The sequence below is a fragment of the Rhodococcus maanshanensis NBRC 100610 genome (assembly GCF_001894865.1).
In the GTDB taxonomy this organism is placed as follows: Bacteria; Actinomycetota; Actinomycetes; order Mycobacteriales; family Mycobacteriaceae; genus Rhodococcus_G; species Rhodococcus_G maanshanensis.
Map to the genome: position 1 here is coordinate 1 of NZ_BCXA01000048.1, position 56690 is coordinate 56690.

The 56690-nt window shown below is 69.6% G+C and carries 56 protein-coding genes; 24 read left to right on the top strand and 32 right to left on the bottom strand.

Going from position 1 to position 56690, the window contains the following annotated elements:
• Both RM1_RS21140 and RM1_RS21145 read right to left on the bottom strand, forming a co-directional pair.
• A complete protein-coding gene (locus RM1_RS21140; protein ID WP_245816524.1) occupies positions 1 to 1185 on the bottom strand; it encodes an aminotransferase-like domain-containing protein in 1185 nt (394 codons plus the stop codon).
• Positions 1186 to 1359: 174 nt separating this feature from the next.
• Positions 1360 to 2763 carry an NAD(P)H-quinone dehydrogenase gene (locus tag RM1_RS21145; RefSeq protein ID WP_072753653.1) on the bottom strand — a complete coding sequence of 468 codons (1404 nt, stop codon included), beginning with the start codon at positions 2761 to 2763 and terminating at the stop codon, positions 1360 to 1362.
• 163 nt (positions 2764 to 2926) lie between these two features.
• Between RM1_RS21145 and RM1_RS21150 the strand changes: the two genes are divergently transcribed.
• Positions 2927 to 3400, top strand: a complete 474-nt coding sequence (locus tag RM1_RS21150) for a gamma-glutamylcyclotransferase family protein (RefSeq protein ID WP_027500255.1) — start codon at positions 2927 to 2929, stop codon at positions 3398 to 3400.
• On the opposite strand, the gene RM1_RS21155 is transcribed toward RM1_RS21150, so the two are convergent.
• From RM1_RS21155 to RM1_RS21165, 3 genes are read right to left on the bottom strand one after another with little or no spacing between them, the layout of a single operon-like run.
• On the bottom strand, positions 3397 to 4560 hold the full coding sequence (locus tag RM1_RS21155) for a M20 family metallopeptidase (RefSeq protein WP_072753654.1): 1164 nt from the start codon (positions 4558 to 4560) through the stop codon (positions 3397 to 3399). The two genes, RM1_RS21150 and RM1_RS21155, sit on opposite strands and share 4 nt — an antisense overlap.
• Entirely contained in the window at positions 4557 to 5732 is a 1176-nt protein-coding gene (locus RM1_RS21160) for a M20 family metallopeptidase (RefSeq protein WP_072753655.1), read from the bottom strand. The genes RM1_RS21155 and RM1_RS21160 overlap by 4 nt, the downstream gene beginning before the upstream one ends.
• A gap of 52 nt (positions 5733 to 5784) precedes the next feature.
• Positions 5785 to 6483: an enoyl-CoA hydratase/isomerase family protein gene (locus RM1_RS21165; protein WP_072753656.1), complete on the bottom strand. Its 699-nt coding sequence runs from the start codon at positions 6481 to 6483 to the stop codon at positions 5785 to 5787.
• 18 nt (positions 6484 to 6501) lie between these two features.
• Between RM1_RS21165 and RM1_RS21170 the strand changes: the two genes are divergently transcribed.
• Positions 6502 to 7314, top strand: coding sequence for a purine-nucleoside phosphorylase (locus tag RM1_RS21170; RefSeq protein WP_072753657.1), 813 nt, complete (start codon positions 6502 to 6504; stop codon positions 7312 to 7314).
• Positions 7311 to 8846 carry a phospho-sugar mutase gene (locus tag RM1_RS21175; protein ID WP_072753658.1) on the top strand — a complete coding sequence of 512 codons (1536 nt, stop codon included), beginning with the start codon at positions 7311 to 7313 and terminating at the stop codon, positions 8844 to 8846. The genes RM1_RS21170 and RM1_RS21175 overlap by 4 nt, the downstream gene beginning before the upstream one ends.
• A 3-nt stretch (positions 8847 to 8849) precedes the next feature.
• Here RM1_RS21175 and upp read toward each other — a convergent pair whose 3' ends face one another.
• Positions 8850 to 9479, bottom strand: a complete 630-nt coding sequence (gene upp, locus RM1_RS21180; RefSeq protein WP_072753659.1) for a uracil phosphoribosyltransferase — start codon at positions 9477 to 9479, stop codon at positions 8850 to 8852.
• A 98-nt stretch (positions 9480 to 9577) separates the two neighbouring features.
• On the opposite strand from upp, the gene RM1_RS21185 reads away from it, so the two are divergent.
• The 5 genes from RM1_RS21185 to RM1_RS21205 are packed head-to-tail and all read left to right on the top strand — an operon-like array spanning position 9578 to position 13037.
• The gene (locus RM1_RS21185; protein ID WP_072753660.1) at positions 9578 to 9901 is read left to right on the top strand and encodes a type VII secretion target; all 324 of its coding nucleotides are present in this window, start codon (positions 9578 to 9580) and stop codon (positions 9899 to 9901) included.
• Between the two features lie 2 nt (positions 9902 to 9903).
• Positions 9904 to 11121 carry a C40 family peptidase gene (locus RM1_RS21190; protein WP_072753661.1) on the top strand — a complete coding sequence of 406 codons (1218 nt, stop codon included), beginning with the start codon at positions 9904 to 9906 and terminating at the stop codon, positions 11119 to 11121.
• The gene (locus RM1_RS21195) at positions 11118 to 11450 is read left to right on the top strand and encodes a hypothetical protein (protein ID WP_072753662.1); all 333 of its coding nucleotides are present in this window, start codon (positions 11118 to 11120) and stop codon (positions 11448 to 11450) included. Before RM1_RS21190 ends, RM1_RS21195 begins: the two co-directional genes overlap by 4 nt.
• The gene (locus RM1_RS21200) at positions 11447 to 11758 is read left to right on the top strand and encodes a YbaB/EbfC family nucleoid-associated protein (protein ID WP_143069513.1); all 312 of its coding nucleotides are present in this window, start codon (positions 11447 to 11449) and stop codon (positions 11756 to 11758) included. Before RM1_RS21195 ends, RM1_RS21200 begins: the two co-directional genes overlap by 4 nt.
• Positions 11759 to 11768: 10 nt before the next feature.
• The gene (locus RM1_RS21205; RefSeq protein WP_072753663.1) at positions 11769 to 13037 is read left to right on the top strand and encodes a SatS C-terminal domain-containing protein; all 1269 of its coding nucleotides are present in this window, start codon (positions 11769 to 11771) and stop codon (positions 13035 to 13037) included.
• Positions 13038 to 13043: 6 nt separating this feature from the next.
• Here RM1_RS21205 and RM1_RS21210 read toward each other — a convergent pair whose 3' ends face one another.
• The 3 genes from RM1_RS21210 to RM1_RS21220 are packed head-to-tail and all read right to left on the bottom strand — an operon-like array spanning position 13044 to position 15849.
• Positions 13044 to 14135 carry an adenosine deaminase gene (locus RM1_RS21210; RefSeq protein ID WP_072753664.1) on the bottom strand — a complete coding sequence of 364 codons (1092 nt, stop codon included), beginning with the start codon at positions 14133 to 14135 and terminating at the stop codon, positions 13044 to 13046.
• Positions 14132 to 15433: a thymidine phosphorylase gene (locus tag RM1_RS21215; RefSeq protein WP_072753665.1), complete on the bottom strand. Its 1302-nt coding sequence runs from the start codon at positions 15431 to 15433 to the stop codon at positions 14132 to 14134. The genes RM1_RS21210 and RM1_RS21215 overlap by 4 nt, the downstream gene beginning before the upstream one ends.
• Positions 15430 to 15849 (bottom strand): cytidine deaminase, encoded by a 420-nt coding sequence (locus RM1_RS21220; protein ID WP_072753698.1) that lies wholly within the window; start codon positions 15847 to 15849, stop codon positions 15430 to 15432. Before RM1_RS21220 ends, RM1_RS21215 begins: the two co-directional genes overlap by 4 nt.
• A 268-nt stretch (positions 15850 to 16117) precedes the next feature.
• Between RM1_RS21220 and sdhC the strand changes: the two genes are divergently transcribed.
• The 4 genes from sdhC to RM1_RS21240 are packed head-to-tail and all read left to right on the top strand — an operon-like array spanning position 16118 to position 19507.
• Complete coding sequence (sdhC, locus tag RM1_RS21225; protein WP_072753666.1) at positions 16118 to 16522, top strand: succinate dehydrogenase, cytochrome b556 subunit; 405 nt, start codon at positions 16118 to 16120, stop codon at positions 16520 to 16522.
• Between the two features lies 1 nt (position 16523).
• A complete protein-coding gene (locus RM1_RS21230) occupies positions 16524 to 16964 on the top strand; it encodes a succinate dehydrogenase hydrophobic membrane anchor subunit (RefSeq protein ID WP_027500269.1) in 441 nt (146 codons plus the stop codon).
• 15 nt (positions 16965 to 16979) lie between these two features.
• A complete protein-coding gene (gene sdhA, locus RM1_RS21235) occupies positions 16980 to 18731 on the top strand; it encodes a succinate dehydrogenase flavoprotein subunit (protein ID WP_072753667.1) in 1752 nt (583 codons plus the stop codon).
• On the top strand, positions 18731 to 19507 hold the full coding sequence (locus RM1_RS21240; RefSeq protein ID WP_027500271.1) for a succinate dehydrogenase iron-sulfur subunit: 777 nt from the start codon (positions 18731 to 18733) through the stop codon (positions 19505 to 19507). The genes sdhA and RM1_RS21240 overlap by 1 nt, the downstream gene beginning before the upstream one ends.
• 52 nt (positions 19508 to 19559) lie before the next feature.
• On the opposite strand, the gene RM1_RS21245 is transcribed toward RM1_RS21240, so the two are convergent.
• Positions 19560 to 20675: a CapA family protein gene (locus RM1_RS21245; RefSeq protein ID WP_072753668.1), complete on the bottom strand. Its 1116-nt coding sequence runs from the start codon at positions 20673 to 20675 to the stop codon at positions 19560 to 19562.
• Positions 20676 to 20728: 53 nt separating this feature from the next.
• The gene (locus RM1_RS21250) at positions 20729 to 21466 is read right to left on the bottom strand and encodes a GntR family transcriptional regulator (RefSeq protein WP_072753669.1); all 738 of its coding nucleotides are present in this window, start codon (positions 21464 to 21466) and stop codon (positions 20729 to 20731) included.
• A 180-nt stretch (positions 21467 to 21646) separates the two neighbouring features.
• On the opposite strand from RM1_RS21250, the gene iolC reads away from it, so the two are divergent.
• From iolC to RM1_RS21275, 5 genes are read left to right on the top strand one after another with little or no spacing between them, the layout of a single operon-like run.
• Complete coding sequence (gene iolC, locus RM1_RS21255) at positions 21647 to 22624, top strand: 5-dehydro-2-deoxygluconokinase (protein WP_072753670.1); 978 nt, start codon at positions 21647 to 21649, stop codon at positions 22622 to 22624.
• A complete protein-coding gene (iolB, locus tag RM1_RS21260) occupies positions 22617 to 23510 on the top strand; it encodes a 5-deoxy-glucuronate isomerase (RefSeq protein ID WP_072753671.1) in 894 nt (297 codons plus the stop codon). The genes iolC and iolB overlap by 8 nt, the downstream gene beginning before the upstream one ends.
• A gap of 2 nt (positions 23511 to 23512) precedes the next feature.
• A complete protein-coding gene (iolD, locus tag RM1_RS21265; RefSeq protein WP_425528727.1) occupies positions 23513 to 25465 on the top strand; it encodes a 3D-(3,5/4)-trihydroxycyclohexane-1,2-dione acylhydrolase (decyclizing) in 1953 nt (650 codons plus the stop codon).
• Positions 25462 to 26367, top strand: a complete 906-nt coding sequence (locus RM1_RS21270) for a sugar phosphate isomerase/epimerase family protein (RefSeq protein WP_072753673.1) — start codon at positions 25462 to 25464, stop codon at positions 26365 to 26367. Before iolD ends, RM1_RS21270 begins: the two co-directional genes overlap by 4 nt.
• A gap of 16 nt (positions 26368 to 26383) precedes the next feature.
• Entirely contained in the window at positions 26384 to 27451 is a 1068-nt protein-coding gene (locus RM1_RS21275) for a Gfo/Idh/MocA family protein (protein WP_072753674.1), read from the top strand.
• Here RM1_RS21275 and RM1_RS21280 read toward each other — a convergent pair.
• From RM1_RS21280 to RM1_RS21300, 5 genes are all read right to left on the bottom strand, one after another.
• Complete coding sequence (locus RM1_RS21280) at positions 27419 to 28015, bottom strand: TIGR03086 family metal-binding protein (RefSeq protein WP_245816525.1); 597 nt, start codon at positions 28013 to 28015, stop codon at positions 27419 to 27421. The genes RM1_RS21275 and RM1_RS21280 overlap by 33 nt on opposite strands.
• Complete coding sequence (locus RM1_RS21285) at positions 28012 to 28254, bottom strand: helix-turn-helix transcriptional regulator (protein WP_072753675.1); 243 nt, start codon at positions 28252 to 28254, stop codon at positions 28012 to 28014. The genes RM1_RS21280 and RM1_RS21285 overlap by 4 nt, the downstream gene beginning before the upstream one ends.
• Entirely contained in the window at positions 28244 to 29086 is an 843-nt protein-coding gene (locus tag RM1_RS21290) for an ABC transporter permease (protein WP_072753676.1), read from the bottom strand. Before RM1_RS21290 ends, RM1_RS21285 begins: the two co-directional genes overlap by 11 nt.
• The gene (locus RM1_RS21295) at positions 29083 to 30012 is read right to left on the bottom strand and encodes an ABC transporter ATP-binding protein (protein WP_072753677.1); all 930 of its coding nucleotides are present in this window, start codon (positions 30010 to 30012) and stop codon (positions 29083 to 29085) included. Before RM1_RS21295 ends, RM1_RS21290 begins: the two co-directional genes overlap by 4 nt.
• A gap of 119 nt (positions 30013 to 30131) precedes the next feature.
• A complete protein-coding gene (locus RM1_RS21300; RefSeq protein ID WP_143069512.1) occupies positions 30132 to 30437 on the bottom strand; it encodes a hypothetical protein in 306 nt (101 codons plus the stop codon).
• Between the two features lie 113 nt (positions 30438 to 30550).
• Here RM1_RS21300 and RM1_RS21305 point away from each other — a divergent pair, with 113 nt between their 5' ends.
• The gene (locus tag RM1_RS21305; protein ID WP_072753679.1) at positions 30551 to 31843 is read left to right on the top strand and encodes a D-alanyl-D-alanine carboxypeptidase family protein; all 1293 of its coding nucleotides are present in this window, start codon (positions 30551 to 30553) and stop codon (positions 31841 to 31843) included.
• A 17-nt stretch (positions 31844 to 31860) separates the two neighbouring features.
• Here RM1_RS21305 and yhjD read toward each other — a convergent pair whose 3' ends face one another.
• The 6 genes from yhjD to RM1_RS21335 are packed head-to-tail and all read right to left on the bottom strand — an operon-like array spanning position 31861 to position 37850.
• Entirely contained in the window at positions 31861 to 32889 is a 1029-nt protein-coding gene (yhjD, locus tag RM1_RS21310) for an inner membrane protein YhjD (protein WP_072753680.1), read from the bottom strand.
• Positions 32890 to 32895: 6 nt separating this feature from the next.
• The gene (gene trpS, locus RM1_RS21315; RefSeq protein WP_072753681.1) at positions 32896 to 33984 is read right to left on the bottom strand and encodes a tryptophan--tRNA ligase; all 1089 of its coding nucleotides are present in this window, start codon (positions 33982 to 33984) and stop codon (positions 32896 to 32898) included.
• 42 nt (positions 33985 to 34026) lie between these two features.
• The gene (locus RM1_RS21320; protein ID WP_072753682.1) at positions 34027 to 34506 is read right to left on the bottom strand and encodes a barstar family protein; all 480 of its coding nucleotides are present in this window, start codon (positions 34504 to 34506) and stop codon (positions 34027 to 34029) included.
• Entirely contained in the window at positions 34506 to 34916 is a 411-nt protein-coding gene (locus tag RM1_RS21325) for a guanyl-specific ribonuclease (protein WP_072753683.1), read from the bottom strand. The genes RM1_RS21320 and RM1_RS21325 overlap by 1 nt, the downstream gene beginning before the upstream one ends.
• Positions 34906 to 37023 carry an MMPL family transporter gene (locus tag RM1_RS21330; protein WP_072753684.1) on the bottom strand — a complete coding sequence of 706 codons (2118 nt, stop codon included), beginning with the start codon at positions 37021 to 37023 and terminating at the stop codon, positions 34906 to 34908. Before RM1_RS21330 ends, RM1_RS21325 begins: the two co-directional genes overlap by 11 nt.
• A gap of 23 nt (positions 37024 to 37046) precedes the next feature.
• Positions 37047 to 37850 carry an exodeoxyribonuclease III gene (locus RM1_RS21335; RefSeq protein WP_027500286.1) on the bottom strand — a complete coding sequence of 268 codons (804 nt, stop codon included), beginning with the start codon at positions 37848 to 37850 and terminating at the stop codon, positions 37047 to 37049.
• A gap of 58 nt (positions 37851 to 37908) precedes the next feature.
• Here RM1_RS21335 and RM1_RS21340 point away from each other — a divergent pair, with 58 nt between their 5' ends.
• The gene (locus RM1_RS21340; protein ID WP_143069511.1) at positions 37909 to 38445 is read left to right on the top strand and encodes a hypothetical protein; all 537 of its coding nucleotides are present in this window, start codon (positions 37909 to 37911) and stop codon (positions 38443 to 38445) included.
• 46 nt (positions 38446 to 38491) lie between these two features.
• On the opposite strand, the gene RM1_RS21345 is transcribed toward RM1_RS21340, so the two are convergent.
• From RM1_RS21345 to RM1_RS21380, 8 genes are all read right to left on the bottom strand, one after another.
• Complete coding sequence (locus tag RM1_RS21345; RefSeq protein WP_245816527.1) at positions 38492 to 39544, bottom strand: NAD-dependent epimerase/dehydratase family protein; 1053 nt, start codon at positions 39542 to 39544, stop codon at positions 38492 to 38494.
• The gene (locus RM1_RS26620) at positions 39529 to 39780 is read right to left on the bottom strand and encodes a hypothetical protein (protein ID WP_027500288.1); all 252 of its coding nucleotides are present in this window, start codon (positions 39778 to 39780) and stop codon (positions 39529 to 39531) included. Before RM1_RS26620 ends, RM1_RS21345 begins: the two co-directional genes overlap by 16 nt.
• Entirely contained in the window at positions 39777 to 41471 is a 1695-nt protein-coding gene (locus RM1_RS21355) for a fatty acid CoA ligase family protein (RefSeq protein ID WP_369693550.1), read from the bottom strand. Before RM1_RS21355 ends, RM1_RS26620 begins: the two co-directional genes overlap by 4 nt.
• Complete coding sequence (locus RM1_RS21360; protein ID WP_072753688.1) at positions 41468 to 42370, bottom strand: beta-ketoacyl-[acyl-carrier-protein] synthase family protein; 903 nt, start codon at positions 42368 to 42370, stop codon at positions 41468 to 41470. The genes RM1_RS21355 and RM1_RS21360 overlap by 4 nt, the downstream gene beginning before the upstream one ends.
• Before the next feature lie 5 nt (positions 42371 to 42375).
• The gene (locus tag RM1_RS21365; RefSeq protein ID WP_072753689.1) at positions 42376 to 43425 is read right to left on the bottom strand and encodes a 3-oxoacyl-ACP synthase III family protein; all 1050 of its coding nucleotides are present in this window, start codon (positions 43423 to 43425) and stop codon (positions 42376 to 42378) included.
• A 61-nt stretch (positions 43426 to 43486) separates the two neighbouring features.
• Entirely contained in the window at positions 43487 to 44203 is a 717-nt protein-coding gene (locus RM1_RS21370) for a formyltransferase family protein (RefSeq protein WP_072753690.1), read from the bottom strand.
• Entirely contained in the window at positions 44200 to 47253 is a 3054-nt protein-coding gene (locus RM1_RS21375) for a non-ribosomal peptide synthetase (RefSeq protein ID WP_143069510.1), read from the bottom strand. Before RM1_RS21375 ends, RM1_RS21370 begins: the two co-directional genes overlap by 4 nt.
• A 145-nt stretch (positions 47254 to 47398) precedes the next feature.
• Complete coding sequence (locus RM1_RS21380; protein WP_072753691.1) at positions 47399 to 48616, bottom strand: NADP-dependent isocitrate dehydrogenase; 1218 nt, start codon at positions 48614 to 48616, stop codon at positions 47399 to 47401.
• Between the two features lie 320 nt (positions 48617 to 48936).
• Here RM1_RS21380 and hutU point away from each other — a divergent pair, with 320 nt between their 5' ends.
• The 5 genes from hutU (at position 48937) to RM1_RS26915 (ending at position 54012) form a co-directional block, all read left to right on the top strand.
• Complete coding sequence (gene hutU / locus RM1_RS21385) at positions 48937 to 50607, top strand: urocanate hydratase (protein WP_072753692.1); 1671 nt, start codon at positions 48937 to 48939, stop codon at positions 50605 to 50607.
• Positions 50608 to 50617: 10 nt separating this feature from the next.
• A complete protein-coding gene (gene hutI, locus RM1_RS21390; protein WP_072753701.1) occupies positions 50618 to 51793 on the top strand; it encodes an imidazolonepropionase in 1176 nt (391 codons plus the stop codon).
• Positions 51790 to 52746, top strand: a complete 957-nt coding sequence (gene hutG, locus RM1_RS21395; RefSeq protein WP_072753693.1) for a formimidoylglutamase — start codon at positions 51790 to 51792, stop codon at positions 52744 to 52746. The genes hutI and hutG overlap by 4 nt, the downstream gene beginning before the upstream one ends.
• Positions 52747 to 52852: 106 nt before the next feature.
• Positions 52853 to 53566 (top strand): alpha/beta hydrolase family protein, encoded by a 714-nt coding sequence (locus tag RM1_RS26910; RefSeq protein WP_245816529.1) that lies wholly within the window; start codon positions 52853 to 52855, stop codon positions 53564 to 53566.
• Between the two features lie 29 nt (positions 53567 to 53595).
• A complete protein-coding gene (locus RM1_RS26915; RefSeq protein ID WP_245816531.1) occupies positions 53596 to 54012 on the top strand; it encodes a hypothetical protein in 417 nt (138 codons plus the stop codon).
• Positions 54013 to 54043: 31 nt separating this feature from the next.
• Here RM1_RS26915 and RM1_RS21405 read toward each other — a convergent pair whose 3' ends face one another.
• Together RM1_RS21405 and hutH are read right to left on the bottom strand one after the other, a co-directional pair.
• Entirely contained in the window at positions 54044 to 55033 is a 990-nt protein-coding gene (locus RM1_RS21405; protein WP_169922359.1) for a DUF4231 domain-containing protein, read from the bottom strand.
• 105 nt (positions 55034 to 55138) lie between these two features.
• Positions 55139 to 56686 carry a histidine ammonia-lyase gene (hutH, locus tag RM1_RS21410; RefSeq protein WP_072753695.1) on the bottom strand — a complete coding sequence of 516 codons (1548 nt, stop codon included), beginning with the start codon at positions 56684 to 56686 and terminating at the stop codon, positions 55139 to 55141.
• Between the last annotated feature and the right edge of the window lie 4 nt (positions 56687 to 56690).

The following is a 56690-nucleotide window of genomic DNA, read 5'->3' on the forward strand; positions in this document are numbered from 1 at the left end:
TCAGCGGCCTCGGTGCGCGGCCGCCAGCCTGCCGACCGCCTCGCCGAGGGTGGCCTCGTCGTTGGTGGTGAAGCACAACCGGGCGGTTCCCCGATGGTCACCGCCGACGGCGAAGGCCGATCCGGGCACGAACGCGACGCCGTGGTCGAGTGCGGCCGCCAGGAGCAGCCCGGTGTCGGTGCCGTCGCGGAACTCGAGCCAGCAGAACATGCCGCCGCCGATCTCGGTTGCGGACACGGCGTCGCCGAACGCGCCGGCGACCGCCGCGGCGAGGGCCCCGGCACGGGCGCCGTAGACGCCGCGGATCCGCTCCAGGTGCCCGGCCAGCCACGGCTCGTCGGCCAGCATGGTCGCCGCAATCTGCTGGGTGAGCGTTGATCCGCACAGGTCCGCGCCCTGCTTGACCAACTCGACGGCCTCGCAGACGGCGCGGGGGCCTCGCAGCCACCCGACCCGCAGCGCGGGCGCCAGGATCTTCGACGCGCTCGAGAGCCGGATGACCAGGTCCGAGTGGTCCGCGACCGGGGCGGGCGGCGCGGCATCGAACCAGATCTCGCCGTACGGGTCGTCCTCGATCACCCAGAACCCGTACGCCTCGGCGAGCGCCGCGAGATGGCGCCTGCGCGCGACGGACATCGTCGCGCTGCCGGGGTTGTGGAAGTTGCTCACCGTGTGCACCAGCGTTGGCCGTTCGCCCGCGGTGAGGAGCTCCTCCAGGTGGTCGGTGCGCATCCCGTCCGCGTCGAGCGGCACCGTCAGGATCCTCGCCTCGGCGAGGCGGAACACCTGGAGGGCACCGGTGTAGGCGGGTTCCTCGACGACGACCGTGGCGCCGGGATCGAGCAGCACCTGGGCGAGCAGGCTCAGTGCCTGCTGGGACCCATGCGTCACCACCACCTCACGCGGGTCCACCGCGCGCGACCCGGCCGCGGATTCCCGCGCGGCGATCACCTCACGCAGGCCGAACCAGCCAGCGGTCTCGGTGTACTGGACCGCGTCCGGACGCGCGAGCACCGCCTCGCTCGCCTCCCGGATCCGCGTCCGCGGGATGAGCTCGGGGTCGGGCAACCCACCGGCGAGGCTGACGATCTCGGGACGGGCGGTGATGGTGAGCAGGTCCCGGATCGCGGAGCTGCGCAGCCCGCCGATGCGGCGCGCGAATGACGGGTGTGGGGACAGGGACACGAGACCTCCCGGGGCAGACGGGGAATGGACGAGGCAAAAAACACCTGGTCGTCCCGGGTCTGCGGGGCGGGAGGCGCCGAAGCGGGGGCCGATGGTCGCGGCCGGCACCATCGACTATCACACAGGCGGGCCCACGATATGAACCCTGCGTTTCATATCGTGGGACCGGCAGCGTCAGTCGAGGTCGTCGTGGCGCATCAGCTGGCGGGCGGCCTCGGTGATGGACCCGGTCAGCGACGGGTACACCGAGAAGGTCTGCGCCAGATCGTTCACCGACAGGTTGTTCTGCACCGCGATGGCGATCGGCAGGATCAGCTCCGACGCGGTCGGGGCGACCACGACCCCGCCGATCACCACGCCGGTGGCCGGGCGGCAGAAGATCTTCACGAAACCGCGGCGCAGGCCCGACATCTTGGCCCGCGGATTGGTGTTGAGCGGGAGCATCACGGTGCGAGCAGGCACCTCGCCGTCGTCGATCGCGGCCTGGCTGACGCCGACGGTGGCGATCTCGGGACGGGTGAACACCGCGGAGGCGACGGTCTTGAGCTTGATGGGGCTCACGCCCTCGCCGAGGGCGTGGTACATCGCGATCCGGCCCTGCATCGCCGCGACGGAGGCCAGCGGCAGCAGGCCGGTGCAGTCGCCCGCCGCGTAGATCCCCGACACCGACGTGCGCGAGACCCGGTCCACCCGCAGGTAACCGCCCTGGTCGAGCTCGATGCCGACCCGCTCGAGACCGAGACCGTTGGTGTTGGGGATCGAACCGACCGTCATCAGGGCGTGGCTGCCGGTCACCACCCGGCCGTCGGCCAGCGTCACCGCGATGCCGTCCTCGGTGCGCTCGACGGAGTCGGCGCGGGCGTGCTTGACCAGGGTCACACCGCGCTCGGACAGCGCTTCCTCGAGGACGAGGGCCGCGTCCGCGTCCTCGTGCGGCAGCACCCGGTCGCGACTGGAGACCATCGTCACCTTGACGCCCATCTCGGTGTAGGCGGAGACGAACTCGGCGCCGGTGACGCCCGAACCGACCACAACCAGGTGCTCGGGCAGCGAATCGAGGTCGTAGAGCTGACGCCAGTTCAGGATGCGCTCGCCGTCCGGCTTGGCGGACGGCAGGATGCGGGGGCTCGCGCCGGTGGCGATCAGCACCACGTCGGCGTCGAGCACCCGCTCGCCTCCGCCGTGCAGGGTCGCCTTGACCTGGTGCGCCGCCATGCCGAGCTCCTGGTCGATCAGCTCCCCGCGCCCGACGAGCAGCTCGACGCCGACGGTCTGGAGCCGGTCCCTGATGTCCGAGGACTGCGCCTGCGCGAGGCTCTTGACCCGGGAGTGGATCTGCGGCAACGAGATGGTGGCCTGGGACGGCTCGAGGCTGATGCCCAGGTCGGCGGCCCTGCGCATGTCCGTGCGCACGCCGGTCGAGGCGATGAACGTCTTCGACGGCACACAGTCCCACAACACGCACGCACCGCCGACCCCGTCGCAATCGATCAGCGAAACCGTCGCGCCGTGCTGGGCGGCGACGAGCGCCGCCTCATACCCGGCCGGTCCGCCGCCGATGATCACGATCCGGGTCATTCATCCTCCAGTTGTTCGGGAGCTGTTACGCAGTTGTCGGTGCATTCCACGCTATTGCACCGGCCCACTCCGACGCACGTCGACACCGGTTCCCTGCGGCGAACGTGTTCCGTTTTGCTGTGTGCGGTTCTGCAGTCGCCCCGCCACGGTTTAGGCTTTCGCCGTGCCGATCTACGCCGCTTACGGGTCCAACATGCATCCGGAGCAGATGCTCAAGCGCTGCCCGCACTCGCCGATGGCGGGAACGGGCTGGCTGCACGGTTGGCGATTGACCTTCAGCGGCGGCGACATCGGCTGGGAAGGCGCGTTGGCCACCGTCGTCGAGGACCCCGACTCCAGCGTCTTCGTGGTGCTCTACGACGTCCCCGACGAGGACGAGGTGAGCCTGGACCGCTGGGAGGGCTCCGAGCTCGGCATCCACCGCAAGATCCGGCTCCGCGTCGACACCGACGGCGAACCGGTGCTGGCGTGGCTCTATGTCCTCGACGCCTACGAGGGCGGGCTGCCCTCCGCGCGCTACCTCGGCGTGATGGCCGAGGCCGCCGAGATCGCGGGAGCGCCCGCCGAGTACGTCCGCGACCTGCGGACCCGCAACAGCCGCAACGTTGGCCCTGGGACCCCCGGCTACCCCAGCTAGAGAACGCCTGCCGCGGCCAGCGGCAGGTTGGCCATCACCCGGACCCCGACCCCGAGCGCCCGCTCGTCCAGGTCGAAGGTCGGCTGATGGATGTCGAGCTGCGGCCCGACTCCCGACCACACCCCGAGGCGGGCCATGGCGCCGGGAACCTCCTCGAGGTACCACGAGAAGTCCTCGCCGCCGCCGGACTGCGGGGTGTCCGATCTCGCGTCCGGTCCGAGCATGGCGATCGCGCTCTCGAACATCCGGGTGGAGTCCTCGTCGTTCACCACCGGCGGCACGCCGCGCCGGTAGTTGAGCTGGTAGCGCACGCCCGTCGGCGCGAGCAGACCGTCCACGATCTCGTGGACCATCGGTTCGAGCAGCGCCCAGGTGTCGTGGTCGCCGGTCCGGACGGTGCCGACCAGCCTGCCGGACTGAGGGATCGCGTTCGGCGCCTGCCCCGCGGTGACCGCGCCCCACACCATCACCGTGCTGGTGCGCGGATCGATCCGCCTGCTCAGCATGCCCGGCAGTCCGGTGATGACCGTGCCGAGGGCGTACACCAGGTCGGTGGTCAGGTGCGGTCGGGACGTGTGCCCTCCGGGGGAATCGAGGATCAGTTCGACGGTGTCCGCCGCGGAGGTGATCGCACCGAGCCGGACGCCGACCCGGCCCGCCTCCAGCCGTGGGTCACAGTGCAGCGCAAAGATTCTCGACACATCCTTGAGCGCTCCGGCGGCCACCGCATCCAGCGCGCCGCCCGGCATCACCTCCTCGGCGGGCTGGAAGATCAACCGCACCCCGACCGGTAGGTCCGGCGCCTGGGCGAGCGCAAGGCCCGCGCCGAGCAGGATGGTGGTGTGTGCGTCGTGGCCGCACGCGTGGGAGACCCCGGTGACCGTGGACGCGTATGGCGCTCCGGTTGCCTCCTGCAGCGGGAGCGCGTCCATGTCGGCCCGAAGCGCGACCCGCGGACCGTCCGGGCCGATGTCACAGGTCAAACCGGTTCCGCCGGGCAGGATCTCGGGTGCCAGCCCGGCCGCGATCAGCCGGGTCGCGACGAACTCGGTGGTGGCGTACTCGTGCCGGGCCAGCTCCGGGTGCGCATGGATGTGCCGCCGCCACGACGAGAGGTCGGCGGCGTGGTCGGCGACCCAGCGGTCGATCCACTCGGTCATCGACTGCCCACCCCTCGTCGGTGTGCGCCCTCGAGCAGACGCGCGCGCTGTTCGGGGTCGGTCGCCGCGCGGATCGCGGTGCCCGCCAGCGCCACCGCGCCGTCGGTGACCGCACGATCCGCGGACTCGGTCACGCACGCAGCGGCGAACGCCGGTTGATGGGTGGCCGCGCCGCCCGACTCGATCCCGATCACGGGGTGGATCCCCGGCAACACGTGCGTGACGTTGCCCATATCTGTGCTGCCCAAGGGACGCGATCCTTCCAATGCCGGGGCCAATGGACTGCGCCCCATCTCCACGATCAGTTCACGATAGGACCGGACCAGCCACGGATCGGGCCGCAACTCGGTGTAGTTCGGTGAGACGGTACGAATCTCGTGTGTGCACCCGGCCGCCAGCGCACCGGCCTCGAAGCAGGCCAGCGCCCGGTCCGTCAGGTCGGTGAGCGATTCCGAGGTCTGCGCCCTGAGGTAGTAGTGCATCTCGGTCCTGGCAGGCACGATGTTCGGCGCGATCCCACCGTCGCTGACGATCCCGTGCATCTGCTGACCGGCGGACAGGTGCTGACGGAGCAGTCCGAGGCCCACCTGCGCGATGGTGGCCGCGTCGGCCGCATTGCGCCCGAGCTGCGGCGCGGCCGAGGCGTGCGCCTCGCGGCCGCTGAAGACAACGGCCAGATCGGCCATCGCGAGCGAGGCGACGCCCGCGATGTCCTCCGGGCCGGGGTGCACCATCATCGCCGCGCCGAGGCCGTCGAAGACACCGCGCTCGAGCATCAGCACCTTGCCGCCGCCGCTCTCCTCGGCAGGGGTGCCGAGCACCCGGACGGTGATACCGAGGCGATCCGCGAGCGGCGCGAGCGCGAGGCCCGCGCCGACCGCGGATGCCGCGATGATGTTGTGCCCGCAGGCATGTCCGATCTCCGGCAGCGCGTCGTACTCCGCGAGGATCCCGATGACCAGGTCGCCGCTGCCGTAGCTCGCGGAGAATGCCGTCGGCAGCTCGGCCACCGGCGACTCGACGTCAAAACCGCTCTGTGCGAGCAGTTCCGCGACCTTTGCGGCGCTGCGATGCTCCTCGAAAGCGAGCTCCGGCTCCGCGTGGATCGAATGCGACAGCGCGACGAGGTCGGACGCCGCTGCCGCGACCGTACCGACCACTTCCGAGTTCACGGCTCCAGTATCTCATCCGTGTCGGGCGTCACCCGCCGCTCCGGCCCGAGGGCTACCCGAAGCTGAGGTTCGACGGATCCGTCGGCACGGCGAACGCCTCGAGGACCGGCCGGTGGATACCGGACTTGATCCCGGCGAGGTTCGGCCCGTGCAGCGCCGTCGCCGCCGCCGCCCGCGCCACCGCGGCGGCCAGCACGCCGTCGCCATCCGCCGTCTGGTTCACGATCCCGGCCGCGAGCGCGTCCGGTCCGCCGTACCGCCGGCTGGTCGTCATCGCCTCGACCGCGGTCTGGCGCGGCAGGGCGGTCGTCATCAGCGCGTTCATGCCGATGGTGAACGGCATGTTCAGTGCCGCCTCCGGCAGGCTGTAGAAGCCCCGGTCCGCGCGCATCACCCGCAGGTCCTGCGAGGTGGCGAGCATGGCGCCTGCCCCGAACGCGTGGCCCTGCACGGCCGCGACCGTGACCATCGGGAAGGTCAGCAGCCGGGTGAACACGGTGTGCACCTGGTCCAGGTACCAGTGCGACTTGTCGAGGTTGCCGAACAGCCAATCGGTGTCGAGACCGTTGCTGTAGTACTTGCCGGTGGCGTAGGTGACCAGGGCAGCGGGACCCTCGTGGGCCTCGACCTCGTCCAGCTTCGCGTGGATCGCGGTGATCCAGTCCGGATGGAAGCGGTTCTCGCTGTCCGTCTGACCCTCGTCACCGAGGTACAGGATGAATACGTCGCCGTCGCGCTCAAGAAATGGCATATGGGCACAATAGCGGCCATGGACGATTCCGATCTGGCCGCCGACCCGTTCGGCACCGCGGCGCGGGCCGCGAGTGAGCTCGCCGAACGCACCGGTGTGCCCGCCCACGACGTGGCGGTGGTGCTCGGCTCCGGGTGGCAGGCCGCGGCGGACGCGTTCGGTGCCCCGTCCGCCACGGTGCCGATGGCGGACCTGCCCGGCTTCGCCGCACCGTCCGCCTCCGGGCACGCCGGGCAGGTGCGCTCGGTGCGCGTCGGCGACACCAGGGTGCTGTTGCTGCTCGGTCGCACCCACGCCTACGAGGGGCACGACCTGAGCCGGGTGGTGCACCCGGTCCGGACCGCCTGCGCCGCGGGCGCGGGAACCGTGATCCTGACCAACGCGGCCGGCGGGATCCGGGAGGGCATGAGCGTCGGCACCCCGGTCCTGATCTCCGACCATCTGAACCTGACGGCCAGGTCCCCGCTGGTGGGCGCCGAGTTCGTGAACATGGTGGACGCGTACTCCCCCGACCTGCGCGCGCTCGCCCGGCGGATCGACCCGACCCTGACCGAAGGCGTGTACGCGGGGCTGCCGGGACCGCACTACGAGACGCCTGCCGAGATCCGGATGCTGCGGGTGCTCGGCGCCGACCTGGTCGGGATGTCGACCGTGCACGAGGCGATCGCCGTCAGGGCGATCGGCGCACGGGTACTGGGGCTGTCGCTGGTGACCAACCTGGCCGCAGGCATCACCGGCGAACCCCTCGACCACTCCGAGGTCCTCGCGGCCGGCTCCGCGTCGGCCGCCCGGATCGGCGAACTGCTCCGCGACCTGGTCGCCCGGCTGTGACGGACGAGACGGTGCCGGGCCGGACGACGCCGGACGAGAACGTGACGCCGCTTACCTTCGGCACCGCCGGGCTGCGCGGGCCGCTGGGGCCGGGGCCCGGTGGGATGAACGTCGACACCGTCGTCCGGACCACCGCCGGGCTGGCGTCCTGGTTGCAGGCCCGCTGCCTCGGCGGGTCCACCGTGGTGGTCGGCCGTGACGCGCGGCACGGTTCGCGGGAGTTCGCCGACGCGACCGCAGAGGTGCTCGCGGCCGCCGGGTTCGACGTGGTGGTGCTGCCCCGACCGTTGCCGACGCCGGTGCTCGCGTTCGCCGTCCGCAGGCTCCGTGCCGCCGCGGGAGTCCAGATCACCGCCTCGCACAATCCCGCAACCGACAACGGCTACAAGGTGTACACGGACGGTGGGGCACAGCTCATCGCGCCGGCCGACCGGGAGATCGAACACGCCATCGCGGCGGTCGGGCCCGCCAACGCGGTCCCCCGGGCCCCAGCCACGCCGACCGACGAGGCGCTGCTCACCGAGTACCTGGCGCGGGTGGCCGCACTCCCGCGAGGGAGCAACCGGGACCTGCGCATCGCGCTGACGCCGCTGCACGGCGTCGGCGGGGACACCGCGATCGCGGCGCTGACCGCGGCGGGCTTCACCGATCTGCACACCGTGACGAGCCAATTCGATCCGGACCCCGACTTCCCCACCGTCCGGTTCCCCAATCCCGAGGAGGACGGCGCCACCGACGCCCTGCTCGAGCTCGCCGAGAGCGTCGGTGCCGACCTCGCGATCGCACTCGACCCGGACGCGGACCGGTGTGCGGTCGGCGTCCCCGGCCCCGACGGGTGGCGGATGCTGCGCGGCGACGAGACCGGCGTCCTGCTCGGCGACCACGTGCTGTCCACCGCCGGACCCGATCCGCTCGTGGCGACCACGATCGTGTCCTCGCAGCTGCTCGCGAAGGTCGCGGCGGCCAGGGGCGCTCGGTTCGCCGAGACCCTCACCGGCTTCAAGTGGCTGGTCCGGGCGGGCGCCGGCCTCGTCTATGCCTACGAGGAGGCGCTCGGGCATTGCGTGGACCCGGAGGTCGTCCGCGACAAGGACGGGATCTCCGCGGCCGTGCTGATGGCCGATCTGGCGGCCGGGCTCAAGGCGCGGGGCCGGTCCGTGCTGGACGTCCTCGACGACTACGCGGTCGAGTTCGGGGTGCACGCGGGCGACCAGGTGTCGCGGCGGGTCGGACACCAGGGTGAGCTCGCGGACCTGATGGCCCGACTGCGCGCCGCGCTGCCCCGGTCCCTTGCCGGCGACGATGTCACCGCAGAGGACCTGCTGGCCCGTCGTGGCGCGCTGCGCACCGACGCGGTCGTGCTTCGCGGCGAACGCACCCGAATGGTGGTGCGGCCCTCCGGAACCGAGCCCAAGCTCAAGTGTTACCTCGAGGTCGTGGTGGACGTCGAGGACCGATCCGACCTGGACCGGGCGCGGGCGGAGGCGGCGACCCGACTGCGGGACCTACGCGACTACGCGCGCGAGCTGTGACGCTCAGATCCAGCGCGGGCCGAACTGCCGGTCCCCCGCATCACCGAGGCCGGGGACGATGTAGGCGTCGTCGTTGAGTCCCTCGTCGATGCTCGCGGTGACCAACCGGACCGGGAATCCCGAGTCCTTCAGTGCGGTGACGCCCTCCGGGGCCGCGACCACGCACACCGCGGTGATGTCGACAGCTCCCCTGTCGACGAGGAGTTCGATGGTGCTCACCATCGAACCACCGGTGGCGAGCATCGGGTCGAGCACGTACACCGGGATCCCGGACAGGTCGTCGGGCAACGATTCGAGGTACGGGACCGGCTGATGGGTCTGCTCGTCGCGAGCCATGCCGACGAAGCCGACCTGCGACTGCGGGATCAGCGAACTCGCCTGCTCGACCATGCCGAGCCCGGCACGCAGCACCGGCACCAGCAACGGCGGCGTTGCCAGCCGGACCCCGCGGGCGCGCGCGACCGGGGTCTGCACCTCGAACACCTCGATCTCGGCGTCGCGGATGGCCTCGTAGATGAGCATCTGGGTCAGCTCGCGCAACGCAGACCGGAAGGTCGGGTTGTCGGTCGCCGCGTCGCGCATCGTGGTCAACAGCGAGGCGGCGAGCGGGTGATCGACCACATGGGTGTCCATGGCGAAAAGAATATGCGGGGAATTCGTGTCGATGGAACCGGAGCGGCGTCGGCGGCGTCCAACCTTGTGACGCACAGTTCTGACCCCGGGGGAACGACATGACTGAATTTTCGGCCGTGACCGAGGGCATCCGCGCCTACGGCGCGACGGCCTCGTCGATGGCGGCGCAGGTCGAGACCGCCGCGCTCGGAACGGCGGCCGCCGGCCCCGTCCTGCTCGGCCCCGCCTTCGGGCTGATCGGCGGCGATTTCGTCGCCGCCTTCGCGGCAGCGCACGGCGGCCACGCGGCCGCGCTGACCGACCTCGCGCGGACACTCGGCAGCATGAGCGAGGCCGCACACGCGTCTGCCGCGGCGTACGACGCCGCGGACCTCGGCGCGGCCACCGGACTCAGCGCCACCGGCAACGGACTGGAGGCCTGAGCATGATCGGGATCGATCTCCTCGCCCGCCCCATCATCGAACTCGTGGACACCTTCGGCACCGGCGTGATGCCGTCGGGCGGGCCTGCCGATGCCATGAAGATCGCCTCGATCGCGCTGGACTCCGCGTACGCCATCGGCAAACTCGGCATCGCCGAACTGGGCGGCGTGTGGACCGGCGTCGCGTCCGACGCCGCCGTGGCCAAGGCGGACCAGGCCCAGGCCCAGCAGGTTCAGCTCTCCGACAGGGGAACCGAGATCGCCGGTGTCCTCACGGCCGCCTCCCACGACGTGAACACCGGGATGGTCGAGCTCGAGGGCATCCTGCAGTCGTTCATCTCGGTCGCCGTCGCGGCGGGCCCAACGCTCACCACCCCGCCCGGCCAGATCATGATCATCGCCGCCGCGATCGATCACCTCTCCCGGGGGCTGACGGTGGTCGCCCGGGTCCGCGCCGAACTGACCGCGCACACCGCGAAGATGACGGCGCTGACCGTGCCCGAGCAGTCGACGGATCCCGCCGATCCCGGTGCCGCGCAGGCCTCGATCCGCCCAACGGCATCCGCGGGCGCAGGCACCACGCCCGCGTCCTCGCTGCAGCAGCGCGGCGACGCCTTCAGCGGCTTCGGCAACAGCTTCGGCAACGCCGCCTCGTCCGCGTCCGGCAACGGTTACTCCGGCTTCAGCGGCGCGATGGGCCAGACCGGACGCGGGCTCGGCGGCGGCAACCCGCTCGGGCGGGGCTCGGGCACCGCTCCCCCCGAGATCGGCAAGTCCCCCACCCGCCGGCGAACCGGCAGCAGCTCGGACTCGCTTGGCAGCAGCGAGGGGGTCGAGATCTTCCTGCCCGACGGCAGCACGGCGATGGCGCCGAACCGCGAGGCCGCGGACGCGGTCCGCAACGCGCTCAGCCAGCAGGGCGTGCCCTACGAGTGGGGTGGCACCACACCAGGACAGGGCCTGGACTGCTCCGGGCTCACCCAGTGGGCGTACGGCGAGGCAGGCGTGGAGATCCCCCGGCTCGCCCAGGAACAGAGCGTTGGCATCCCCGTGGGCCAGTCCGACCTGCAGCCCGGTGACCTCGCGGTCTGGGACGGCCACGTCGCGATGGTGATCGGAAACGGTCAGATGGTCGAGGCAGGGGATCCGGTGCAGGTGAGCTCGGTCCGCACCGAGAACATCGGCATGGGCTTCCACGGCTTCTACAGGCCGACCGAATGAGCGCCGACGAGGTCGCGGTGGCGACAGTGGCAAACCGCGCCGGAACCATCACCGTGCGCGCAACCGATCAGGGCCTGCCCCTGGCGATCCACATCGACCGGCGCGAACTCCGTTACGGCGGAACGCAACTGGCCGCCTTGATCCTCGAGGTCTGCACGCGCGCCGCGGCGGAGGCGAAGGTCCGCAGGCGCGCCGACCTGACCGAGCAGGGCGTGCCTGCCGAGGTGCTCGACGCGCTCGGCCTGCCGACCAGGAACGAGTTGGCCGCCCGCCACGATGTGGAGGACGAGGAAGACGCCGCCCCCACCAGTTGGATGCGGCAGCTGTGAGCGTGAACAGCGGGCACGAGATGGACCTCGTCGTCGAACGTGCCATCGACCGGGCCAACCACCTCGAGGACGCGCTGCACGACCTCACCCGGGCCAGGGCCCGGGTGACCCACGACTCGGGTCTGGTCAGCGTCCAGGTCGACGAGAACGGCGGGATGAGCGGCCTGTGGATCTCCGAGTCGATCGCCCATGTCGACTCCCGTGAACTGGCGGCGATGATCACCGCGACCGCGGCAAGGGCCGCCCAGATGGTGGCCGACCGCCGGGAACAGATACTGGCGTCGCTCCAGGCCTCGTTCACCGACTAGGCTGCCAGCCATGGCAGGAGACATCGTCCCGATCCAGCTCGGTCTCACCGATGGTGACCTCGTCACGCTGTGGGCTCCCCGGTGGCGCGAGGGGGACGACGAGTGGGAGGCCTTCCTCGGCCACGACGAGGACCTGTACGCCTTCGAGTCGGTCGCCGAACTGGCCGCGTTCACCCGCACCAACTCGGACAACGACCTGGTCGAGCACCCGTCCTGGTCGACGTTGTCGGCCCTGGGTGCCTCGGAGCTGGAACCCGACGAGACGCACGTCTACGACCTGGTGGGGGTGCCCGAGCTCGCCGCGGGAGATCCGGACGCCCTCACCATCGCCGAACTCGAGGAGACCCTCGAGATGGTGCGCACGATCGGCGAGGTGTGCGAGCTCGAGACCGTCACCAAGTTCTTCGGCGGCCATCCCGTCCTCGGGGCGCTCTCCGGCGGGGAGAACGCCTTCGCCGGTCGCGAGGGCGAGGAGCTGTGGATCCAGATCGGCACCGCGGTCGCCGGTGGCTGGGACGATGTGCTCGACGCGATCGACGCGATCGTCGCGACCCCCGAGGTCGACCAGGCCGCCGTCTCCGTCGCCGAAGCCGAAATCCTTGCCGCCGAAGAGAACATCGTCGACGCGGAGGACGCCGCTGAAGAGTCCGATGAGGACGACGAGCTCGAGTTCATGACGGTGGACCTCGACGACGACACCGTCGACCCGATCGCCCTTGCCGCGGAGGACGAGTCGTTCTGGGCATCCGTCGGCATCGACCCGATCAAGATCATCACCTCGGGCGCCGTGTACTACACGCTGCGGTGCTACCTCGACGACGAGCCGATCTTCCTCGGCAGGTCGGGCCGGATCCTGGTCTTCACCTCCGAGCGCGCGCTCGCCCGCTACCTGGCCGACAACCACGACCACGACCTCGCACAGGTGAGCACCTACACGGACGTGCAGACCGCCGCGGTCGACGGCGCGCTCGAGATCGAGGTCACCGACGAGAACGTCTACGTGTTGCCCGGCCTCGCGGACGATCTCGCGCAGGGACCCAAGTCGGTCGACGCCGACCAGCTCGATCTTGCGGTCGAACTGTTCACCGACGCAGCCGATTACGCAGATGACGAGTCCACCGAGCAGGCCCTCGCGGCCTCCACCCCGCTCGGTTGGTACGTCTCGTACACGCTCAACCCCGACCCCAGCCGACTGGCGCCGAACCCGCCGTTCGACGCCGAGTCGGAGGCATGGCGGGCGCTCGAGCGCGAGTTCGAAGCGCGCCTGCGCGTCGAGTGACCGGCGCTAGCCGATCAGCACCGCATAGCCGGGCTTGACCACCTCGTCGATCAGGCGCAGCCGATCGGGGAACGGGATGAAGGCGGACTTCATCGCGTTGATCGTGAACCGCTCCAGGTCGCTCCAGCCGTAGCCGAACGTCGTGACCAGCTTCAGCATCTCCTCGCTCATGCTGGTCGCGCTCATCAGCCGGTTGTCGGTGTTCACCGTGACGCGGAAGCGCTCCCTCGCCAGCAGGTCGAACGGGTGCTTCTCCAGGCTCTCCACCGCACCGGTCTGCACATTCGAACTCGGGCACAGCTCCAACGGGATGCGCTTGTCCCGCACGTAGTTCGCGAGCCGGCCCAGGCTCGCGGTGCCGTCCGAGGCCACGGTGATGTCGTCGGTGATCCGCACCCCGTGGCCGAGCCGATCCGCGCCGCAGAACGCGATGGCCTCGTGGATGGACGGCAGCCCGAACGCCTCGCCCGCGTGGATGGTGAAGTGCGCGTTGCTCGTCCGCATGTACTCGAATGCGTCGAGATGCCTGCTCGGCGGGTGCCCGGCCTCGGCGCCCGCAATGTCGAACCCGACCACCCCGCGGTCCCGGAACCGCACGGCCAGTTCCGCGATCTCCCGCGACCTGGCGGCGTGCCGCATGGCGGTGAGCAGGCAGCCGATCCGGATCTCGCGTCCGAGTTCGCGGGCCGCGGCCACGCCCTCCTCGAACCCGAGCAGCGTGTGGTGCACCACCTCGTCGAGGCTCAGCCCCGCCTCCAGGTGCTGTTCAGGGGCGAACCTCACCTCGGCGTAGACCACCGAGTCCGCGGCCAGGTCCTCGGCGCACTCCCTGGCCACCCGGGCGAGTCCCTCCTGGGTCTGCATCACCGCGACCGTGTGCTCGAAGGTCTCCAGATAGCGCACCAGGGAACCGCTGCCCGCGGCCTCGGCGAACCACTGGGCCAGCGAGTCGGCGTCGTCGGCGGGCAGGGCGTCGTAGCCGACCTGATGGGCCAGCTCGAGTACGGTGGCCGGCCGCAGTCCCCCGTCCAGGTGATCGTGCAGCAGTGCCTTGGGCGCGGTCCTGATGTGTGGGAGATCGAGCGGTGTCGGGCTCATGCTCCGACGCTAGACCCGCTCAGGCCGATCCGCTCGAAGACCAGCGCCGTCGACGGCGGCGTGTCGCCGACGCCCCACGCGTCCGCCAACGCGGCCAGCGCCGGTTCGAACAGGCGCGGGGTGTCGCTGTACAGCGTGAACAGCGGCTGGCCCGCGGCGATCGTCTCGCCCGGTTTGGCGTGCCAGCGCACTCCGGCCCCGGCCTGCACGGCCTGGCCCTGACGCTCGCGGCCGGCGCCGAGCCGCCAGGCCGCGACACCGACGGCCATGGCGTCGAGCCGGGTCAGCACGCCGGACTCGGTCGCCCGCACGACCTCGTGATGGCGGGCGGCCGGCAGGGCTGCGCGTGGGTCCCCGCCCTGCGCGCGGACCATCGACCGCCAGCGATCCATCGCCCGCCCGTCGCGCAGCGCCCGCTCCGGGTCGATCCCGTCGATGCCAGCCGCCGCGAGCATCTCCCGCGCGAGCGTCAGCGTCAGTTCCACCACATCGGCTGGTCCGCCGCCCGCGAGCACCTCCAGTGACTCCGCCACCTCGAGGGCGTTGCCCGCGGTGTTGCCGAGCGGGCTGTCCATCGCGGTGAGCAGGGCGACCGTGCGGACCCCGGCGTCCGCTCCGAGATCGACCATCGTGGAGGCCAATTCGCGCGCGTCGTCGAGGTTCTTCATGAAGGCGCCGGAGCCGACCTTGACATCGAGCACCAGCGCACCGGTCCCCTCCGCGATCTTCTTGCTCATGATCGAGCTGGCGATCAGCGGGATGGATTCGACGGTGCCGGTCACATCGCGCAGCGCGTAGAGCTTCCGGTCCGCGGGTGCCAGCCCGGAGCCTGCGGCGCACACCACCGCGCCGACCTCGGGGTCCGCCAGGATCGAGTGGATCTCCTCGGCCCCGAGGTCCGCTCGCCAGCCAGGAATCGACTCGAGCTTGTCGAGGGTGCCCCCGGTGTGGCCGAGGCCGCGCCCGGACAGTTGCGGGACCGCAGCGCCGCAGGCCGCGACCAACGGAGCCAGCGGGAGGGTGATCTTGTCGCCGACACCGCCGGTCGAGTGCTTGTCCACCGTCGGCCTGCGCAGGCGCGAGAAGTCCATCCGTCCGCCCGAGGCGACCATCGCATCGGTCCATGCGGCGGTTTCCGCCCTGGTGAGTCCGCGGAAGACGATCGCCATGGCCAACGCCGACATCTGCTCGTCTGCGACCTCGCCCCTGGTGTACGCGTCGATGACCCAGTGGATCTGCGCCGCGCTGAGCTCACCGCCGTCCCGCTTGGCTGTGATGATGGAAACGGGATCGGTCATGACCTCGACCCCCGGTCCTGTCGCACCCGGTCCAGGTCCTGCGGACCGAAAGCCGCAGGCAGGAGCTCCGCGAGCGGCACGGGCCCGCCGGGAGCGTCGACCAGGAGGCCGCCCCCGCCGTGCTCGAGCAGGAGCTGTCGGCAGCGCCCGCACGGCATCAGCGTCTGCCCACTGCCGTCCCGGCAGCTGAAGGCGACAAGGGCGCCGCCGCCCGAGGAGTGCAAGTTACTGACCAGTCCACATTCGGCGCACAGGCCCAGTCCGTATGAGACATTTTCCACATTGCATCCGACGACAATTCGTCCATCGTCGACCAGCGCCGCCGCTCCCACCGGGAACCCGGAGTACGGCGCGTAGGCGGATCTCATGGCGCGATCAGCATTGTCGCGCAACGTTTTCCAATCAATTTCGGCCACGGTGAGCCATCCTGGCACGCCCACTGAATGGATGCAGAAGATCCCCGGAACGGCCCCTGCGGCCATTGGACAGGCAAACCTAAGAAGCTCGCCACCCCTTCGTACGAACCGCATCTCGAATTAGTTCCCCGATTGGACGGGGATTACAGTTCAGGAAGTCGGTTCAGGTACACGTCGCGCCAAGGCTGAAAACTCCAGGGTCGTCCCAGATGAAACAGCCAAACGGGGTGCGACACGTCCACCAAAGACGTTGGAGGCACAGCACTCGATGAGTAGCACGACTGAAGCCGCTCCGGCGAAGGAGCGCACACGGTCGCTATACCGGGGCGACCCCGGCATGTGGTCCTGGGTTCTACACCGGATCACCGGAGTCGCGACATTCTTCTTTCTCTTCGTCCACGTTCTCGACACCGCACTGGTGCGAGTCAACCCGGACACCTACGACCGGGTCATCGAGACCTACAAGAACCCGCTCGTCGGGCTCATGGAGCTCGCCCTGGTCGCGATGGTTCTGTACCACGCACTCAACGGCGTCCGCGTGATGCTCGTGGACTTCTGGTCGAAGGGTCCGCAGTACCAGCGCCCGATGCTCTGGATCATCATCGCCATCTGGTTCGTCGTGATGATTCCCGGCGCCGGTCGCATCTTCTACAACATGTTTGCGGGGCACTGACATGACTGAAGCCAAGACTCTCGGCACGTCCTACGACCGTCCCGCCAGCCTGGAGAACCCGCGCTCGCCGCGTCGCGCCGCGAAGAACAACTTCGAGCTCTACGCGTGGCTGTTCATGCGCCTGTCCGGACTCGCGCTGATCGTGCTGGTCCTGGGCCACCTGTTCATCATGCTGATGGTGGACAGCGGCGTGCACCGCATCAACTTCGCGTTCGTCGCGGGTCGCTGGTCCAGCCCGTTCTGGCAGTTCTGGGACCTCACCATGCTCTGGCTCGCCCAGCTGCACGGCGGCAACGGCCTGCGCACCGTGATCGCGGACTACTCGCGCAAGGACTCGACGCGCTTCTGGCTCAACACGCTTCTCGTGGTGTCGATGATCCTGATCATGGGCCTGGGCACCTACGTCATCTTCACCTTCGACCCCAATATCGTCGCGAGCTAGGGGAGCAGAAACTTCATGCAGGAACATCGTTATGACGTGGTCATCGTCGGTGCCGGCGGCGCCGGCATGCGCGCCGCCATCGAGGCCGGCCCTCGGGTGCGCACCGCGGTCCTGACCAAGCTCTACCCCACCCGTAGCCACACCGGTGCGGCCCAGGGCGGCATGTGCGCCGCGCTGGCGAACGTGGAGGAAGACAACTGGGAGTGGCACACCTTCGACACCGTCAAGGGCGGCGACTACCTCGCCGACCAGGACGCGGTCGAGATCATGGCCAAGGAAGCCATCGACGCGGTCCTCGACCTCGAGAAGATGGGTCTGCCGTTCAACCGGACCCCCGAGGGCAAGATCGACCAGCGCCGCTTCGGTGGGCACACCCGTGACCACGGCAAGGCGCCCGTGCGCCGTGCGTGTTACGCCGCGGACCGCACCGGCCACATGATCCTGCAGACGCTCTACCAGAACTGCGTCAAGCACGACGTCGAGTTCTTCAACGAGTTCTACGCGCTCGACATCGCGCTCACCGAGACCGAGGACGGCCCCGTCGCGACGGGTGTCATCGCCTACGAGCTCTCCACCGGCGAGATCCACGTCTTCCATGCCAAGTCCATCGTGTTCGCCACCGGCGGCTCGGGACGCATGTACAAGACCACCTCCAACGCCCACACCCTCACCGGTGACGGCATGGGCATCATCTTCCGCAAGGGCCTGCCCCTGGAGGACATGGAGTTCCACCAGTTCCATCCGACAGGCCTCGCGGGCCTGGGCATCCTGATCTCGGAGGCCGTCCGAGGCGAGGGCGGCATCCTCCGCAACGCGGACGGTGAGCGCTTCATGGAGCGCTACGCCCCCACCATCAAGGACCTCGCGCCCCGCGACATCGTGGCCCGTTCGATGGTGCTCGAGGTGCTCGAGGGCCGCGGCGCGGGCCCGAACAAGGACTACGTCTACATCGACGTGACCCACCTCGGCGAGGAGGTGCTCGAGGAGAAGCTCCCCGACATCACCGAGTTCGCCCGCACCTACCTCGGCGTGGACCCGGTCACCGAGCTGGTGCCCGTGTACCCGACCTGCCACTACGTGATGGGCGGCATCCCCACCAAGATCCGCGGTGAGGTGCTGCGCAACAACGAGGACATCGTTCCCGGCCTGTACGCCGCCGGCGAGTGCGCCTGCGTCTCCGTGCACGGCGCGAACCGTCTCGGCACCAACTCGCTGCTCGACATCAACGTGTTCGGCCGTCGCGCCGGCATCGCGGCCGCCGAGCACGCCGAGAACACCGACTTCGTTGAGCTGCCGGAGAACCCGGCGAAGATGGTCGAGGAGTGGCTCGCGGTCATCCTGTCCGACCACGGCACCGAGCGGGTCGCGGACATCCGCACCGAGCTGCAGCAGACCATGGACAACAACGCGTCCGTGTTCCGCACCGAGACCACGCTGAGCAACGCGCTCAAGGACGTCCGCGCCCTCAAGGAGCGGTACAACCACATCACCGTGCAGGACAAGGGCAAGCGCTACAACAGCGACCTGCTCGAGGCCGTCGAGCTCGGCTTCCTGCTGGAGATGGCGGAGGTGACCGTCGTCGGCGCGCTCAACCGCAAGGAGTCCCGCGGCGGCCACGCGCGCGAGGACTACCCGGACCGCAACGACGCCGAGTACATGCAGCACACCATGGCCTACAAGGAAGGCGACGGTCTGCTCTCCGACATCCGTCTCGACTACAAGCCGGTAGTCATGACCCGCTACGAGCCGATGGAGCGTAAGTACTGATGTCCGCACCCGTTGTAGACAAGGACGCCCCCGCGCTGCCGCCCGTTCCCGAGGGCGCCGTGATGGTGACCCTCAAGATCGCCCGCTTCAACCCCGAGGACGGCGAGGGCCAGCACTGGGACAGCTTCCAGGTCCCGACCCTGCCCACCGACCGCCTGCTGAACCTGCTGCTCTACGTGAAGGGCTACCTGGACGGCACGCTGACGTTCCGTCGCTCCTGCGCGCACGGCGTCTGCGGTTCCGATGCCATGCGCATCAACGGCGTGAACCGGCTCGCCTGCAAGGTCCTGATGCGCGACATGCTGCCGAAGGACCCCAGCAAGACCCTCACCATCACGGTCGAGCCCATCAAGGGCCTGCCGGTGGAGAAGGACCTGCTGGTGGACATGGAGCCCTTCTTCGACGCGTTCCGCGCCGTGAAGCCGTTCCTCATGACCTCCGGCAACGAGCCGACCCGCGAGCGCATCCAGTCGCAGGCCGACCGCGCGCGCTTCGATGACACCACCAAGTGCATCCTCTGCGCGTGCTGCACCACCTCGTGCCCGGTCTACTGGAGCGACGGCAGCTACTTCGGCCCCGCCGCGATCGTGAACGCGCACCGGTTCATCTTCGACAGCCGCGACGAGGGTGCCTCGGAGCGTCTGGACATCCTGAACGACAAGGATGGCGTGTGGCGCTGCCGCACCACCTTCAACTGCACCGACGCGTGCCCCCGCGGCATCCAGGTGACGAAGGCGATCCAGGAAGTCAAGCGCGCACTGCTGTTCGCACGCTGAGCAATTCAGACGCTTGAGGCGCGGTTCCCGGCAACGGGAACCGCGCCTTTTGTCATTCCCTCCCCCGGTCCGGTCGGGCGACGAGGGCGCCGCCGCCGCCCGGGTCCACCCGGGTCCCGAAGTCGCGACCGAGCCCGTCGAGGACCCCGCGTAGCCATCGGGTGTCGGCGGCCGAGGCACGGCGCAGCCGCATCCGCCGCGATTGCATCGGCACGATCCGGAGCTCGCGCAACTCGTGCGAGCGCGCATCGAGGGTGACCAGGTACAGCGGCCTTAGGTCGTCGCGGAACCGCTCGTATCCGCCGATGCCCTCGTAATCGTTGATCAGGTCGCCGCAGCCGTACAGGATCGGCCTGCCCCGGTAGATCTCGACGGGGCGCGGATGGTGCGACGAATGACCGTGCACGATGTCGACGCCGCCGTCGACGAGCCGGTGCGCGAACCGGACCTGCGCCCCTGGCACGCCGAATCCCCAGTTCGACCCCCAGTGGACGGACGCCACCAGGAGGTCACCTTCGCGGCGTGCCCGCAGCATCCGTTTGACCACGGCATCGGCGCCGCTGGTCGACATGTCCGCGAGCAGCGCCAGACCGGGTCGGCCGCCCCTTGCCGCGTCCCGGGGCGAGACACCGGACGACTCCGCGCCCATGGACCAGATCAGCGCGCGGCCCGCGGTGGTGTGCACCGCCACCGGGGCCCACGCCTGCCGGGCGGTGCGGCCCGCGCCCGCGTGCCGGACACCCGCGCGGCGGAGCGTGCGCAGGGTTTCCTCGAGACCGCGGATGCCGAAGTCCAGGATGTGGTTGTTCGCCAGGACGCAGACATCGATGTCGGCGGCGGTGAGCACGCCTACATTCGACGGGTGCATCCGGTAGTTGATCCCCTTGGGCGCGTAGTCGTCTGATGTGGTGACGGCGGTCTCCAGGTTGATCACCCGAAGGTCCGGCTCGGATTCGTCGAGCACCATCAGCGCCTCGCCCCATGGCCAGTCCCAGTCGACAGGCGCGGCGATCTTGCCGTTCACGCGCTCGGCCAGGGTGACGTACTCGCGTGCGTCGCTCGCGCAGCGCTCCCGCAGCGCGGGCGAGCCGGGACACGGCAGGATCTGGTCCACTCCCCTGCCGGTCATCACGTCCCCGGAGAGGAACAGCGTGATCGTCTCGGCCATTCGTCCATCACCCAGATCCACGGTAGTCACCCCAGGACCACCGCGCGCGGCGCCTACCGGTCGACCACCGTCATGTCGAAGTGGTACATGGTCGCGCGGTAGACGTGGCTGCCGAATTCGACCACCCGGCCCTCGTCGTCGAAGGCGGTCCGGTTCATCGTCAACAACGGCGCCCTGACCTTCTCGCCGAGCAGCGCGGCCTCGGCCCGGTCGGCGGCCTTGGCCCCGATTCGTTGCCGCGCGAGGCGGATGTGCACCCCGCGCGTGCGCAGCGACTGGTACAACCCGTGCGTCTCCAGTTCCTCGGGGCCGGGCGCGAGGACCGCGGGCAGATGGTTGGTCATCAGCGCGAGCGGCTCGCCGTTGCTCAGCCGCAGCCGGCGGATGGTCGCGACCTCTTCCTCGCCGAGCAGGTTCAGCTCCCGCGCGAGGTCGCCGGTCGGCGCGCCGACCCGGTACTCGAGCAGCGTGGTGGTCGGGTTCTGACCTGCCTTGGCGAGATCGTCGAAGAGGCTGGTCAGCTCGATCGGCCGGTGTACCGGCCCCTGCACCACCTGGGTTCCGACGCCGCGCTTGCGCACCAGCAGACCCTTGTCGACCAGTTCCGCGATGGCGCGCCTGGCGGTTGGCCTGGACAGGTTCAGCCGCTTGGCCAGGTCGAGCTCGTTCTCGAAGCGGTCCCCGGGCCCCAGGTCGCCGCCCAGGATGGCGCCCTCGATCGCCTGTGCCAACTGGAAGTACAGCGGTACCGGACTCGACCGGTCGAGTTCAACGGCAAGCGGTGCAGCCACTCTCGGCTCCGATCATCGACGGCGACCGCGCCCGTGCGGCCGCCGAAAAGGCAGGCTGAGGCGAAGATTAACACCAGTTGACCGAAAGTTAGAATGTTAGGACAAACGGTTGACATTCCCCCGCGGAGTGGCGCAGAGTTTGCATCAGAGATCAGTCTCCATCAACGTCGGGAGTCCCTCTTGGCAAACACGGGAAATCGACTGTTCGACGTGCTCGCCATCGGGCGATGCGGCGTCGACCTCTACCCGATGCAGACCGGTGTCGGCCTCGAGGACGCCCAGCTCTTCGGCAAGTTCCTCGGCGGCAGCGCGGCAAACGTGGCCGTCGCTGCTGCCCGCCTGGGCCTGCGCAGCGCCCTGATCTCCGGCGTCGGCAACGACCCGTTCGGCACGTTCGTGCGCGCCGAACTCGCCCGCCTCGGCGTCGACAACCGGTACGTCCGCACGGATCAGGAGTACCCGACGCCGATCACGTTCTGCGAGATCTTCCCGCCCGACCGGTTCCCGCTGTACTTCTACCGCCGCCCCGCCGCACCGGATCTGCAGCTGCGCGCGGACGAGATCGACACCGCGACCGTCCGGTCCGCGGCGCTGTACTGGTCAACGCTGACCGGTCTGTCCGAACAGCCAAGCCGCGATGCTCATTTCGCCGCGTGGCTGGCGCGCGGCCGCGCGCGGCACACGGTGCTCGACCTCGACTACCGGCCGATGTTCTGGGATTCCCCCGCGGCGGCCACCGCCGTCGCCCAGCGGGCGCTGCACCAGGTCAGCGTGGCGGTGGGAAATCTCGAGGAGTGCGAGATCGCGGTCGGCGAGAGCGATCCACGCAGGGCGGCCGATGCGCTGCTCGACATGGGCGTCGAACTCGCGGTCGTCAAGCGTGGACCGGCTGGCGTGCTCGCCAGGACCAGGGACGAGACGGTGACCGTGCCGCCCGTCACAGTCGAGGTTGTCAACGGGCTCGGCGCAGGCGACGGCTTCGGCGGCAGCCTCTGCCATGGCCTGCTCGCGGGCTGGCCTCTCGAGAAGGCGCTGCGCCACGCCAATGCCGCGGGCGCCATCGTCGCCTCACGCCTGGAGTGCTCCACCGCGATGCCGACGGCGGACGAGGTCGCGGCGCTCGCCGAGCAGTCCGCCGTGGGGGCCGTCGATGCCTGACGCGAACCACCTCCCCGCGGGCACCGCCGCCGACGGCCCGTTCGCGCTGGCCATCACCCCGCAGTCGGCGGGCTGGAGCGCGTCGAGCCTGTGGGTCCTCGAGCTGCCGCCTGGCGGTCGGGTCGACCTCGAGTCCGGCGACGACGAGATCATCGTGCTCCCGCTGTCCGGGGCCGCAACTGTGGGGTGCGATGGCCGCGAGATCGGCCTCGCCGGTCGGCGATCGGTGTTCGACGGACCGAGCGATTTCGGCTACGTCGGGCGGGGACGCGCCTTCGCCGTGGGCAGCGTGGACGGCGGCCGCTTCGCCCTGTGCGGCGCGCGGGCGGCAACCGAACTCCCGTTCCGCCACGTCCCGGCCGCCGCGGTCCCGATCGAGCTGCGCGGCGCGGGACACTGCAGTCGTCAGGTGCACAACTTCGCGATGGCCGACACCTTCGACGCCGATTCGATCCTGGCCTGCGAGGTGATCACCCCGGCGGGCAACTGGTCCTCGTACCCCAGCCACAAGCACGACGAGGAGACCGCGCACGAGTCCGCGCTCGAGGAGATCTACTACTTCGAGTTCGGTGAGACCGGCGCGCGGTCGGTGGATCTGGACCGTCGCGGGTTCGGGTTCCACCGGGTGTACGGCACCCAAGAGCGACCGATCGACGTGCTGGCCGAGGTGCGCACCGGGGACGCCGTGCTGGTTCCGCACGGGTACCACGGGCCGTCCGTGGCCGCACCCGGCTACGACATGTACTTCCTGAACGTGATGTCCGGGACCGGCACTGGGCGGTCCTGGCGGATCGTCGACGATCCAGCCCACGCCTGGATCAGGCAGACCTGGCGAAGCCAGGACATGGACCCCCGACTGCCCCTCCCCCGGACCACAGGAGTGTGAGCGTGGCACAGCGACAGGAAGTACCGAACACCGAAGCGACGGTGCGGCTCTCCGTCGCGCAGGCCGCCGTGCGGTTCCTGGCGAACCAGTTCACCGAGCGCGACGGCGACCGCACCCGGCTGTTCGCGGGCTGTCTCGGGATCTTCGGCCACGGCAACGTCGCAGGCCTCGGGCAGGCACTGCTCGAGGCCGAGCTCGAGGACCCGAGTCTGATGCCGTACGTGCTCGGGCGCAACGAACAAGCGATGGTGCACACCGCCGCCGCGTACGCCAGGGCTCGGGGCCGGCTAAAGACCTGGGCGGTGACGACGAGCGTCGGACCGGGCGCGACGAACATGATCACAGGCGCCGCGCTCGCCACCATCAACCACCTGCCGGTGCTGCTGTTGCCCGCCGACACCTTCGCCACCCGGGTCGGTGCCCCCGTCCTGCAGGAGCTGGAGTTGCCCTCCAGCGGCGACGTCACGGTGAACGACGCCTTCCGGCCGGTGTCGCGGTACTTCGACCGGGTGTGGCGGCCCGAGCAGCTGCCCGCCGCCCTGCTCGGCGCGATGCGGGTGCTCACCGATCCGGTCGAGACCGGCGCGGTGACCGTGGCGATCCCCCAAGACGTGCAGACCCAAGCGCACGACTGGCCGGAATCGCTCTTCGCGGAGCGGATCTGGCATGTGGGACGCCCGCTGCCGCAGCGCGCCGCCCTCGAGCGCGCGATCGAGGTGGTCCGTGCGGCGCGCCGACCCCTCGTCGTCGCGGGTGGCGGCGTCCTCTACTCGGGCGCGTCCGAGTCGCTGGCCCGGTTCGCCGAGCTCACCGGGATCCCGGTGGCGGTGACCCAGTCCGGCAAGGGCTCGCTCGCGTCGGACCACCCGCAGTCCGTCGGCGCGGTCGGCGCCACCGGGACCACCGCCGCGAACGAGCTCGCCGCCGCGGCCGACGTGGTCATCGGGATCGGCACCCGGTACACCGATTTCACCACCGCCTCCCGGTCCGCGTTCGCCGATCCGGGCGTGCGGTTCGTCAACATCAACGTCGCCTCCTCGGACGCCGCCAAGCAGTCCGGGGTGAGCGTGATCGCGGATGCCAGGGAGGCGCTCGACGCCCTCACCGCAGAACTGCACGATCACCGGGTGCCGCAGGAATACCGGATGCGGGCAACCGAATTGGTGCGGATCTGGGACGCCGCCGTGGACTCCGCATACCGGTCGGCGGGCGCGAGACTCACCCAGACCGAGGTGATCGGGCTGGTGAACACGCTCTCGGACCCGACGGACGTGGTCGTGTGCGCGGCGGGCTCGCTCCCCGGCGACCTGCACAAGCTGTGGCGGGTCCGCGACCGCGCGGGCTACCACGTCGAGTACGGCTACTCCTGCATGGGATACGAGGTGGCGGGCGGTCTCGGCGTCGCGATGGCCTGCCCCGGGCGCGATGTGTTCGTGATGGTCGGCGACGGTTCCTATCTGATGATGGCAACCGAGCTGGTCACGGCGGTCCAGGAAGGGATCAAGGTGATCGTCGTGTTGGTCGACAACCACGGATTCGCCTCGATCGGGTCGCTCTCGGAATCGGTTGGCTCGCAGCGCTTCGGCACCCGATATCGGTACCGGTCGCCGGACGGCCGTCTCGGCGGCGGCCCGCTGCCGGTCGACCTCGCCGCGAACGCCGCCAGTCTCGGCGTCGACGTCATCTCGGCCCGCACCGCGAGCGAGTTCACCGACGCCGTCAAGGCCGCCAAGGCGAGCGCGCGCAGCACGGTGCTGTACGTCGAGACGGACCCGCTGGTCTCCGCGCCGGACAGCGGGTCCTGGTGGGATGTACCGGTTTCCGAGGTCTCGGCCCTGCCGTCCACCCGACAGGCCCGCGAGGGGTACGAAACCCGCAAGCGGGCCCAACGGCACCACCTGCGCCCGTCCGAGAGCGCAGAGCCGCACCGCGCGGTCGGAGAGGAGCCACGATGAGCGTGATCCACGTCGGATCGGCGCCCGTCTCCTGGGGGGTGTGGTTCGGCACGGACCCACGACAGGTGCCGTACGGCCGGTTCCTCGACGAGGTGTCCGCGGCCGGCTACCGGTGGATCGAGCTGGGCCCCTTCGGGTATCTGCCCACCGACCCGCAGCGCCTCCGCGACGAGCTCGGCGCCCGCGATCTCCGGCTTTCCGCCGGCACCGTCTTCGAGCGCCTGCACCAACCCGGCTCATGGGATGCGGTGTGGGAGGACGTCAGCCGGGTGGCCGAGTTGACGGCAGGGGCGGGCGGCCGCCAGGTGGTGGTGATACCCGAGATGTGGCGCGATCCCGCAACCGGGACCGTCCGGGAGGACAGCCGTCTCAGCCAGGAGCAGTGGCGCGCCAAGACGTCCGGGATCGACCGGCTCGGCCGGGCGATGTTCGAGGAGTTCGGGGTGGCGCTGCGCTATCACCCGCATGCCGACAGTCACGTCGGCAGACAGGACGAGGTGGTCCGGCTGCTCGAGGACACCGATCCGACTTACGTGAACCTGTGCCTGGACACCGGCCACATCAGCTATTGCGGCGGCGACAACCTCGCGATCATCGGCGACCATCCGGACCGCATCGGCTACCTGCATCTCAAGCAGGTCGATCCGGCCATCGTCGCCAAGGCCGAGGAGCAGGACCTGACGTTCGGTGAGGCCGTCATGCTCGGGGTGATGGTCGAACCGCCGCGCGGTGTCCCCGAGCTGCCCCCGCTGCTCGCCGCGCTGGACGAGCTCGACGTCGACCTGTTCGCGATCGTCGAGCAGGACCTGTATCCGTGTTCGGGCGACGTGCCACTACCCATCGCCGCACGCACCCAGAAGTACCTGTCGGGATGCGGTATCCCGGCTCTCCGGTTCGACTGATCACGAGGAGCACACCATGTCTGATACTCGGGACCTGCGCGTGGCCGTGCTGGGCGTCGGCGTCATGGGTGCCGATCACGTCGACCGGATCAACAGGCGGATCAGCGGCGCGCGGGTCACGGTGATCAGCGACGCCTCCGCGGAACGGGCCGCGGAGGTCGGGGCGAGCGCATCGGATGCGCAACTGGTGACCGATCCGTTCGAGGCGATCGCCGTCGAGGACGTGGACGCGGTCCTGCTCGCCACGCCGAGCGCGGCGCACGCCGAGCAGGCACTCGCCTGCGTGAACGCGGGCAAGCCGGTGCTCTGCGAGAAGCCGTTGGCCACCGATGCCGAGGGTGCACTCGAGATCGCCAGGCGGGAAGCGGAACTCGGTCGGCGGCTCGTGCAGGTCGGGTTCATGCGCCGCTTCGACCACGAGCACGAGCGGCTCAAGTCGCTGATCGATGCCGGCGAGCTCGGCCAGCCCCTCGTGATGCATTGCGTGCACCGGAACCCGGCGGTGCCGCCGCGGTGCGACAGCGCGACGGTGATCTGGAACTCGGTGGTGCACGAGATCGACGCGACGCGGTACCTGCTCGGCGAGGAGATCATGGCGATCACCGTGCTGCGACCGACGCCGAGCTCCCATGCGGCGGAAGGACTTCAGGATCCGCAGCTGGTGATCCTCGAAACCGAGACCGGTCGGATGGTGGACATCGAGGTCTTCGTCACGAGCGGCGTCGGCTACGAGGTCCGGACCGAGGTCGTCGGTGAGCGGGGCAGCGCGATGATCGGCCTCGACGTCGGGCTGGTGCGGCGGACCGACCCCGGCAGGTGGGGCGGTCAGATCACTCCCGGCTTCCTGGAGCGGTTCGGTCAGGCCTACGACAGCGAGGTCCAGCGCTGGGTGGACGCCGTCCGGGCAGGCGGCGGATCCGGCGACTGCGTCGACGGCCCCGGCGCCTGGGACGGGTATGCCGCCGCCGCGGTGTGTGCGGCCGGGATCCGGTCGCTGGAGACCTGGGACCGGATCGAGGTGGACATGGTGCCCCGCTCGACCGTCGACGCGTCAGCGAGGGTCGAGCCCGAGCAGTCCGAGTAGTCGGTCCTGGAGCGGGGCATCGTCGGGGACGGTCACTTCCGGCCCGTACACCTCGATCCCAGGGCCGAACGCGCCCGGCGTCCGGCACTTCTCCATCAGGTCGGCCGGGATCGCCAGGGCGCTCGACCAGAGCCGGGCGACGTCCCCGGGATCCATCGCATCGTCCTGACCGGTCGCGCGGGCGAGGTCCCATCCGTGCAGCACCAGATCATCGCTCAGGACCTCGTCGATCTGCTGCTCGACCGACATCTGTCCGGTCGGGGTGTCGCACTCGGTTTCGGCCAGCTCCGGGGAGTCGAGGACCGCCTGGACATCGACGCGGGCCGCCAGGAAGGCCGCGAGCGGATCGTCACCGACCGAGGGCGCCGGGCTGAGGTCGCGGTGGACCGGTCGCAGCATGGCCGCGTGCATGGCGACGATGTGCGCCACCACGTCACGGGCCGTCCAGGCCGCGCACGGGGACTGCTCGGACCACTGCCCAGGTCGAACGGCGGCGATCTTCTGCTCAAAGGCCTCCGCACGGCGGCGGTAGCGATCGGCGATCTGGTTCATGGCGGCGGTCACGCTGTCTCGGCGCCCGACCCCAGCCGGGGAAAAGGTTCGGTGGAGAACACGACCTCCACCGACACCTCGAAGTACGCCGCGATCCGCAGCGCCAGGTGCAGGCTGGGACTGTATTCACCGCGTTCGAGGTAGCCAACGGTCTGATAGTGAACCCCGAGCGCCTCGGCCAGCTCCCGCCGCGAGATGCCCCGCTCGGCACGGAGCATCGCGATGCGGTTGTAGATGACCTCAGAAGGCACGCTGCATCGCCTTTTCCCGCCGCGCGGCCATGCTCGATCCCGATTCGTGACGTGCCATGCGTCGCAACACTACCGGCGCGATCAGCAGGCCCGCGACCGCCCAAACGCCCAGCACCGCCGCGGTCTCGAGGTGCCGCCAGGACTGGTCGATCTCGATCGCGACCGCTTCGTCGGGCAGCAACGCCGAACGCATACCGAGGCCGAGCCAGTACATGGGGAACGCCTGGCCGACAGCTTGCAGCCAGCCCGGCAGCGCGGTGATCGGGTAGAAGATGCCCGAGATTGCGATCAACCCCATCAACGGCATCGTCAGCAGGAAGGCCGACCGCGTGTCGAGCACACTGCCCAGGATCGCGCCGACCGGCAGCACGGCCAGCAGACCCAGCGCCACCACCCACACGAAGGTCGCCACCGCGCCCGAACCGGACAGCGACGAGCCGCCAATGATCGCCATGCCGACACCGAGCACGATGAACACCTGCACGATCACCGATCCGGCGGTGGCCACGATCTTGCCGACGAAGTAACCGACCATGCCCTTCGGCACCGCCTTGGCGCGCAACAGGGTGCCGTCCTCTCGGTCCAGCACGAGCACGTTGAGCAGCGCGTACATGCCGTTGAACGCGATGATGCTGCCGAGCAGACCCGGCACGGCCAGCTCGGCGACGGACAGCCCGCTGTCCCCGTACATCCGGTTGCGCAGCAGGAACAGCACGCCGAGCGCGATGGCAGGAGTGAGGAACTGGCCGATCAGGTCGGGGCCGTTGGTGTACAGCTGCCGCAGCTCGATTCCGCCGCGGGCGAGACCGGCACGGGTGGCAGTGGCGCTCATCGGGTGACCTCCGCGAGGGTGTGGACGGGCTCGGTCGCTTCGCCGGACTCGGCGCGCCGGACCAGGGTCATGTAGGTGTCTTCCAGCGAGGCGCGGCGCACCTCGAGGTCGCCGATGCTCTCGCCGTGCTGCTTGAAAAGCTCGTGCACGAACTTGGTCGACTCGGTGGTGGTGTGGACGAAACGCTGACCGTCCTCGGTCCAGCTCACCTGGGCCTCGCCCGCGATCGACCGGGCCAGCTCGTCGGGCGAGCCGTCGGCGATGATCCGGCCGCCTGCCAGGATCAGGATCCGGTCGGCCAGGATCTCGGCCTCGTCGAGATCGTGCGTGGTCAGCAGGACGGTGGTGTCCTCGAGGTCGGCGAGCCGGTGCACCAGATCGTGGAAGTCGCGCCGTGCGGCCGGGTCGAAGCCCGCGGTCGGCTCGTCCATGAACAGCACCTCGGGCCTGCCGACGACACCGATCGCCACATCCAGCCTGCGCCGTTGGCCACCCGACAGCGAGGAGATCTTGGCCTCGGCCTGCTCGGTGAGGCCGACAAGCGCGATGAGTTCGTCGGTGTCCCATGGCCGTTGGACCCGAGCGGTGGAATAGGGGCGGTAGTACGCGCCGAGATGGGCGAGCAGCTCCCGCACCCGCCACTTCGCGTGGTCGCGCCAGGATTGCAGGACGACGCCGATCTTGGCGCGCCAGTGTTCGTCGCCGTGTTCCGGGTCGACACCGAGGACGGCGACGCGCCCCGCCGAGCGTCCGCGGAAGCCCTCCAGGATCTCGATGGTGGTGGTCTTGCCCGCCCCGTTGGGGCCGAGCATGACCAATACCTCACCGCGCCGCGCCTGGAATGTCACGTCACGCAGAACCTCAGTGGTGTCGTACTGCATGCGCAGCGTGTCGACATCGAGAACAACCCCATTGTCCGAAGCCATGAACCCTCCCAATCATCAGCCTTCGATGATTTGTAGCATACCTACTACATATTGAGGCAGCAATACTTCACCGGCACTTCTTCGGGCTGAGCCGGCGAGACCGCGAATCTCGGGTCCGGCTAGGAGATCTCGTCGCGGAGCGAGCGCTCCCGCGCCTGCTTCGCACGCTCGACGAAGGCGGTGAAGGCCGGGATCTGCGCGGCAGGCACCGTGAACGGCAACACCTGGAACGGCACGCTCACCCCCGTGGTCTTGAGCTCCACCTTCCAGTCGGCGCCCGAGGGGACGACGTGTACCTCCAGGAGCTCCGCGTGCACGAAGAAGATCCCCGGCGCGAATCTGGGTGTCGCGATGGTGACGATGTCGCCGTCGAGCGTCAGCAGAATGTCCCCGTCGATGCGCACCCGGTGCCGGTTCGTGGTCATGGCGCTCATTCGAGCACGACCTCGACCGGAACGGCCGGTCTCGACCCGATTCGGTCACGGGCCGGTGCGGAGACTTGGACCCCGGGCACCGGGTCGAATACCCTGCCTCCTCGATGAACGCGCCCGCACGAGCCCTGACCGCACTGGCCGCCGTCGCCTCGATCGCCCTGGTCGGCGCGCCGGCGGTTGCGCAGCCCGCCCCCGCTCCTCCGGACTCGAGCACGACCACCACCACGCCGTTCACCACCCCGAACACCGACAACTGCCCGCAGCGCAATTCCCCGCCGCAGGCCATCGACCTCTCCGAGGTGCCCGCGCCAGGACAGACCGCGCCCGCCGCGCTGCCCGTTCCCGCCCGGCCGATCGGCGGCGCCCGCCTCGGCGAGTGCGGCGCCGTAGCCCCCGACGGCGCACCCGGCCTGCCCGCCGAGATCTCCGCGACCGGGTGGGTGCTCGCCGACCTCGACTCGGGCGCCGTGATCGCGGCCAAGGATCCGCACGGCCGCTACCGCCCCGCGAGCACCATCAAGGTGCTCCTCGCGATCCTCGCCCTGCGCGAACTCGACCTCGACACCACCATCACCGCCACCGCCGACGACGCGAACGCCGAGGGCAGCGCGGTCGGCCTCGGCAAGGACGGCCGGTACACCAATCGCCAGCTCATGCAGGGCCTGGTGATGGCGTCGGGCAACGACGCCGCACACGCACTCGCCGCGCAGCTCGGCGGCGACGAGCGCACCGTCGAGAAGATGAACGAACTGGCCCGCTCGCTCGGCGCCCTGGACACCCGCACCGCCACCCCGTCCGGACTGGACGGGCCCGGAATGTCCAGCTCCGCCTACGATCTCGCGGTCATCTTCCGTGAGGCCATGCGGGACAAGACCTTCGCCGATTTCATCCACACCGAGTCGGTACCGTTCCCGGGATTCCCGAAGGACCCCACCGACCCGGAGGACAAGGACCACCCCGGGTTCATCCTCGCCAACGACAACAAGCTGCTCTACAACTACGACGGCGCGATCGGGGGCAAGACCGGGTACACCGACGACGCCAGGCAGACCTTCGTCGGTGCCGCCGAGCGCAACGGCCGAACGCTCGTGGTGACCCTGATGGCGGCCGACGTCAAGCCGATCCGCCCGTGGGAGCAGGCCGCCCGACTCCTCGACTACGGTTTCGCGCTCCCGGCGTCGGAATCTGTCGGCACCCTGGCCGACTCGGCCGAGGCGCAGACTGCGGCGCCGGTGACACTGGCCGCACCACCCACGGGGCCGGTCGGCGGTCCGACCGCCGCGGCCGCGCCCTCCGACTCCACTTCCGGGGTGTCGAGAACTGCTGTCGCGGTGGTCGGTTCGGCGATCGTCGGCATGCTGCTCGTGGCGGCCGCGCGGCTCCGACGGCGCCGCTGACCGGCCGGCACCGAACGTCAGTCGCGGTGCCTGCGCCTGCGTATCAATCCGCCGAGTCCGACCGCCGCCGCCGCGCCCACCCCGACCAATGCGAGGGCCTCGGACATCGTCGGCCCCCTCGCCGGCGCCTCCTTCACCTCGATGATCGCCGGATCAGGCGGCGGCACAAACGCCTTCACCTCGTTCTCGTGCGCCGTCGCCGCCCACGCCGTGGAGAAGAGCACCAACCGCGCGGTGAAGTAGATGAACACCAGGAGGCCGATGATCGGGCCGAAGGTGGAGCCTGCCGGCCCGTTGGTGACCGCCCTCAGGTAGATCACGCCCAGCCGCTTGAAGACCTCGAACCCGACCGCAGCGAACAGCGCCGCCTTCGCCGCGCTGCGGAGGGTGATCGGCTCGCGGGGCAACCGGGCGATGACCCAGACGAACAGTGCCCACGTCGCCACCACGGCGAGCACGCTCGACAGGAGTCGCACCAGGGTCCCGACCCAGCCGATGTCGTCGATGCCGAGCCATTCCAGGACCCGCCCTGTGGTGCTGCCCTCGCCGATCATGGACAGACCCACCGAAACGACCAGGGCGAGTAGCAGACCCACCAGCTTCGCGAGATCCTTCAGCTTGGTGCGCAGGAACCCCGAGCTCGGATGGCGCTGGTCCCACATCGCGCTGAGCGCCTCGCGCAGGTTCGCCATCCAACCGAGGCCCGAGTACGCGGCGACGATCAGACCGATGACACCCACCGTGGTTCGCGCGGCAATCGCGGCATCGATCAGCTGGTTGATCTGGTCACCCAGGTTGCCCGGCATCGCCTTGCTGACCGCCTCGTGAATCGAGGTGAGCAGCTCGGGATGTCCGACCAGGATGAAACCGGTGGCCGCGAAGGCGACCATCAACAGCGGGAACAGCGCGAACACGCTGAAATAGGTGATGCCGGCCGCGAAGTAGTCGCCCTTCTGCGCCTGGTACCGCCCGCCCGCCCGGATCAGGTGATCAAGCCACGGCCGTGCCGCACGTAGACGCTCGAGAAGCGCTTTGACGTCCGGCACCGCGGATCACCCCTTGTATGGCAGGAACCCCACCTTGTCATACACCGTCGCCAGAGTCCGCTCGGACACCTCGCGGGCCCGCTGCGCGCCCGCCTCCAGGATGCGGTCCAGCTCGGCCGGGTCGGCCATGTACGCGTCGACCTTGGCACGCAGCGGGGTCACGAACTCCACCAGCACCTCGGCCGTGTCGGACTTCAGGTCGCCGTAGCCCTTGCCCTCGTAACCCTTTACCAGGTCCTCGACGCTCGTGCCGGACAGCGCGGACTGAATGGTCAGCAGGTTGCTCACGCCCGGCTTGTTCTCCCGGTCGAAGCGGATCTCGCGCTCGTTGTCGGTGACGGCGGACTTGATCTTCTTCGCCGACACCTTCGGGTCGTCGAGCAGGTTGATCAGCCCGGCGGCCGACGCAGCCGACTTGCTCATCTTCGACGTGGGGTCCTGCAGGTCGTAGATCTTCGAGGTGCCCTTGATCATCTGCGCCTCGGGGATCACGAACGCCTTGCCGAACCGGGTGTTGAACCGCTGCGCCAGGTCGCGCGCCATCTCCAGGTGCTGGCGCTGATCCTCGCCGACCGGGACCCGATGCGGGCGATACAGCAGGATGTCGGCGGCCATCAGCACCGGATACGTGAACAGACCCACCGTCGCGGACTCGGTGCCCTGCTTGGCGGACTTGTCCTTGAACTGAGTCATCCGGCTCGCCTCACCGAAGCCGGTGATGCAGTTCAGCACCCACGCGAGCTGCGCATGCTCGGGCACCTGGCTCTGCACGAACAGCGTCGACCGATCCGGGTCGATGCCGAGCGCCAGCAGCTGGGCGGCGGCGATCTTCGTGCGGCGCCGCAGCTCCTTGGGCTCCTGCGGAACCGTGATCGCGTGCAGGTCGGGGATGAAGTAGAAGGCGTCGAAATCGTCCTGCAGGGGAACCCACTGCTGCAGCGCCCCGAGAAAATTGCCGAGGTGGAACGAGTCGGCGGTGGGCTGGATGCCCGAGAGCACCCGCTGCCGGGCGGCGGTGCCTGGCGCGGCGGGGGCGGTGTTCACCGGGGCGGTGTCCGATGACGGTGCGGACGGCGACGATGCGGAACTCGACATGGCCCCGATCCTTTCATGCCCGGTCACCCGCCTCGAATTCGATCAGGGCTCCACCCATGCGAGCTCCCCGCCCGCCGACGTCCAGCGTCGGGCCAACGCGCTCGCCGACGGCCGATCTGCCTGCAGGATGACCCGCAGCAGGCCGTCGGTCCTGTCCCTCGCGCCGTCCTCGACGGCGTCGACGAACCAGCCCAGCTCCCCCGGCTCGTCGACCAGTAGCTCCCCCGCGTCGCGGACCATCAGCACCAGTCCAGGCGACTCGCCCAACCAGTCGTCGGCGTCACGCAGGCACTCGTCGAAGGCGTCCTTGTTGGCGCCGAAGTAGTACGGGAACTGCAGGGCCGCGGCGAACTCGTCGAACAGGGCGTCGGTCGTCCGCATCTTCGCGGCGCGCACCACCCGCACCGTGTAACCACGCTCGGACAGCGCGTACGCGAGGGTGTCGCCGACCGGCGCGGATCCGGTCAGCATGCCTGCCACCGGACCGGTTCGTTCGGTGATGAATCCGTCCACCGTTGTCATCAGCGCATCCTCACAAACGTCGTGTAGTGATCACCGGTGTACCAGGCCGAACCGTCACTACCGGTGACGATGCGCTGCGCGTCCCTCGGTTTTCCGCGCTGCTTCGGGTTCACGTCCCACTCGCGATAGCTGACGGGGCGACCCGAGGCGTCCGCGGTCGGTAGCTGCCGCTCCCTGTTACCGAAGCGTTCGCCGCCCTTGGTACCCGGAGCCCCTGCCGAGTCCGGCCAGGTGCCGTCGTCGATCGCCCGCAGGGTCGCCACGGCTGCCGCGGGGACACCGGGTGGCGCGTCGGAGCCGGGCGCGTCGCCGCCGCGCGTCAGCAGCAACCCCGCCACGACGGCGACGAGCACCAGGACGGCCGCCGCGATGACGCTGCGGGACCGTGCGGACAGCGATCTAGTGGACATTGACCCGCTCCCTCAGCCGGACCATCGACGGCGGCGCCCACCAGTTGGCCTCGCCCATCAGCTTCACCAGCGCGGGCACCAGCAGCATCCGGACCACGGTGGCGTCGATGATCAGCGCGACGATCATCCCGACCCCGATGAATCGCATGACGGACAGGTCGGAAAGGGTGAACGCGCCGGTCACCAGGATCAACAGGGTCGCGGCCGCGGTGACCACCCGCCCGGTCTTGGCCGCGCCGATGCGCACGGCCTCCTCGGTGCTTGCGCCGTCCCGCCTGGCCTCGACCATCCGCGAGATCAGGAACACCTCGTAGTCGGTGGAGAGGCCGAACACCATCGCGATGATCAGCACGACCATCCCCGAGATCAACGGGCCAGGGGTGACGTTCAGCAACCCCGTCAGGTGCCCGTCGTAGAAGATCCAGGTGAGGATGCCGAAGGTCGCGCCAAGGCTCAGCGCGGCCATCAGCACCGCCTTGATCGGCAGCACGATCGACCCGAACGCGAAGAACATCAGCACCAGCGTCGCGATCACCATCACCGCGATCATCACCGGCAGATAGTGCAGGACCGAGTTCACGCTGTCGACGGACAACGCGGTGATCCCGCCCAGGAGCAATTCGGTGCCTGCGGGCGCCTCGATCCCGTCGAGCCTGCGGACGGTGTCGACCGCGGCGACCGACCGGTCCGGGTCCTCGAGCACCGCGCGGATCGCGACCATGCCGTCGGCGGTGCCGAGGGTGATCGCCTGCTGGACGCCATCGGTCGCGCCGACCGCCCTGCTCACCTCGGCGACCGCGGCGTCGCCGGGCGGTGCACCGTCCTCGCCGCGCACCACGACGGTGGCGCCGCTGCTCGCGATCGGGAACTGCGCGGTGAGCTGTTCCACCGTCGTGCGCGTCTCGTTGCCCGGCGGCAGCGCGGTGTGGTCCACATCGCCGAACCGAGTCCCCAAGAGCGGCAAGGTCAACAGCAGCAGCCCGGCCACGATGGTGACGGCGATGACGACCGGCCTGCGCATCACGGCGGTCGCGAGTGCGCCCCAGAAGCGTTGCGCTCGAGCCTCACCCCGCTCGAATGCCCCGCGGCGCCAGGTCAGCGCGTCGATCCGCGGGCCGAGGACGGCGAGCAGCGCGGGCAGCGCCGTCAACGAGAGCGCCGCGGCAAGCGCGACCGCGGCCATCGCGCCGAACCCGAGCGACTTGAGCATCTGCTGCGGGAACACCAGGGTGCCCGCGAACGCGCACAGCAGCAGCACCGCGGAGAACGCGACAGTACGGCCCGCGGAGGCCATCGTCCGGGTGACCGCCTCGTCGGTGTCCGCCCCTGCGGCGAGCTCCTCGCGGTACCGGCTCACGATGAAGAGTCCGTAGTCGATCGCCATGCCGAGCCCGAGCAGCGAGGCGATGTTCACCGAAAACACGCTGACCTCGAGGAACATCGACAACAGGCGCAGCGCGGCCAGCGCGCCGAGCATCGAGAGCGCGCCGATCGCGACCGGGATCGCCGCTCCGACCAGCCCGCCGAAGACCAGCACCAGCACCAGCAGGGTGACCGGCAGCGAGACCATCTCCGCGACCACCAGGTCGCGCTTGGATTCCTTGTTGACCTCGTCCGCGATCGCGCTGAACCCGGACAGCTCGGTGGACACCCCCGGCACGGTCAGCTGCGGTTCGAGTTCCGTGAACGACGCGATCCGCTCGCTCTCGCTCCCCTCCACGAAAACCACTGCCAGCGCCGTGGATCCGTCGCCACTGCGCAACAACGACCGGATCGGGCCCGTCGCGCCCCAGTAGTCCTCGATGGGCTCGGCGAGCAGGCCCCGATCGACCTCCGCGAGGCGAGCCGAGACCGCGGGCCCGATGTCGTCGACGGTCTTGCCGTCGGGGGCACGGTAGATCGCGATGATGTCCGGGCTGCGGATCCCGAAATGCTCGGCCAGCAGCTCGTCGACGAGCGCGGCTTCGCTGGACGGATCGATGTCACCGCCCTGGCTGAGCCGGTCCAGCACACCGGACCCCCACAGCCCCCCGAGGAGCATGGCGCCGACCACGACCGTCAGCACGGCCCAACGGCGCCCCAGCACGAACATTGTCCACCGCGTCACGGTGGAAGACTAGCGGTATCTGACTAGCGATACTGGACGGTGACGGGTGCGTGGTCCGACCACCGCAGGTCGTAGGACGCGGCCCGCTCGACGACGGCCTGCTTCGCCCGCTCAGCGAGCACGGGCGTGGAGACCTGGTAGTCGATCCGCCAGCCCGAGTCGTTGTCGAATGCCTTGCCGCGGTAGGACCACCAGGTGTAGGGCCCCTCCAGGTCCGGGTGCAGCCGGCGCATCACGTCGACCCAGCCGAGCTCGCCGAACACCGAACCCATCCACTCACGCTCGTTCGGCAGGAAGCCGGAGTTCTTCTTGTTCCCCTTGTGGTTCTTCAGGTCCAGCTCGGTGTGCGCGATGTTCCAGTCGCCGCACACCACCACGTGCCGGTCCGCCCGCTCGGCCGCCGCTGCGGTCGCGGCCAGATACGGCCCGAAGGATCCGAGGAACCGTTCCTTCTCCGCCTGCCGCTCGGTCTCCACCTCGCCGGACGGGAGGTACAGGCTGGCGACCGTGAGGTCGTCGAAGTCCGCCTCGATGTACCGCCCGGCCTCCGCGAACTCCTCGTCCCCGTGCCCGATGCGGACCGCGTCCGCAGGCCTGCGCGAGAGAATCGCCACCCCGTTGCGACCCTTGGCCGACGGCTGCGCGGAGGCCAGGTGCCAGCCCGCCTCGAGCGCGGCGGCCAGGGTCGTGGTCAGCTGCTTGTCGTCGGCGCGGGTCTCCTGCAGGCAGATGACGTCCGCCTCGGTGGCCTCGATCCACTCCAGCATGCCTTTCTTGGCTGCGGCGCGGATCCCGTTGACGTTGACGGTGGTGATGATGTGCGGCACGCCCACACGCTAGCGATCCGACGGTGAAATAGCGATGCGCGGCCAGTACGCTGCGTTCATGGTCGCAGCGGCGTCGCCGGTCAAGCGACGGAACCCCGCACTCATCGTCGTGGCCGCGATCGGGATGTTCCTGGTGACCATCGCGGGCCTCGCCGCCTACTTCCTCTGGCCGAGAGGCGATCGCCTCGGCGAGATGGATCTCCGCGCAGCGTCACCCACCCTCGCCGTCGACCTCGCGGCGGGCGACGAACTGAACTTCCGCCTGGACGTGACGGTGGGCACGGCCGGCGGCTACCCGAACAGCTCGAGCGGTCGGAGCAACGCCGTGCACGACGAACTCGAGGCTTCGAAGCTCACCGTCACCCTTTCTCGGGTCGACGGCCCCGGCGACTCCACCACGTGCGGCGCCTACGACGGCAAGGCCACAACGGGTTCGAGCAGTTCCAGCGAAGTCGAGAGCTCTGGGCTCCCGCTCCGCTGCACCCTTGTGGCCGAGACGCCCGGTCGACACACGCTCACGGCTCGCGTCGAATGGGTGCCCGAGGACGTCCGCGAGGCCACGCTCGAGGTGCGGCGAGTCCGATCGGGGGATTGAACGGCCCCGCCCTGCCGTCCACACGCTCGGTTCACGGACGGAGCGCTCAGCGCAGCGGCCGCGCCAGCTCCGCGAGGCCGCCCTGCTCGTCCACCCAGGCCTTGAAGGCGGCCAGCCCCTCGTCCCGGCCCACCATCGGCAGGTAGCCGAGATCGCGCCTGGCCGCGCCGGTGTCGAAGGTCGCGCTGCGCGTCATCAGCGCGATCACGTACCGCGACAGCGGCGGCGACCAGCGCTTCGCGACGTAGGGCACCCGCCAGATCTGCTCCGCGACCGCCACAACAGCGGCCAGTACCCGGGGGTCGGGTCTACGGCTCGGCGGGGCGAACCCGAACATCCGCGACACCACCCCGACGAACTCCCACACGTTCGTGGTCTCGGCGTCGGCGATGTAATACGGCCTGCCCCCGACCTGGTCCGAGCTCGCGGCCCGCACGCACGCGTCGACGATGTTGTCGACGTGGCAGAGCGAGGCGTACACGTCCTTGCCGCCGGAGATGTCCGGCAGGGAGCCCTCGGACGCCTTCGCGAGCAGCCGGACGATCGGACCGGACCGGTCGCCCGCACCCCAGATCGCCCGTGGCCGTAGCGCACAGGTGATCAGGTCGGTGCCGTTCGCCTCCAGCACGAGCCGCTCGGCGGCGGCCTTGGTCTCCGAGTACAGGTTGAGGTACCTGCTCGGGTACGGGATCGTTTCGTCGACGTCGATCTGGTCGCCGCCGTCGTACTCCATCAACGCGCTCGGGCTGGAGATGAACACGAAGCGCGACACCCCGTTTCGGCGGGACGCCTCCAGCAGGTCCGCGGTCGCTCGCACGTTCTCGTCCCAGAACTGTTCGCGGACACCGCGTTCGTCCACCCTTGCGGCGCTGTGGAACACCACGTCCACTCCCCGCGTCGCCTCGACGAGGGAGTCACGGTCGGTGAGGTCGCCGTAGACGAGCGTCAACTTCGAGGTGTCGCCGAGATCGGTGAGGTTGCTGCTGCGGCGCACCAGCACGGAGACGTCCATCTCGCCGTCCCCGACCAGTCGACGGGCGAGCGCGCCACCGAGGAATCCGCTCGCACCGGTCACCAGTGCCCTCACTGGGTCCGCCACCAGGTCGCACCGAGCAGCATCGTCATCGCGGCGATCTTCACATCCGAATGCCCCCGTGCGCGGCCTTCCTTCAGCGCGACCGGAATCTGGGCGGCGTGCGCGCCGACGCTGAGCACCACGTCGATCCACCACAGCGCCCGCGCGACACGGTTGCCGGAGGGCCGGATGAGCCCGGCCACCAGGTAGATCCATCCCAGTACCGGGATGGCACGCAGCAGCATGACCTTCGTACTCATCGTTCCGCCTTCGCCAGTTGCGATGCCGCCCACACCGTCAGTTTCTCGCGCCCGATCTTCGCGTTGTGCCGGATGTCGACCGGGAAACCGGGATGGAAGAGGAAGTCGTGGATCCGCTCCGTGGTGTGGGCCTGCGCTCCGAGCTCGCGCAGTTCCTGCTCGATCCGGGCCCGTTCGCTCTTGCGGACCCCCGGCATCAGCTCGACGCAGAGCACCGGGCGGGTGTCGGACTCGCCTCGCACGCCGACCAGCGCGGTCCGGAACACCTCGGGAACGGTGTTGAAGATCTGCTCGCACTGGACGGTGAACAGTTCGCCCTCCGCGGTGCGGATCCGCTGACTCTTGCGCCCGCAGAACCAGATCCGGCCGCCTTCGTCGATCCAGCCCAGGTCGCCGGTCCGGTGCCAGATCCGGTCGCCGTCCCTGATCTTGCCGAGCGCGTTCGCCTCCTCCGGCCAGGCGTAGCTGGTGCTCACATTCGGCCCGGCCACCACGATCTCGCCGATCCCGCCCGCGGCCGCCTCGTCGGACCTGGTCGGTATCGGGTCGTCGGTGATGCCGACGACCCTCGCCTCGAGGCCGAGCGCCGGTCGTCCGATACACGTTCCCGCCCCGGCGTGGGCGCGGGCGACGAACTCGCCGAGCAGCTCGCGCGATTCGATCGCGGACATCGGCAGCGCCTCCGTCGACCCGTATCCGGCGGTCACCTCGGCCTCGGGGGGCAGGATGGTGCGCAGCGCCGCGATGGCGTGGTCCGGTACCGGCGCACCGCCGGAGAAGATGGACCGCACGGACGGCAGCCGCACGTCGTGCGCCTGCGCGTGCCGCACCAGCGGCACCAGCACGGCGGGCGAGGCGAACATCGTCCGGATGTCGAACCGGTGGATCGCGTCGACCACGTGCGCGGGATCCGTCGAGCCCACCTCCCCCGGCACGATCGGCGGCAGCACGCAGCGGGAGCCGAGCATCAGGTCGAGCACCCCGAAGATCGGCAGCGTGATCAGGGATGTCTCAGGCGGCACCCGCTTGCGGGCGTCGTCGACCTGGTCCAGCATCGCGGCGAGATTGCCATGGGTGAGATTGACGGCCTTGGCCGGTCCGGTACTGCCGGTGGTGAAGGCGATCATCATCACCTCGTCGGCAGGCGCCTCCTGACTCTCGACCACCGGCCGGTCCGGCGTCCGGCCCCAGGCACGAAGGGAGTGGCCGCCCCACAGCTTGCGCCCGACGGTGACCTTGACGCCGACCGTCGCGAACGACGAACGGAACACCAGCCGCAGCAGGTGCGCCTTCGAGATGCCGATGAAGGCCTGCGGGGAAACGGATTTCAGGCAGGTGAGCATCGGACGCAGACCCATGCCCGGATCGATCACGACGGGCACCGCCGCCACCTTCAGCAAGCCGATCATGATGGCGTAGAACTCGGGCCCCGGGGTGACCAGCAGCAGTGTCCGCACCCCGCGCCGGATCCCGATCGCCTCGAACCGCTGGGCGAGCAGATCGGACCAGTCGTCGAGCTCCCGATAGGTCAGCCGCCCGTACGTCGGGACTCCCGCCTCGCCCTTACCGTCCGGATGGATCACCGCCTCCAGATCCGGATGCGCCCGCGCCATCGCCCTGATCCGTTCGACCGATCCGCAGTGCGCCGAGGGACGGGCTGGCACCGCAGTCGTGATCGTCGCCCTGCTCACGCCGCCGGTGCCAGCCGGTACACGGTGGCGGCAGCGCTCGGTCCTGCGCCCGCGGCCACGAACAGCACGGTGTCGTAGCCGGCCAGGATCGCCTCGTCGACCTGGTGATACGCGGCCGTCAGCGCGGCGGTGTGCGCGTCGCCCTCCACCGCACCGCTACCGATCACCGCCTCCGGAGCGATGCCGAGCCGCGCGGCCAGCGCGGCCGGGAACCCCGGGGTCGGCCGCGAGCTGATCAGGGCGGCCCGAGACAGGTCCAGCCCGCCCTCGTGCGCTCCGATCGCCTTGCCCGCCGCGACACCCGCAACCTCGAGCAGACGCTCCTCGAATCCGTCCTCGCGCTCCACGGTCACGAGCGAGCGGCCGTGTACGCCCATCTCCGCGGTGTTGGCGAACCCCCTCGTCGCCGGGGTCCCGTCCAGCTCCGCCACGTGGACGGGACCGAATCCCGATGGGGTGTCGGTCTTCTCGAGGAGCATCGCCGCCCCCGCCGTGACGAACGGGAAGTCCGCGGCGGGCCTGCGTCGCTGGAGCGAGGGGTGCGTGTCCCCGGAGACGACGAGAACGTACTGCGCACTGTCGGTTTCGAGCAGGGCGGTGGCCACCTGTACCGCGTTGAGCACACCACAGGCCCCGTTCATCAGGTCGAACGAGAACGACCTGTTCGAGCCCTCCGGATACTCGAGGCCGATTCCCGCCTCCCGCTGGATCAGCGCCGCGATGGCGGGCTCGAACAGGTTCGAGTCGCGGTAGACGCCGGTGTTGATGAGCACGTCCACCTGCTCGGGCTCGACGCCTGCACTGCGCATGGCGCCGCGCGCCGCGCGAGCCGAATGCTCGATCGCGCTCGTCGTCGCCGTGGCCACGCTCATCCCGGTTGACTTGATCGAGATACCCATGTTGCTCAGACCTCCAGGGACGTGATCGTGGCGGACACGTAGCCGGTGACGATGCCGGATGCCGCAGGAACCATCAGGATCTTCGACCCCTTCGGGACCGCCTTGTCCTTCAGGTGGTCGTGCAGCACGATGAAATGCGAAGTGCTGGAAGTATTGCCGTACTTCTCCACCACGTTGAGCGCAGGCGGCATCGGGGTGCCGAACTCCTTCTCGCCGAGCGCGTTCATGTAGACCACGGCCGAGGCGCCGAACTGATGGTGGATGACGAAATCGAACTCCTCGTCGGCGAAGGTCTGGCCGCGGGCCGCCAGGAACTCCCGCTGCGCGTTCGTCCACAGCAGGAACCGTGATTCGTTGTGCATCTTGCGGTTGTCGGTGTACAGCGCGATGCCAGGCGACTGGTCACTCGGCATGCCCATGCACAGGTCGGAGTACTCCGACGCCGTCATCAGCTCGATGTAGTCGATCTTGTCGGCGTCGTCGACGGATCGGTCCATGATCACGGCCGCACCCGAATCACCAACGGACAGCGAGGCGAACTGCAGGTCGTACTTCTCCGAGATCTCCCGCACCGCGGTCTCCGAGATCGGCGTGATGTGCTCGCCGCTCACGACCATCCCGTTGCGGACCGCACCGGAGCGGATCATCCGGTCGAGCACGTAGACGCCACTGAGCATCCCCGCGCACGCGTTGGACAGATCGAAATGGATGGCGCCCTCGGTGCCGAGCTCCTTACCGAGCATCGAAGCGAAGGACGGCTCCAGGTACATGAAGTCCCTGTCCTTGCTCCGCGAGATCGAGGTCGAGATGATCACATCGAGATCGCCCGCCTCGTAGCTCGAGCGGGACAGCGCATCACGGGCGGCGTTGCACGCCAGCGTGAACGAATCCTCGTAGTTGTCCGCGCTCGAGTCGTACACCCGGCGGTCCACCACCCCGGTGATCGCCTCGAGATCGAAACTCGGCGGCACCGCGAGCTTGGCGAGCAGGTCCTTCGTGCTGAGCACCGCGGACGGGAGGTACGCGCCTATCGATTCGAACCTCGACTTGGTCATCTTGGATCCTCTTGGGAGTCGGTAGATCTGGCTGGTGGTTCGGCATTGTCTGGTTGGAGCTTCACATCAGTCCGGCGGCCTCGAGATCCGGCGCTGCGCCGCCTGCCGCCACGGCCGCGATCGCCGGGTAGCGAGGAGCGAAGACCCCGAGCGCGGTCGCCCGCTCGAAGTTCGCGTTGCCGCGATGCCCCCGCAGCTCCCGGATGCTCGCCGCACCGTAGTAGCCGCCGGGCACAACGGCCGCGGGCGGTCCGGACGGTTCCGGCCCGGTCATCACCGCGTGCAGGCTCCGCTCGAACAGCTCGTGGCAGGCCCGCAATCCGTTCATCATGACATCCTGGAAGCGATCGTCGGGCGCGATCGCGAACCGCTCGACATCGACCACCGCTCCGGTGTCGATGCCCGAGTCGACCCGGTGCAGCGTCGCCGCGTACTCGTCGCGCCCCTGGAGGATCGCGTGCACGATCGCGGCGGCGGGCAGCCCACGGAACTCCGGCAGCGGGCCGTTGTGGATGTTGTAGATCCGCAGGTCCGAGTCCACGAACGCGGGCCCGAAGATCATCGGGTTGTTGATCGACCACACCACCGAGTCGGTGCAGGCATCGGCGACCGTTGCGACCTCCGCATCGAGGTCCGTGGTCTCCAGGTGCGCGAGTGCCTCGAGTCCCGCGGGCGCCGCGTCGCCGGGCCCGGTGCACACCAGGTCAACCGTGAAATCCGATGCGGACGCGAATCGCGCGGCGCGCCAAAGCAATGCGCCGCTTCCCACCAGGATCACCCGAGCTCTCCCGTCCTCTTCGCATGGACTGCGGCGGCGCATACCCTGCCGAGGGTGAGCTGGTGCACCAACTCCTCGAGCTCGGCGACGAACGCGGCTTCGCCCGCGCGTCCGACCACCGTGCGCGAGACCTGCGAGAGCATCTCCACCGACGCCAGCGAGTCCCCACCGAGGGCGAAGAAATCCGAATCGGCGCGCAGGGTGCTCACCTCGACCACGAGGACCTTCGCCCAGATAGCGGCGATCTGGTCCTCCGTCCGCCGGTCGGACTCCGCCGATCCCGGATCGTTCGCCGTGTCGATCCCCCGCTCCTGGACGTCCGCCTCGGCGGCGCTCAGTGCCGCGCTGTCGAGCTTTCCGTTGGCGGTCAGGGGAATCTCGTCGACGATGTGGATCTCGGCCGGGATCATGTACGCGGGCACCTTCTGCGCCAGGAAGTCCCGGAGTTGCTGCGCCATCTGGTCGCACCCTTGGCTCCGCTCCTGTCCCTGCGGCGCACCCGTCTCGGCGGCGCGCACCACGTAGGCGGCCAGGACGTTGTCGCCGCGCTCCGCGCGCCGCACCGCCGCCACCGCGGCCCTGCCGACCAGGGGATGCTGTTCGATGGCGGCCTGCACCTCGCCGGGCTCCACGCGATTGCCCCTGATCTTCACCTGACTGTCGACGCGACCGGCGAACTCGAGTGCACCGTCGGGACGTCGGCGGGCGAGATCACCTGTCCGGTAGCACCGTCCGCCCGTTGACAGGGTGACGAAGCGTTCGGCGGTGACGTCAGGGCGGTTCAGGTATCCGCGGGCCACCTGCGGGCCGCCGAAGTACAGCTCACCGATCTCGCCGTCGGGCACCGGCAGGCGATCCGGGTCGAGCAGATGGACCGTGGTGTCTGCGGCCGGGCCACCGATCGGTACCGGCTGGGGTGCGGCCGAGGGCTCGTCGTCGAGTACGAGAGCGGTACAGACGATCGACATCTCCGCGGGCCCGTAGCTGTTGAGCAGCCGGCAATCCGGGCCGAACAGCTCGCGGGCACGCGCGGCCAGCGGCCCGTGCAGCGCCTCACCACCGATGCTGACCGCTCGCATCCCCACCGGCCGCAGATCCAGCCGGACCATCACCTCGAGCAGGCTCGGCGTCACCATCATCGTGTTCACCGTGGGACCCTCGAGCATCTCGGACAAGACCAGGTGATTGATCTCCTCCGGAACCAGGACCACCGCACCGCCGCTGAGCAGCGGGAGCAGCAGCGCCGCGCACGCCATGTCCGCCGCCTGCGTGTGATAGTGCGCGTAGCGGGTCTCGGGCCCGAGCCGGTACCAGTCGGTGGCCGAGCGCATCAGGTTCACGATGCCCCGATGTTCGACCTGGACGCCCTTGGGCCGTCCGGTCGAACCCGAGGTGTAGGTGACGTAGACCAGGTCGTCGGGGGTGGCGAGGTCCGGCGCCTTGTCGGCGCCGGAATGCGGCAGGTCGTCGACCACCAGGACATCGGTGTCGCCGAGCGCGGCTCGTCCCTTCGACGCCCGCTCCGTCACGCAGTGGCGCACACCGGAATCCGCGAGAATCCCCAGAATCCGCTCGTCCGGGTGCTTGGGGTCGAGCGCGAGAAAAGCCGCGCCCGCCTTGAGGATTCCCAGATATCCCACCACCGCGTCGAGCGACCGCCGAGCCAGCACCGCGACGACGTCACCGCGACGGACCCCACGGCCGCGTAGTTCCGCGGCCACCACGTCGGCACGAGCGTCGAGTTCCGCATAGCTGAGCTGACCGTCGTGCCCGATCGCCGCCACCGCGTCCGGGGCGGCCAGGACCAGGTCGCCGAAGATGCTCGTCACCGTTCGCCCCTGCCCTGGCCCCCGCGACGCGATCGGCCGCGGCTGCGCCTGCGCTCCGAGTGCTGCGGCGATATCGTCCAGCAGTCGCTCGAGAAGAGACGCGATCCCCGCACCGTTGCGGCAGGAGACCACGAGTTCGGTTCGTCCGCGGGCCTCCAGCACCGCGATCGAGAGCGGCACCATGCCCGTGTGGACCGGCAGGCCCCACACCTCGGTGGCCGCGAATCCGGGGAAGCTCAACTCGTCGAGATCGACTGTCCCCGTGTGGGACACGATCGCCGACACCAGATTTCCCCCGGTACGGGCGCCGATGGACATGCCGGCGCGCAGGATGGCCCGCGCCATCCACACCGGCATCTGCTGCAGCCCACCATTGTTCATCTCACCGAGCTCTCGGGACTCCACCATCCCGCGCAGCAGTTGGGCATGGATGCGCGACCACCCGTCCCCTGGCGTCGCGTCGAGGAACAGCGGTAGCGCCAGGTTGGCCGTCGACCGCAGGTCCTTGTCGTGCCGTCGCAGGTCCACGGGGACCATGATCCGGGTCTTGCCCCCGACCGCAGCCGTGATCAGCTCGGCGATCCGGGCGACCACGGCGGGCGAGGTTCCCTCCACGGTGCGCCTGCGCCAGAGGAAGTCCGACTCGCCGGGGGCCGGGCGGGCCCGCCCGAACGGCGAACGCGCGGTGGGGAGCAGCGTGGTCGGCTTGCCGTCGATCCCGAGCGACTCGACGAGGCTGTGGTCGGCAATCGCGTCCCGCGCTCCGATCGTCCGTTCGCCACGCAGCAGGCGGAACACCTCGGCCGCCCAGAGAGCCAGGCCTTTCCCATCCATCACGCCATGAAAAGCCCTCAGCACCAGCGTGTTCCGCTCACTTCCCAGCAACAGGACCTCGCAGGTGGGTCCACGCTCCGGATCGAGCGGACGGCTCAGCATCGGATGGTCGTCGAGCGGGGCATCCACCAACGAGTGCTCCGCGGCCACCACCACCGGGGGCGCGATGCCGCGGTCCACCCAGCGCTCGCCACGCCGGACGAGCCGGGCACCGGGGCAGGATTCGGACGCGCCTGCCACTGCCACCGCGAGGTCCCGCTCGTCGATCGAGCCCGTCCCCTGGATCACCAACTGGATGGCGAACGGCGGGGCCAACGTCTGCATCGCCAGATACAGACGTTCGGTTGGTGAGATCGGTCGTTCGAAAAGGGGCACAACGGAAGACAACGTCGCTCCTAGCCAGGGGGGTGCCGGAATAGTATCGGTTCGACGGAGACTCTGCATGAGGTTGCCAGAGTCGGCCCCCGACAAACGAAAAGTGGGACCCGCCCCGACCTGGGGCTGGTCCCACTTTCCGGCTGTGCGCCCTCCGTTACCGGGTGGCCTTCTGCATGTTCTCATCGAGCGCACCGAGGAACTCCTCGGTGGTGAGGTAGCCCTGGTCGCCACCGACGAGCAACGCCAGGTCCTTGGTCATCTGACCACCCTCGACGGTCTTGATGACGACGTCCTCGAGCTGCTGCGCGAACGCGATCACCTCGGGGGTGTTGTCCAGCTTGCCGCGGTGCTCGAGACCCCGGGTCCACGCGAAGATGGAGGCGATGGGGTTGGTCGAGGTGGGCTTGCCCTGCTGGTGCTGGCGGTAGTGCCGGGTGACGGTGCCGTGCGCGGCCTCCGCCTCACAGGTCCTTCCGTCCGGCGTCAGCAGCACCGACGTCATCAGGCCGAGCGAGCCGAAGCCCTGCGCGACGGTGTCCGACTGGACGTCGCCGTCGTAGTTCTTGCACGCCCAGACGTAGCCGCCCTCCCACTTGAGCGCGGAGGCGACCATGTCGTCGATGAGGCGGTGCTCGTAGGTCAGGCCCGCGGCGTCGAACTCGGACTTGAACTCGGTCTCGTAGACGTTCTGGAAGATGTCCTTGAACGCGCCGTCGTAGGCCTTGAGGATGGTGTTCTTCGTGGAGAGGTACACCGGGTAGTTCTGCTGCAGGCCGTAGTTGAGCGAGGCCCGCGCGAAGTCCTCGATGGACTTGGTGAAGTTGTACTGCCCCTGGACGATGCCGCCGCCCTCGGGGAAGTTCACCAGCTCGTGCTCGATCGGCTCGCTGCCGTCCTCGGGCGTGTAGGTGATCATCACCTTGCCGGGACCGGGGACCTTGAAGTCGGTGGCGCGGTACTGGTCGCCGAACGCGTGACGGCCGATGATGATCGGCTTGGTCCAGCCCGGAACCAGTCGCGGGACGTTCGAGATGATGATCGGCGCGCGGAAGATCGTGCCGCCGAGGATGTTGCGGATGGTGCCGTTGGGCGACCGCCACATCTTCTTGAGGCCGAACTCCTCGACGCGGGCCTCGTCCGGCGTGATAGTGGCGCACTTGACGCCGACGCCGTGCTTCTTGATCGCGTTCGCGGCGTCGATCGTGACCTGGTCATCGGTCTTGTCGCGGTACTCGATACCGAGGTCGTAGTACTCGAGATTCACATCCAGGTACGGATGGATCAGTTTGTCCTTGATGAACTGCCAGATAATGCGGGTCATCTCATCGCCGTCGAGTTCGACGACGGTGCCTTCAACCTTGATCTTGGACATGTGGTATTCGCGTCCTCCTAGGAAGTTTCCCCTGGTCACACGGCTCGGGCCCCGCTTTGTGAGCGAGACCACGAACGACTCAATCAGTAATCTATACAACCCGTGCGAACCGGGTCGATCCGCACCAAACAAGACGAGCGTACTGCTAACCGACTCGGACGCAACCGCTGGCCCGGCCTCGGCGAACCTACCGATCGGTAGCTTTGCGCAGCTCAGCGTGGATTCCGGCCGTGACCTCGGCGCCGATTCCGCCGAACCCTGGCCAACCCGGTTCCGACGGAGTGTGATGAGTGGGCGGACGTCATCGAGGGGAGATCGAGATGACCGAACGTGCCGACTCCGGGCCGCGACCGGTCCGCGCCCCGCGCGGCAACACCCTGACGTGCCGGGGGTGGCAGCAGGAGGGCGCCCTCCGGATGCTGATGAACAATCTGGACCCGGAAGTCGCCGAGCGTCCCGACGACCTCGTCGTCTACGGCGGCACCGGCCGCGCCGCCCGCAACTGGGCGGCGTACGACGCGATCGTGCGCACGCTGCGGACACTGGCCGACGACGAGACGCTACTGGTGCAGTCGGGCAAGCCGGTCGGGGTGCTGCGCACCAACGAATGGGCACCGCGGGTCCTGATCGCCAACTCCAATCTGGTCGGCGACTGGGCGAACTGGGAGGAGTTCCGCCGGCTCGAGGCGCTCGGGTTGATCATGTACGGCCAGATGACCGCGGGCTCCTGGATCTACATCGGCAGCCAGGGCATCCTGCAGGGCACCTACGAGACATTCGGCGCGGTCGCCCGCAAGAGGTTCGGCGGCTCGCTGGCGGGGACGATCACCCTGACCGCGGGGCTGGGCGGCATGGGCGGGGCCCAGCCGCTGGCGGTGACCATGAACGGCGGAGTCGCGATCTGTGTCGAGTGCGACCCGGACCGGATCAATCGCCGCATCGCGCATCACTACCTCGACACGAAGACCGAGAGTGTCGAGTCGGCGCTGGAGATGGCCGTGCTCGCCCGACACGAGGGCCGCCCGCTGTCGATCGGGCTGCTCGGCAACGCGGCCGAGGTGGTGCCGCAGCTGCTCGCGATGAACGCGCCGATCAACGTCGTCACCGATCAGACGTCCGCGCACGACCCGCTGAGCTATCTGCCGATCGGCGTCGCGGTCGAGGACTGGCACCGGATGGCCGCGAAGGACCCCGACTGGTTCACGACCGAGGCCAGGGCGTCGATGGCCGCCCACGTCGCGGCGATGGTCGGATTCAAGGACGCGGGCGCCGAGGTCTTCGACTACGGCAACTCGATCCGCGACGAGGCCAGGCGCGGCGGCTGTGACCGGGCGTTCGATTTCCCCGGCTTCGTGCCCGCGTACATCCGCCCGCTGTTCGAGGAGGGCCGTGGCCCGTTCCGCTGGGCCGCGCTGTCCGGTGACCCCGCCGACATCGCGGCCACCGACCGGGCGGTCGTCGACCTGTTCCCTGACGACGAACACCTGCGTCGCTGGATCACGCTGGCGGGCGAGAAGGTCCGGTTCGAGGGACTGCCCGCGCGCATCTGCTGGCTCGGCTACGGCGAACGCCACCGGGCCGGGCTGAGGTTCAACGAGATGGTCGCGTCCGGCGAGGTGTCCGCGCCGCTGGCCATCGGCCGCGACCACCTCGACGCAGGCTCGGTCGCGTCCCCGTACCGGGAGACCGAGTCGATGGCCGACGGCTCGGACGCCATCGCCGACTGGCCGCTGCTCAACGCGCTGGTCAACACGGCATCCGGGGCGTCGTGGGTATCCATCCACCAGGGCGGGGGCGTCGGCATGGGCCGATCCGTCCACGCCGGCCAGGTGTGCATCGCCGACGGCACCGAACTGGCCGCGCGCAAGCTCGAGCGGGTGCTCACCAACGACCCCGCCACCGGCGTCATCCGGCACGTCGACGCCGGCTACCACCGCGCGGCCGAGGTGGCGGCCGCCCGCGGCCTGCGCGTCCCGATGTGGGAGGGCTAGCACCGTGGGCATCAGCCCCTGGGTGGTCATCGACAACATCGGCACCCTGGTCACCAACGACCCGGAGGCGGGCGCGGGCAGGCTCGGGCTCATCCGCGATGCCGCCGTTGTGCTGGGTGACGGAATCATCCAGTGGGTCGGCGCGCGTGCCCACATCCCACAGGGCAGCGCGGACGCCACCGTTGACCTCGGTGGCCGGGCGGCGCTGCCCGGGTTCGTCGACAGCCACGCGCATCTCGTCTTCGGCGGCGAACGGGCCGAGGAGTTCGCGGCCAGGATGGCGGGCACCGCATACGCCGCGGGCGGCATCCGCACCACCGTCGAGGCGACCCGCCGCGCGACGGACGCGGAGCTGAGCGCGAACGCCGCGCGACTGGTTGCCGAGTCCGTCCGCTCGGGCACCACGACGATCGAATGCAAGTCGGGATACGGGCAGTCGGTCGTCGACGAGCTGCGGAGCCTCGAGGTGGCTGCGGAGGTCACGCCTGAGACGACGCTGCTGGCCGCACACCTGACCCCGCCCGAATTCGCAGGCGACACCGATGCGTACGTGCGGATGGTGTGTGCGGAGATGGTCCCGGCGTGCGCGCCGAACGCCAGGTGGATCGACGTGTTCTGCGAGACGGGGGCATTCGACGAACACCAGTCGCGAGCGGTCCTCGAGGCGGGCATCGCCGCCGGACTCACGGCGCGGGTGCACGGCAACCAACTCGGCCCCGGCCCTGGGGTCCGGCTCGCCGCCGAACTGGGCGCAGCCTCGGTCGATCACGTCAACTTCGTGACCGGCGAGGACGTCGAGGCGCTGGCGTCGGGCGAGACGGTCGCGACGCTGCTTCCCTGCGCCGACTTCTCCACCCGCAACCGGTATCCCGATGCCAGGGCCCTGCTCGATGCCGGTGTCACCGTCGCACTGGCCGCGGACTGCAACCCGGGCACGAGCTACACGACGAGCATTCCGCTGTGCATCGCACTGGCGGTCCGCGAGATGCACATGAGCCCCGACGAGGCCGTGTGGGCAGCGACGGCCGGTGGCGCGGCGGCGCTGCGGCGCAGCGACATCGGGCACATCCGGATCGGGGCCCGAGCCGACCTGATCGCACTGGACGCGCCCTCGCACCTGCACCTGGCGTACCGGCCGGGTGTGCCGCTGGTTCATGAGGTGTGGAAGGACGGGAATCGACAATGACGAAGGTGGACCTCATTCCCGGCGCCTGGTCGGGACGCGACGACGGCTCCGGGCCCGCGCACCTGCGCTGGCATTCGGCGATGTCCGCTTTCCACGCCGACATCGAGCCAGGGGCAACCGTTCTGGTCGGTTTCCGCAGCGACGAGGGCGTCCGTCGGAACAAGGGACGACCGGGGGCGGCGAGGGGTCCGACCGCCCTGCGTCACGCGCTCGCGTCGATGGCACTCGCCACGCCGATCCGGGTGTTCGACGCGGGCGATGTGGCGGTCGCAGTCGGTCATCTCGAGGACGGCCAACGGCGACTCGGTGACGTGGTGGCCGGGCTGCTCGACGCCGGCCATTTCGTCGCGGTGCTCGGCGGTGGGCACGAGGTGGCCTACGGAAGCTATCTCGGACTGTCGAACTCCGCGGCGGGCACATCCGGCGCACGACTCGGGGTGCTGAACCTGGATGCGCACTTCGATCTTCGCGACGATCCCGCGCCGAGTTCGGGGACCCCCTTCCTGCAGATGGCCGACGCCGAGACGGAACGGGGGCGCCTGCTGAACTACGCGGTACTCGGCATCGCGCAGCCGAGCAACACCGCGGCGCTGTTCGCGCGCGCCGTATCACTCGGGGTGCCATACCTCCTCGACGACGACTGCGGCGCGGCGAACCTGCCCGCGGTCGAGTCGTTCGTCGACGAGTTCCTCAGGACGGCGGACCTGGTGCACCTGACCATCGACCTCGACGTCCTGCCCGCGTCCGTCGCACCCGGTGTCAGCGCTCCAGCGGCGTTCGGGGTGCCGCTCGAAGTGGTCCAACGGGTGTGCGACATCGTCGCGCGCAGCGGCAAGCTCGCGCTGCTCGACGTCGCGGAGCTCAATCCGAAGCTCGACTTCGACAACCGGACCGCGCGGACCGCGGCGAGGCTGATCCACCGCGTCGTCACCTGGCGGGCGCCGGTCGGGTGAGCCCCGGACCATGTCTCCCAGCAGTCTCATCTAATCGGCCGGCTGTTCATATCGCTACGATCGGCGGCGCATGCAATTGCCTGCGGGTTGGAATGATGGAGGCTTCATGGGACTGTTCGGTTGGCGGACACGGGCTTTGTCCGCAGCGGTCGCAACGGCGGGTGCCCTGCTGGTATCGCCGGGAATCCCGGCGCAGGCGGCCGCCCCAGGAACACTCATCGCGACCACCGCGCAGCCCAACGGTTTCCGCGGCCTGTCGAACGGCACCAGTATTGACTACTGGACCACACGGTCCAATGGCGAAATGGTCAAGGCCAGCGGCGCTCTGTTCCTTCCCGACGGCCCTGCCCCCGCGGGCGGCTGGCCGATCATGGCGTACGACCACGGCACCTCCGGCCTGGGCCCCGGCTGCGGCGGCCAGACAAGCACCGACAAGGTGAGCAGGCCGCGCGAAGACGAGATCCTCCAGCACTTCGTTTCCAAGGGCTTCGCCGTAGCCGCCCCCGACTACCTCGGGCTGGGTCGCTTCGACACCGGCCCACACCCATACCTCGAATTGCGCACCGAGGCGACCACCACCATCGATCTGGTGAAGGCCGCCCGCGAAGCCCGTTCCGAGCTGTCGCGCACCTGGGCGCTGACCGGCCTGTCGCAGGGCGGTCACTCGGCGCTCGGCGCGGCGCACCTGCAGGCGAGCTCCGCCGCCGACCTCGACTTCCGCGGCACCATCGCCGTCGACCCGGCCTCCGATGTGGAGAAGGTGGTACCGCTACTCGGCCCCGACGTGCCCGAGATCCCGGTGGAGTCGGCATTGGCATAAACAGCTTCGTCGTCAGCATCCTCGCCGGGTTGCGCGAGACCAACTCCGGCCTCGACGTGAACAGCTACTTGACACCGCGCGGCCAGGAGATCCTGGACACCGCCGGAAGCCAGTGCCTGCCGAAGATCATGCACGACGTGAACGGCGTGCCGATGGGCGAGATGTTGGCCCGCCCACTGGGCGACGCCGCATTCCGCGACGCCATCGCCGACTACATGACGATTCCGACCAGTGGCTACGACGCACCGATCCTGTTGCTGCTCAATGCCACCGACGTCACCGTGCCGTCCCCGCTGCACGCCACGTTGGCTGCGCAGTTCGCAGCAAATGGTGTGGACCACCGATCGGTGGTCGGCACGGGTAAGCACTGCGAACTGAATCCTCAGATGTGGGCTGCCATCGACGCCTTCATCGTGCAGATGCTCGCTACGCCGACCACACGCTGACGTCCGGACCGGCCGCTCTGACCCCGGCCACCTAGTCGATGTCAGATCTTCGCTCCGACCACTTGGCCATCCAGCTCGCGTTCTCCGCCGAGATCGCGCCCTCGCAGTCATCCACGAAGGCCTTCCACGCGGCCGGGTCGGTGGGTGATCCGCTTGTCCGCCAATCGTTCACGCGCTTGCGCAGTCGACCCGCACAGGCGGAGTAACTCATGGCGAGGTAGTCGTATCTGGTGCCGGCTCGATGGGCCGCGACCGCTCCCCCGAGCGTGGTCAGGACGGCAACCCACGGTGCGACGCTGGATGACTGTTGACCGCCCGCGGCTGCACCGACATCGCCCGCGAGAACCGTGACGACGGCGGCGACGCTCGCGGTGGCCACGCTCAACCCGAGCGCCAACCGTCGGAGGCGTCGGGCCCGGACCGCATACTCGCGAGCCCGGGGGCGGTAGTACTCGGTGATCTGGCCCTGCACCCGATCCCGGACATAGTCCTCCGGCGTCATGGGGCCGGGAACCGGCGAGTTGCGGGCATCCACATCGTCGTCGTCGATCTCGTCGACGTAGGCCGACAGGTCCTCGACGGCCTGCTCGATCTCGGCGACCTCCTCCCGCAGTCGCGCCGGTGCACCCGCGCCGTCGAAAGGGGCCGCCCCGGCCCGAAACCTCATCACCAGTTGTTTGATGCCCTCCGAGGCGGCGCGGGCCCTGGTCCATCGACGGACCGCGTCGGGCGTGAGCAGGCCGCCCGCGACGACGGTCGCGGCGGCCAGGCACACCGCACCGAGGGCCGCCACCGAGACCCTGGCCGCGTCTGCCGTCCTGAGGAAGGTCGCGGTCAGCGTCGCCGCGATCGCGCCCGCGCCGCTGAGGTAGAACGCTGTCGCGCGGGCGATGTCGAGACGCTTCTTGAGGCGGTCGGCCACGAGGGACCAGCGAACGCGGGTCGCCCAGAGCGAGGCGATCAACTCTTCCACTTGGTCTGTGCGTTCACCCGCGGTCGGCCCCACCGGGGACCCAGCCATGACGACCACCTCGTTCACAACGACAGTCGGGTTCGCCCGCATACCAATCCTGGGCTCTGCACGCCGCGCGGGTCACGAGTAGTCGACTACCCGATCCCGGTCGGCTCAGGCCAGCTGCCCGACCACCGTCTCGGCGCTGCTGAGCAGTGCACCCGAGGCCGCCAACTCGACCGCGGCCCCGATCTCGGGCGCCACGAACCGATCGGTCCCTGGACCCTCGACGTACTGACGAAGGGTGTCGCGCACCGCGGCCGTCGCCGGTGACGGTGCGAGCGGGGCCCGAAGGTCCAGGCCGCGGGCGGCCGTGAGCGCCTCGATCGCGAGCACCCGGGTCAGCCCGTCGATCGACCGTCGGAGCTTGCGTGCGGCCGACCAGCCCATGGACACGTGGTCCTCCTGCATCGCCGAGGAGGGGATCGAGTCGACGCTCGCGGGCGCGGCGAGCCGCTTGAGCTCGGAGACGATCGCGGCCTGGGTGTACTGGGCGATCATGTGCCCGCTGTCCACGCCCGGGTCGCCTGCCAGGAACGGTGGCAGCCCGTGGTTGCGCGCGGTGTCGAGGAAGCGGTCGGTTCGGCGCTCGCTCATGCTCGCGAGGTCGGCGACGACGATCGCGAGGAAGTCGAGCACATACGCCACCGGCGCGCCGTGGAAGTTGCCGTTGGACTCGACCCGGCCGTCGAGGGTCACCACCGGGTTGTCGATGGCGCTCGCCAGCTCGCACGCCGCGACCCGTTCGGCGTGGGCGAGCGTGTCGCGGGCGGCGCCCGCGACCTGCGGCGCGCACCGCAGCGAGTAGGCGTCCTGCACCACCGTGCAGTCGGGGGTGGCGTGGCTGGCGACGATCTCCGAGCCTGCCAGCAGCCGGACCATGTTCGCTGCCGCGATGGCCTGACCGGGCTGCGGGCGCAGCGCCTGCAGGTCGGCGGCGAACACCTTGTCCGTGCCGAGCAACCCCTCGACGCTCATCGCCGCGGTGATGTCGGCCAGCGGCAACAACCGGTGCAGGTCGTCGCAGGCGAGCAGCAGCATGCCGAGCATGCCGTCGGTGCCGTTGATGAGGGCGAGGCCCTCCTTCTCCTCGAGGACCAGCGGCCAGATCCCGGCCGCGGCCAGCGCGTCGGCAGCAGGCAGCTGCTGGCCTGCGGCGTCTCGGACCAGGCCCTCCCCTGTCACCGCGAGCGCGATGTGCGCGAGCGGCGCGAGGTCGCCCGAGCAGCCGAGGCTGCCGAATTCGGGAACCACGGGCGTGATCCCCGCCGACAGCAGCGCGGCATAGGCATGCGCCACGTCGGGCCTGGCCCCGGTCCGGCCGGTCGTCAGCGTCGCCAGGCGCAGCAGCATCATCGCGCGGACCACTTCGCGTTCGACCTCGGGGCCGGTCCCCGCCGCATGGGAGCGGATGAGGCTGCGCTGCAGCTGGGCGCGCAGCTCCGGCGGGATGTGCCGGGTGGCCAGCGCACCGAAACCGGTGGAAACGCCGTACACCGGACCGAAGTCCCGCGCGAGCGCCTCGATGTGCGCCCTGGTTGCCGCCATGGCCGACACCGCCTGATCCGACAGCAACACCGGGGCGCCGAATCGGGCGACATGCAGCACCTGGTCGGGCGTCAGGGGGCCGACGCCGACCACGACCGATCCTGGATTCTCCACTGCG

Bases quoted from the DNA above. Each gene is read 5' to 3' on its own strand.
- RM1_RS21340 (WP_143069511.1), top strand. From the start codon at position 37,909: ATGGTCGCAGCGGCGTCGCCGGTCAAGCGACGGAACCCCGCACTCATC.
- RM1_RS21195 (WP_072753662.1), top strand. From the start codon at position 11,118: ATGAGCGCCGACGAGGTCGCGGTGGCGACAGTGGCAAACCGCGCCGGA.
- RM1_RS21185 (WP_072753660.1), top strand. From the start codon at position 9,578: ATGACTGAATTTTCGGCCGTGACCGAGGGCATCCGCGCCTACGGCGCG.
- hutU (WP_072753692.1), top strand. From the start codon at position 48,937: ATGACCGAACGTGCCGACTCCGGGCCGCGACCGGTCCGCGCCCCGCGC.
- sdhA (WP_072753667.1), top strand. From the start codon at position 16,980: ATGCAGGAACATCGTTATGACGTGGTCATCGTCGGTGCCGGCGGCGCC.
- RM1_RS21165 (WP_072753656.1), bottom strand. From the start codon at position 6,483: ATGCCATTTCTTGAGCGCGACGGCGACGTATTCATCCTGTACCTCGGT.
- RM1_RS21290 (WP_072753676.1), bottom strand. From the start codon at position 29,086: ATGAGCGCCACTGCCACCCGTGCCGGTCTCGCCCGCGGCGGAATCGAG.
- RM1_RS21170 (WP_072753657.1), top strand. From the start codon at position 6,502: ATGGACGATTCCGATCTGGCCGCCGACCCGTTCGGCACCGCGGCGCGG.
- RM1_RS21205 (WP_072753663.1), top strand. From the start codon at position 11,769: ATGGCAGGAGACATCGTCCCGATCCAGCTCGGTCTCACCGATGGTGAC.
- trpS (WP_072753681.1), bottom strand. From the start codon at position 33,984: ATGTCGAGTTCCGCATCGTCGCCGTCCGCACCGTCATCGGACACCGCC.
- RM1_RS21360 (WP_072753688.1), bottom strand. From the start codon at position 42,370: ATGGGTATCTCGATCAAGTCAACCGGGATGAGCGTGGCCACGGCGACG.
- RM1_RS21295 (WP_072753677.1), bottom strand. From the start codon at position 30,012: ATGGCTTCGGACAATGGGGTTGTTCTCGATGTCGACACGCTGCGCATG.
- upp (WP_072753659.1), bottom strand. From the start codon at position 9,479: ATGGACACCCATGTGGTCGATCACCCGCTCGCCGCCTCGCTGTTGACC.
- RM1_RS21240 (WP_027500271.1), top strand. From the start codon at position 18,731: ATGTCCGCACCCGTTGTAGACAAGGACGCCCCCGCGCTGCCGCCCGTT.
- RM1_RS26620 (WP_027500288.1), bottom strand. From the start codon at position 39,780: ATGAGTACGAAGGTCATGCTGCTGCGTGCCATCCCGGTACTGGGATGG.
- RM1_RS21305 (WP_072753679.1), top strand. From the start codon at position 30,551: ATGAACGCGCCCGCACGAGCCCTGACCGCACTGGCCGCCGTCGCCTCG.
- hutG (WP_072753693.1), top strand. From the start codon at position 51,790: ATGACGAAGGTGGACCTCATTCCCGGCGCCTGGTCGGGACGCGACGAC.
- RM1_RS21380 (WP_072753691.1), bottom strand. From the start codon at position 48,616: ATGTCCAAGATCAAGGTTGAAGGCACCGTCGTCGAACTCGACGGCGAT.
- RM1_RS21245 (WP_072753668.1), bottom strand. From the start codon at position 20,675: ATGGCCGAGACGATCACGCTGTTCCTCTCCGGGGACGTGATGACCGGC.
- RM1_RS21275 (WP_072753674.1), top strand. From the start codon at position 26,384: ATGTCTGATACTCGGGACCTGCGCGTGGCCGTGCTGGGCGTCGGCGTC.
- RM1_RS21320 (WP_072753682.1), bottom strand. From the start codon at position 34,506: ATGACAACGGTGGACGGATTCATCACCGAACGAACCGGTCCGGTGGCA.
- RM1_RS21215 (WP_072753665.1), bottom strand. From the start codon at position 15,433: ATGACCGATCCCGTTTCCATCATCACAGCCAAGCGGGACGGCGGTGAG.
- RM1_RS21210 (WP_072753664.1), bottom strand. From the start codon at position 14,135: ATGAGCCCGACACCGCTCGATCTCCCACACATCAGGACCGCGCCCAAG.
- RM1_RS21155 (WP_072753654.1), bottom strand. From the start codon at position 4,560: ATGACCGAGTGGATCGACCGCTGGGTCGCCGACCACGCCGCCGACCTC.
- RM1_RS21365 (WP_072753689.1), bottom strand. From the start codon at position 43,425: ATGACCAAGTCGAGGTTCGAATCGATAGGCGCGTACCTCCCGTCCGCG.
- RM1_RS21190 (WP_072753661.1), top strand. From the start codon at position 9,904: ATGATCGGGATCGATCTCCTCGCCCGCCCCATCATCGAACTCGTGGAC.
- RM1_RS21405 (WP_169922359.1), bottom strand. From the start codon at position 55,033: ATGGCTGGGTCCCCGGTGGGGCCGACCGCGGGTGAACGCACAGACCAA.
- RM1_RS21145 (WP_072753653.1), bottom strand. From the start codon at position 2,763: ATGACCCGGATCGTGATCATCGGCGGCGGACCGGCCGGGTATGAGGCG.
- sdhC (WP_072753666.1), top strand. From the start codon at position 16,118: ATGAGTAGCACGACTGAAGCCGCTCCGGCGAAGGAGCGCACACGGTCG.
- RM1_RS21325 (WP_072753683.1), bottom strand. From the start codon at position 34,916: ATGTCCACTAGATCGCTGTCCGCACGGTCCCGCAGCGTCATCGCGGCG.
- RM1_RS21300 (WP_143069512.1), bottom strand. From the start codon at position 30,437: ATGACCACGAACCGGCACCGGGTGCGCATCGACGGGGACATTCTGCTG.
- iolB (WP_072753671.1), top strand. From the start codon at position 22,617: ATGCCTGACGCGAACCACCTCCCCGCGGGCACCGCCGCCGACGGCCCG.
- RM1_RS21270 (WP_072753673.1), top strand. From the start codon at position 25,462: ATGAGCGTGATCCACGTCGGATCGGCGCCCGTCTCCTGGGGGGTGTGG.
- RM1_RS21230 (WP_027500269.1), top strand. From the start codon at position 16,524: ATGACTGAAGCCAAGACTCTCGGCACGTCCTACGACCGTCCCGCCAGC.
- RM1_RS26910 (WP_245816529.1), top strand. From the start codon at position 52,853: ATGGGACTGTTCGGTTGGCGGACACGGGCTTTGTCCGCAGCGGTCGCA.